At 65.1% G+C, this 57,671-nt stretch carries 41 protein-coding genes (2 of these 41 cut by a window edge); 25 read left to right on the top strand and 16 right to left on the bottom strand.

The window, feature by feature from the left end; all coding sequences use genetic code 11:
• From EV666_RS14255 to EV666_RS14225, 7 genes are all read left to right on the top strand, one after another.
• On the top strand, nucleotides 1–484 hold the 3' portion of the coding sequence (locus tag EV666_RS14255; RefSeq protein WP_132009368.1) for a sugar transferase. 401 nt of this gene lie to the left of the window's left edge; only the last 484 of its 885 coding nucleotides appear in the window; its start codon lies off the left edge, out of view; it ends in the stop codon at nucleotides 482–484.
• A gap of 247 nt (nucleotides 485–731) precedes the next feature.
• Nucleotides 732–2,069, top strand: a complete 1,338-nt coding sequence (locus EV666_RS14250) for a UDP-glucose dehydrogenase family protein (RefSeq protein WP_132009365.1) — start codon at nucleotides 732–734, stop codon at nucleotides 2,067–2,069.
• Nucleotides 2,070–2,383: 314 nt separating this feature from the next.
• A complete protein-coding gene (locus EV666_RS14245; protein WP_280990845.1) occupies nucleotides 2,384–3,697 on the top strand; it encodes a nucleotide sugar dehydrogenase in 1,314 nt (437 codons plus the stop codon).
• A 421-nt stretch (nucleotides 3,698–4,118) separates the two neighbouring features.
• Complete coding sequence (rfbA, locus tag EV666_RS14240; protein WP_132009362.1) at nucleotides 4,119–4,991, top strand: glucose-1-phosphate thymidylyltransferase RfbA; 873 nt, start codon at nucleotides 4,119–4,121, stop codon at nucleotides 4,989–4,991.
• Nucleotides 4,992–5,151: 160 nt separating this feature from the next.
• Entirely contained in the window at nucleotides 5,152–6,438 is a 1,287-nt protein-coding gene (locus tag EV666_RS14235) for a metallophosphoesterase family protein (protein WP_132009359.1), read from the top strand.
• On the top strand, nucleotides 6,438–9,929 hold the full coding sequence (locus tag EV666_RS14230; protein ID WP_132009356.1) for an AAA family ATPase: 3,492 nt from the start codon (nucleotides 6,438–6,440) through the stop codon (nucleotides 9,927–9,929). The genes EV666_RS14235 and EV666_RS14230 overlap by 1 nt, the downstream gene beginning before the upstream one ends.
• A 610-nt stretch (nucleotides 9,930–10,539) precedes the next feature.
• Nucleotides 10,540–11,763 (top strand): acyl-CoA dehydrogenase family protein, encoded by a 1,224-nt coding sequence (locus tag EV666_RS14225; protein ID WP_132009353.1) that lies wholly within the window; start codon nucleotides 10,540–10,542, stop codon nucleotides 11,761–11,763.
• A gap of 105 nt (nucleotides 11,764–11,868) precedes the next feature.
• On the opposite strand, the gene EV666_RS14220 is transcribed toward EV666_RS14225, so the two are convergent.
• From EV666_RS14220 to EV666_RS14200, 5 genes are all read right to left on the bottom strand, one after another.
• Nucleotides 11,869–12,603: a hypothetical protein gene (locus tag EV666_RS14220; RefSeq protein ID WP_132009350.1), complete on the bottom strand. Its 735-nt coding sequence runs from the start codon at nucleotides 12,601–12,603 to the stop codon at nucleotides 11,869–11,871.
• A gap of 75 nt (nucleotides 12,604–12,678) precedes the next feature.
• Complete coding sequence (locus EV666_RS14215) at nucleotides 12,679–15,075, bottom strand: Ig-like domain-containing protein (RefSeq protein ID WP_132009347.1); 2,397 nt, start codon at nucleotides 15,073–15,075, stop codon at nucleotides 12,679–12,681.
• 57 nt (nucleotides 15,076–15,132) lie between these two features.
• Entirely contained in the window at nucleotides 15,133–16,560 is a 1,428-nt protein-coding gene (locus tag EV666_RS14210) for a hypothetical protein (RefSeq protein WP_132009344.1), read from the bottom strand.
• Nucleotides 16,554–17,261 (bottom strand): hypothetical protein, encoded by a 708-nt coding sequence (locus tag EV666_RS14205; RefSeq protein ID WP_132009341.1) that lies wholly within the window; start codon nucleotides 17,259–17,261, stop codon nucleotides 16,554–16,556. Before EV666_RS14205 ends, EV666_RS14210 begins: the two co-directional genes overlap by 7 nt.
• Before the next feature lie 132 nt (nucleotides 17,262–17,393).
• On the bottom strand, nucleotides 17,394–18,992 hold the full coding sequence (locus tag EV666_RS14200; protein WP_132009338.1) for a hypothetical protein: 1,599 nt from the start codon (nucleotides 18,990–18,992) through the stop codon (nucleotides 17,394–17,396).
• Between the two features lie 177 nt (nucleotides 18,993–19,169).
• Here EV666_RS14200 and EV666_RS14195 point away from each other — a divergent pair, with 177 nt between their 5' ends.
• The 3 genes from EV666_RS14195 (at nucleotide 19,170) to EV666_RS14185 (ending at nucleotide 27,174) form a co-directional block, all read left to right on the top strand.
• Nucleotides 19,170–24,221 carry an RHS repeat-associated core domain-containing protein gene (locus EV666_RS14195; RefSeq protein WP_132009335.1) on the top strand — a complete coding sequence of 1,684 codons (5,052 nt, stop codon included), beginning with the start codon at nucleotides 19,170–19,172 and terminating at the stop codon, nucleotides 24,219–24,221.
• Between the two features lie 111 nt (nucleotides 24,222–24,332).
• Nucleotides 24,333–24,680 (top strand): hypothetical protein, encoded by a 348-nt coding sequence (locus EV666_RS14190; RefSeq protein WP_132009332.1) that lies wholly within the window; start codon nucleotides 24,333–24,335, stop codon nucleotides 24,678–24,680.
• A gap of 139 nt (nucleotides 24,681–24,819) precedes the next feature.
• On the top strand, nucleotides 24,820–27,174 hold the full coding sequence (locus tag EV666_RS14185) for a hypothetical protein (protein WP_165910030.1): 2,355 nt from the start codon (nucleotides 24,820–24,822) through the stop codon (nucleotides 27,172–27,174).
• A 138-nt stretch (nucleotides 27,175–27,312) separates the two neighbouring features.
• Here EV666_RS14185 and EV666_RS14180 read toward each other — a convergent pair whose 3' ends face one another.
• From EV666_RS14180 to EV666_RS14170, 3 genes are all read right to left on the bottom strand, one after another.
• Entirely contained in the window at nucleotides 27,313–28,395 is a 1,083-nt protein-coding gene (locus EV666_RS14180; RefSeq protein ID WP_376884906.1) for a 3'-5' exonuclease, read from the bottom strand.
• 283 nt (nucleotides 28,396–28,678) lie between these two features.
• A complete protein-coding gene (gene pdeM, locus EV666_RS14175; protein ID WP_132009464.1) occupies nucleotides 28,679–29,353 on the bottom strand; it encodes a ligase-associated DNA damage response endonuclease PdeM in 675 nt (224 codons plus the stop codon).
• 97 nt (nucleotides 29,354–29,450) lie between these two features.
• On the bottom strand, nucleotides 29,451–31,997 hold the full coding sequence (locus EV666_RS14170; protein WP_425359573.1) for a ligase-associated DNA damage response DEXH box helicase: 2,547 nt from the start codon (nucleotides 31,995–31,997) through the stop codon (nucleotides 29,451–29,453).
• Nucleotides 31,998–32,457: 460 nt separating this feature from the next.
• On the opposite strand from EV666_RS14170, the gene EV666_RS14165 reads away from it, so the two are divergent.
• A complete protein-coding gene (locus EV666_RS14165) occupies nucleotides 32,458–32,787 on the top strand; it encodes a hypothetical protein (RefSeq protein WP_132009323.1) in 330 nt (109 codons plus the stop codon).
• Nucleotides 32,788–32,900: 113 nt separating this feature from the next.
• Here EV666_RS14165 and EV666_RS14160 read toward each other — a convergent pair whose 3' ends face one another.
• The 3 genes from EV666_RS14160 to EV666_RS14150 all read right to left on the bottom strand — a co-directional run bounded on the left by EV666_RS14160 (nucleotide 32,901) and on the right by EV666_RS14150 (nucleotide 36,493).
• Nucleotides 32,901–34,370 carry an APC family permease gene (locus tag EV666_RS14160; protein WP_245514440.1) on the bottom strand — a complete coding sequence of 490 codons (1,470 nt, stop codon included), beginning with the start codon at nucleotides 34,368–34,370 and terminating at the stop codon, nucleotides 32,901–32,903.
• A gap of 229 nt (nucleotides 34,371–34,599) precedes the next feature.
• On the bottom strand, nucleotides 34,600–34,890 hold the full coding sequence (locus EV666_RS14155) for an Rdx family protein (protein ID WP_132009320.1): 291 nt from the start codon (nucleotides 34,888–34,890) through the stop codon (nucleotides 34,600–34,602).
• Between the two features lie 67 nt (nucleotides 34,891–34,957).
• Nucleotides 34,958–36,493 carry an alanine/glycine:cation symporter family protein gene (locus EV666_RS14150; RefSeq protein ID WP_132009317.1) on the bottom strand — a complete coding sequence of 512 codons (1,536 nt, stop codon included), beginning with the start codon at nucleotides 36,491–36,493 and terminating at the stop codon, nucleotides 34,958–34,960.
• Nucleotides 36,494–36,713: 220 nt separating this feature from the next.
• Here EV666_RS14150 and EV666_RS14145 point away from each other — a divergent pair, with 220 nt between their 5' ends.
• Both EV666_RS14145 and EV666_RS14140 read left to right on the top strand, forming a co-directional pair.
• Entirely contained in the window at nucleotides 36,714–37,559 is an 846-nt protein-coding gene (locus EV666_RS14145) for an oxidoreductase (RefSeq protein WP_132009314.1), read from the top strand.
• A 261-nt stretch (nucleotides 37,560–37,820) separates the two neighbouring features.
• Nucleotides 37,821–38,303, top strand: coding sequence for a hypothetical protein (locus EV666_RS14140; RefSeq protein ID WP_132009311.1), 483 nt, complete (start codon nucleotides 37,821–37,823; stop codon nucleotides 38,301–38,303).
• 143 nt (nucleotides 38,304–38,446) lie between these two features.
• On the opposite strand, the gene fumC is transcribed toward EV666_RS14140, so the two are convergent.
• The gene (gene fumC / locus EV666_RS14135; protein ID WP_132009308.1) at nucleotides 38,447–39,862 is read right to left on the bottom strand and encodes a class II fumarate hydratase; all 1,416 of its coding nucleotides are present in this window, start codon (nucleotides 39,860–39,862) and stop codon (nucleotides 38,447–38,449) included.
• A gap of 341 nt (nucleotides 39,863–40,203) precedes the next feature.
• Here fumC and EV666_RS14130 point away from each other — a divergent pair, with 341 nt between their 5' ends.
• The 6 genes from EV666_RS14130 (at nucleotide 40,204) to EV666_RS14105 (ending at nucleotide 46,639) form a co-directional block, all read left to right on the top strand.
• The gene (locus tag EV666_RS14130) at nucleotides 40,204–41,217 is read left to right on the top strand and encodes an NADP-dependent oxidoreductase (protein ID WP_245514439.1); all 1,014 of its coding nucleotides are present in this window, start codon (nucleotides 40,204–40,206) and stop codon (nucleotides 41,215–41,217) included.
• Between the two features lie 245 nt (nucleotides 41,218–41,462).
• Nucleotides 41,463–42,668: an alpha-hydroxy acid oxidase gene (locus EV666_RS14125; protein WP_132009305.1), complete on the top strand. Its 1,206-nt coding sequence runs from the start codon at nucleotides 41,463–41,465 to the stop codon at nucleotides 42,666–42,668.
• Nucleotide 42,669: 1 nt separating this feature from the next.
• A complete protein-coding gene (locus EV666_RS14120) occupies nucleotides 42,670–43,596 on the top strand; it encodes a siderophore ABC transporter substrate-binding protein (RefSeq protein ID WP_376884898.1) in 927 nt (308 codons plus the stop codon).
• 343 nt (nucleotides 43,597–43,939) lie between these two features.
• Nucleotides 43,940–44,896: an ABC transporter permease gene (locus EV666_RS14115; RefSeq protein WP_132009302.1), complete on the top strand. Its 957-nt coding sequence runs from the start codon at nucleotides 43,940–43,942 to the stop codon at nucleotides 44,894–44,896.
• Nucleotides 44,886–45,869 carry an iron chelate uptake ABC transporter family permease subunit gene (locus EV666_RS14110; protein WP_245514438.1) on the top strand — a complete coding sequence of 328 codons (984 nt, stop codon included), beginning with the start codon at nucleotides 44,886–44,888 and terminating at the stop codon, nucleotides 45,867–45,869. The genes EV666_RS14115 and EV666_RS14110 overlap by 11 nt, the downstream gene beginning before the upstream one ends.
• The gene (locus EV666_RS14105; RefSeq protein ID WP_132009299.1) at nucleotides 45,866–46,639 is read left to right on the top strand and encodes an iron ABC transporter ATP-binding protein; all 774 of its coding nucleotides are present in this window, start codon (nucleotides 45,866–45,868) and stop codon (nucleotides 46,637–46,639) included. Before EV666_RS14110 ends, EV666_RS14105 begins: the two co-directional genes overlap by 4 nt.
• Before the next feature lie 6 nt (nucleotides 46,640–46,645).
• Here the strand turns inward: EV666_RS14105 and EV666_RS14100 are convergent, their stop codons facing one another.
• The 3 genes from EV666_RS14100 to EV666_RS14090 form a co-directional block, all read right to left on the bottom strand.
• A complete protein-coding gene (locus EV666_RS14100; RefSeq protein WP_132009449.1) occupies nucleotides 46,646–47,308 on the bottom strand; it encodes a tetratricopeptide repeat protein in 663 nt (220 codons plus the stop codon).
• 57 nt (nucleotides 47,309–47,365) lie between these two features.
• Nucleotides 47,366–48,046 carry a Fe2+-dependent dioxygenase gene (locus EV666_RS14095; protein WP_132009296.1) on the bottom strand — a complete coding sequence of 227 codons (681 nt, stop codon included), beginning with the start codon at nucleotides 48,044–48,046 and terminating at the stop codon, nucleotides 47,366–47,368.
• A gap of 207 nt (nucleotides 48,047–48,253) precedes the next feature.
• Nucleotides 48,254–50,539, bottom strand: coding sequence for a TonB-dependent receptor (locus EV666_RS14090; protein ID WP_132009293.1), 2,286 nt, complete (start codon nucleotides 50,537–50,539; stop codon nucleotides 48,254–48,256).
• A gap of 642 nt (nucleotides 50,540–51,181) precedes the next feature.
• Between EV666_RS14090 and EV666_RS14085 the strand changes: the two genes are divergently transcribed.
• The gene (locus EV666_RS14085; RefSeq protein ID WP_132009290.1) at nucleotides 51,182–51,877 is read left to right on the top strand and encodes a response regulator; all 696 of its coding nucleotides are present in this window, start codon (nucleotides 51,182–51,184) and stop codon (nucleotides 51,875–51,877) included.
• Nucleotides 51,874–53,784 (top strand): sensor histidine kinase, encoded by a 1,911-nt coding sequence (locus EV666_RS14080; RefSeq protein ID WP_132009287.1) that lies wholly within the window; start codon nucleotides 51,874–51,876, stop codon nucleotides 53,782–53,784. Before EV666_RS14085 ends, EV666_RS14080 begins: the two co-directional genes overlap by 4 nt.
• Nucleotides 53,785–53,795: 11 nt before the next feature.
• Here EV666_RS14080 and EV666_RS14075 read toward each other — a convergent pair whose 3' ends face one another.
• Nucleotides 53,796–54,116: a hypothetical protein gene (locus tag EV666_RS14075; RefSeq protein ID WP_165910029.1), complete on the bottom strand. Its 321-nt coding sequence runs from the start codon at nucleotides 54,114–54,116 to the stop codon at nucleotides 53,796–53,798.
• A 359-nt stretch (nucleotides 54,117–54,475) separates the two neighbouring features.
• Here EV666_RS14075 and EV666_RS14070 point away from each other — a divergent pair, with 359 nt between their 5' ends.
• The 4 genes from EV666_RS14070 to EV666_RS14055 all read left to right on the top strand — a co-directional run.
• A complete protein-coding gene (locus EV666_RS14070) occupies nucleotides 54,476–54,682 on the top strand; it encodes a hypothetical protein (RefSeq protein WP_132009284.1) in 207 nt (68 codons plus the stop codon).
• Nucleotides 54,683–54,899: 217 nt separating this feature from the next.
• Complete coding sequence (locus EV666_RS14065) at nucleotides 54,900–56,018, top strand: alpha/beta hydrolase (protein ID WP_132009282.1); 1,119 nt, start codon at nucleotides 54,900–54,902, stop codon at nucleotides 56,016–56,018.
• A 164-nt stretch (nucleotides 56,019–56,182) separates the two neighbouring features.
• A complete protein-coding gene (locus tag EV666_RS14060) occupies nucleotides 56,183–57,418 on the top strand; it encodes an efflux RND transporter periplasmic adaptor subunit (protein ID WP_165910028.1) in 1,236 nt (411 codons plus the stop codon).
• Nucleotides 57,415–57,671 carry the start of an efflux RND transporter permease subunit gene (locus tag EV666_RS14055; protein WP_132009276.1) on the top strand. The gene runs 2,911 nt beyond the window's last position, so only the first 257 of its 3,168 coding nucleotides appear in the window; the start codon lies at nucleotides 57,415–57,417; the stop codon falls past the right edge of the window. The genes EV666_RS14060 and EV666_RS14055 overlap by 4 nt, the downstream gene beginning before the upstream one ends.

Raw genomic sequence — 57,671 nt, 5'->3', positions numbered from 1 at the left:
CCCCGGCGTCACCCGAACCGGCCGCCTGCTACGCGCCTCCAGCCTGGATGAACTGCCGCAGCTGCTGAACGTGTTGCGCGGCGAGATGTCCCTGGTTGGCCCGCGCCCGCACATGCCGGAGCTCGACGCCCTGTTCCGTCCACGCCTGCCGCATATTGACCGCCGCTACGCCGTGCGGCCGGGGATGACAGGCCTCGCCCAGATCGGCGGCGCGCGTGGCCCCACGCCAGATGTCGCCGCCATGGCGGCCCGCCTCGAGAAGGATCTGGCCTACATGCGCGGCTGGTCGCTACGTCGGGACCTGGCCATCCTCGCCGCGACGCCATGGCGCCTGCTCGTCCCGGGCGGGGCCGCCACGGTGGTTGCCGCAACTACTGGCGCGGCGCGACGCCGGGCGGCGCGATCGGGCGCCCTGATATCTGGCGGCGGATTTTCCGCCGCGCCGCGCCCGCACTACCCATATGGCCCTCACCCCGCTACATAGGGAGCGGATGCGGCGCCGCGCCGGGCGGGCCTGACCGGACCGGCTCCCTGGCGGAGCCGCCCGACGGGCAGTTCGTCTGATCTGATGCGGCCAGCGGCGTTCAGGGCGCCCGGTGCGCCGGCATCGGACATGAAACGCCTGTCATCGTGTTCGGGTAGAACCGGAGCTGGCGCCATGCGCCCGGCGTTCACCGCCAATGGGGCGGCGCGGATCGGCGCCGCCGGCTCCTTACAAACTGCGGGGTTTCATGCGTGTCGCGATGATCGGCGCAGGCTATGTCGGCCTGGTTTCCGGAACCTGCTTCGCTGACTTCGGTCATACGGTGACCTGCGTCGATACGGACGCGGCGAAGATCGACAATCTGCGGGCTGGCAGACTGCCGATTTATGAGCCCGGCCTCGACCAGCTGGTCGCCGCCAATATGCGCCAGGGGCGGCTCGACTTCACCACCGATCTCGCCGCCGCCGTGGCGGACGCGGACGCGGTTTTCATCGCCGTCGGCACCCCCTCGCGTCGCGGCGATGGCCACGCCGACCTGACCTATGTGCACCAGGCGGCGGCGCAGATCGCGACGGCGCTGACCCGCTATACGGTGGTGGTCAACAAATCCACCGTGCCGGTTGGCACGGGCGACCAGGTGGAGCGCATTATCCGCGAGGCCAATCCGGCGGCGGACTTCTCGGTGGCGTCCAATCCCGAATTCCTGCGCGAAGGCGCCGCCATCGAGGATTTCAAACGGCCCGACCGCATCGTCATCGGCGCCGAGGACCCCCGGGCCCAGGAGGTGATGCGCGATCTCTACCGGCCCCTGTTCCTCAATCAGGCCCCGCTTGTCATGACCGGCCGACGCACGGCGGAGCTGACCAAATACGCCGCCAACGCCTTTCTGGCGATGAAAGTGACCTTCATCAACGAAATGGCCGACCTGTGCGAGCAGGTGGGCGCCAATGTGCAGGAGGTGGCGCGCGGCATCGGCCTCGACAAACGCATCGGCGCCAAGTTCCTCCACGCCGGACCGGGCTATGGCGGCTCGTGCTTCCCCAAGGATACCCTGGCCCTGGTCAAGACCGCCCAGGATCACGGCAGCCCGGTGCGGCTGGTGGAAACGACGGTGGCCATCAATGATGCGCGCAAGCGCGCCATGGCCGCCCGGATCATCACCGCCTGCGACGGCGACGTCGCCGGCAAGCGCATCGCCATCCTCGGCCTGACCTTCAAGCCCAACACCGACGACATGCGCGACGCGCCGTCCATCGTCATCATCAACGAGCTGCAGGCTGCCGGCGCGCGCATCATCGCCTATGACCCGGAAGGCGTCGACCAGGCGAAACAGGTGCTGCGCGACATCGACTACGCCGCCGATCCTTACGCCTGCGCCGACGGCGCCGACGCCCTCGTCATCGTGACGGAGTGGGATGCATTCAGGGCGCTCGACCTGAACGAACTGCGCAAACGCCTGCGCCATCCGGCCCTGATTGACCTGCGCAACATCTATCCGCCGGAGGACGTGGCGGAGGCAGGCCTGCGGTACTGGAGCGTGGGGCGTCCATCGGGAGCTCCAGCAGCGGATGATCCGGCGCAGTAGGTCGCGCACTCCATGGCGTCATGGCATTCCCCGCCTGGCGAACGCCACGCGCCTGAGACATCACGCGCCTGAAGAGAAGCGCGCGATCAGCGTGCAAGCGCGCCAGGTCGCAGGGTGGCGCAGAATTCGGTTCCCTGTGAACGGGTTTGCTCCAGCCCCGCAGACGCTTGTGTCTTCCACCCCAGATTACGGATAATGCGCGGCAAATCAGCCGCGCCTGTTCCGGAGGCTTTCCCGTGCGTCACACGTCAGGCGAAACGTCATCCCTCCCGGCCGGCCAGCAAGCGGAAACCGTCACGGCCCTCGCGGCGCGGCTGGGCGCGCGGCTGGACAGCCGCGAAGCGGTCGTCGCCATTATCGGCATGGGCTACGTGGGCCTGCCGCTGGCGATCGCCGCCGCAAACGCCGGTTTTCAGGTCACCGGTTTCGATATTGATCCGGCCAAGGTGACGGGCCTCAACGCCGGCCGCAGCCACCTCAGCAGCGTCCCGCAGGATCGCGTGGCCGCCATGGTCGCGAGCGGGCGCTTCACGGCGACCGGAGAACCGGCCCGGCTGGCCAACGCCGACGCCATCCTGATCTGCGTGCCGACGCCGCTGTCGCGCTATCGCGAGCCGGACCTGTCGTTCATCGTGGCGACTGGCCGGCAGATCGCCGCCGTGCTGCGCCGGGGCCAGCTTGTCGTGCTGGAGTCCACCACCTGGCCCGGCACCACCAACGAGGTGTTGAAGCCGGAACTGGAAGCTTCGGGCCTCGAGGCTGGCGAAGACTTTTTCCTCGGCTATTCCCCGGAGCGCGAAGACCCGGGCAACGCCAGCTTCGGCACATCGGCCATACCGCGCGTGACCGGGGCCGACGATGCGCTGACCCGCGACCTGCTGCAACGGCTCTACGGCGCCATCGTCGCCCGCGTCGTGCCGGTGCGCGACGCCCGCACCGCCGAGGCGGTGAAGCTGACGGAGAACATCTTCCGCTCCGTCAATATCGCGCTCGTCAACGAACTGAAGCTGATTTACGAACGCATGGGCATCGATATCTGGGAGGTGATCGAGGCGGCGAAGTCAAAGCCGTTCGGCTACATGCCGTTTTATCCCGGCCCGGGACTCGGCGGCCATTGCGTGCCGATCGACCCGTTCTATCTCACCTGGAAGGCGCGCGAGTTCGGCGTGCCGACGCGCTTCATCGAGCTGGCGGGGGAGATCAACACCGCCGCGCCGCACCGGGTGATCGAGCGGCTGACCGATGCCCTGAGCGCGCGCCTGCGGCGCAGCGTCCATGGGGCGCGCATCCTGCTGCTCGGCGTGGCCTACAAGAAGAACGTCGACGATACCCGCGAAAGCCCCGCCTTCGTGCTGCTGGAAGAGCTGGAGCGCCGGGGCGCCGAGGTGGCGTTCCATGATCCGTTCGTGCCGGTGATCCCCATGACCCGCGAGCACGCGCCCCTGGCTGGCCGCACCTCCATCGCCTGGTCAGCGGAGGCGCTGGCCGGCTTCGACGCGGCGCTCGTGGCGACCGATCACGATGGGGTTGATTATGAAACCCTGACCGCCAGCGTGCCGCTGGTGATCGACACGCGCAACGCCACCGCCGGGGTGATCGCCAACCGCGACCGCATCGTCCGCGCCTGAGCCGCGCATCGCAGCCATGAACCACGCGGCAGTCAATTAACCGCGCGGCGGTCATTAACCACGCGTATCGTGCGGGAACGCACAGCCTGCTTTTTTGCTTTATCAGAGGGTAAACAAATGATTAATGACAGGCAGACGGGATAGCCACAGCGCGCCCGGTCGGACCAAGCTCGACGGAATATGTGTCATGGCCAAGAATCTGTTGCCTTTCCTGGTTGGCATTGTCGCCCCGCTGGTTGGCGCGCTGTATCTGCTGGCGCACACCTGAGGCCGCGAGCCGGTCGCTCCGACGTCCGGCCCGTCTGTCGCCCTCTCCGGCGCCGTCCGCCGCCATGAGGGATAACGCTTCCGCTTGCCAAGCTGGAACGTTTTGCCCATTGTCCAGGCGATCGGGGGCTGGAGCATCGGGATTCAACAGCACATGAAGGGCATCATTCTGGCCGGCGGTTCCGGCACGCGCCTGCATCCATTGACGCTGGTCACTTCCAAGCAGCTGATGCCGGTTTACGACAAGCCGATGATTTATTATCCGCTCAGCGTGCTGATGCTGGCGGGCATCCGCGAAATCCTCATCATCTCCACCCCGCATGACCTGCCGCAGTTCCAGCGCCTGCTGGGCGACGGCGCGCGCTGGGGCGTTGAATTTTCCTACGCCGAACAGCCAAGCCCCGACGGGCTGGCGCAGGCCTATATCATCGGCGCGGATTTCGTGCGCGACGACAATTCGGCGCTGATCCTCGGCGACAATATTTTCTACGGCCATGGCCTGACCGACCTGCTGGCAGGAGCCCGGGCGCAGCCGGATGGCGCGACGGTGTTCGCCTATAACGTCATGGACCCGGAGCGTTACGGCATCGTTGAATTCGACAAGGCCGGCCGCGCCCTCAGCATCGAGGAAAAGCCGGCGAAGCCCCGCTCGCATTGGGCGGTGACCGGCCTGTACTTCTATGACCGCGACGTGGTCGACATCGCCGCCAACCTGAAGCCTTCGCCGCGCGGCGAGCTGGAGATCACCGACGTCAACCGCGCCTATCTGGAGCGCGGCAAGCTCAATGTGCAGCAGATGGGCCGCGGTTTCGCCTGGCTCGACACCGGCACCCATGACAGCCTGGTGGACGCCGCCAACTTCGTCCGCACCCTGGAAAAGCGCCAGGGCCAGCGCATCGCCTGCCCCGAAGAGGTGGCTTTCGAGCAGGGCTTCATCGACGCCGGCCAGCTGGAGCGGCTGGGACAGGCGCTGGGCAAAAGCGGCTATGGCCAGTATCTGGTGCGCCGGGCGCAGGAAGGCTGCTGAGGAGGGCCGCTGATCAGGGGCCCTGAGGGCCGGGGAGCAACCCTCCCTGCCCTGTTCGCTGGACACCGCAGGCGACATTTGCTCAACACGACGTGACGCGCTGCATCACCTGTTGATGCAGCGCGTTCTGGTTTCCGGGCAACCCGAGAGGAGACGGGGATTGGCGTTTCGCTTCGTGCATGCTGCCGACATCCATCTGGATTCTCCCCTGCGCACCCTGGCGCTGCGGGACGCCGGGGTCGGCAGGCTGATCGCCGACGCCACCCGCGAAGCGCTGGCCCGCATCGTCGACATCTGCATCGAGGAGCAGGTCGACGCGCTGGTCGTGGCGGGCGATCTTTATGACGGCGACCAGACCTCGATGAAAACCGCCCTGTTCCTGGCCGGGCAGATGCGCCGGCTGGAGGAGGCCGGCGTTCGGGTCTACATCATTCGCGGCAACCATGACGCGACCTCGCGGATCACGCGGGAGCTGACCTTCCCGGCCAATGTCACCGTGTTCGGCGGCCACGCCCAGGCGGTGGAGGTCGCCCGGCCAGCGGGGGCCACGCCGGTATTCATTCACGGCCTCAGCTTCGCCCGCCCCCATGCGCCGGAATCGCTGCTGCCAAAGTTCAAGGCGCCGGTGGCCGGGGCAATCAATATCGGCGTGATGCACACCAGCCTTGGCGGAGCCGAGGGGCATGACGTGTACGCGCCCTGCGCGATCGCTGATCTGGACGGCAGCGGCTTCGACTACTGGGCGCTCGGCCACATTCACAAGCGCGCGGTCTACCAGGGCCGTTGCGCCGTCGTCATGCCGGGCAATCCGCAGGGGCGCGACATCAATGAAGCCGGGCCCCGCTCCGTCACCCTGGTTTCGATTGATGATGCGCGCGCCGTCACCCTGGAAGAACGCCTCACCAGCGTCGCCGAATTCGCCCGGGCCGAGGTCGATCTCGGCGGCGCGCAAACCCGCGCGGATGTGGCCGAACGGTTGCACCGGGGCCTGGCGGAGTTGCGCCTGAGCGTAGGCAGCCAGCATCTGGTGGCGCGGCTGCGGCTGGGCGGCGCGACGGTCATGGCCGGCTGGGCCCGGCGCGACGCCGACCGCCTGCTCGCCGAAGCGATGGCCGCGGCGCAGCGGCTCGACCATTGCTTCATAGACAAGGTGGAGATCGGCGCTGACCTGCGCGACATCGCGCCCGCCGTCATGGCCTCCGACGCCGATCCCACCCACGAACTGGCTCACCTCATCAGCGAGCGGGTGCTGGTGTCGGAGGCCTTCGCCGCCGCCGCCCGCACGGCGCTGTCCGACGTGGTCGGCCAGTTGCCGCCTGAACTGCGCGACGCCTTCGACCCCGGGCGCGATGCGGCGCGCGACGCCCTGATCGTCGCCCTGGCCCGTGAGGGCGCGGCCGACGCCCTCGCCTGCCTGAGCGCGGACGCAACGGAGCAGGACGGTTAATGCGCATCGAACGGCTCGATCTGACCCGCTATGGCAGGTTCACGGACCAGACGCTGGACTTTGGCCCGGCCCGCCCCGGCAAACCTGACCTGCACATTGTGCTTGGCCCCAACGAGGCCGGCAAAACCACAGCGCTGAACGCCTGGCTCGACCTGCTCTACGGCATGGCGCCAAACACGCCCTATGCCTTCCAGCACGGCTACGAGCTGATGCGCGTGGGCGCGCGGCTGGGGCTCGCCGACGGCGCGCGTGAGTATGTGCGGGTGAAGCGGGCCAAAAACAGCCTGCTCGACGCTGACGGCCACCCGGTGCCGGACGACGCGCTGGCAGAGGCCATGGGCGGACTTGGCCGCGCCGCTTACGCCAACATGTTCTCCCTGGACGCCGACGCGCTGGAAGCCGGCGGCAAGGAGGCCATCGCCAGCAAGGGGCAGCTGGGCGAGATGCTGTTTTCCGCCAGCGCCGGGCTTGGCGCGCTCTCCGGCGCGCTCGGCGACCTGCGCGCCCGGGCCGACGCCTTCTGGAAACCGCGCGGGCGCAACACCGAACTGGCCAGACTGAAGAACGAACTGGCTGAGTTGCGCCAGCAACGGGACGCGATCGACGTCATCGCCTCGCGCCACGCAACGCTGCGCACCGAGCTTGAGCGCTGCCTGACCAGCTATGAAGCCGCCACCACAAACCAGGGGCAGCTCCGGCGCCGCAGCGACGACATCCGCGGCGTTCTGGCGGCGCTGGATCTGGCGCCGCGGCTGGCGGCGCAGCGCGCCAGGCTGGCCGAACTTCCCGAGCATCCCGAAGCGCCCGCGGCCTGGGCCGACAGGGCTGGCGAACTGGTGATCGGGGAGGCCCGGGTGCAGGCGAGCCTGCGCGCGCTCGGCCAGCGGGATGAAGAGCTGACGCAGCGCCTCGCCGCGCTTTCACCAGACGAAGCCGGCCTGCGGCTCGGCGCGGAACTGCCGGCGCTCGACGGGGCGCACGCGCAATATGTCTCGGTGTCGCGCAGCCTGCCCAACCGGCGGCAGGATCTGGAAACCTGCGCCCAGGACACAGCGGCGCTGTTGCGCCAACTGGAGCGGCCAACGGATGAGGACGCCGCCGGCCTGCTGTTGCCAGGGCGGCTGGTCATCACCCTCCGCGAGCTGATCGACCGCCGCGCGGTGATCGACGCACAGTTGCAGGACGCCCGGCGCGAATACGCCGACGCGCAGGCGGCGCTGGAGCAGGCGGAAACTGGCCTGACGGACATGCCAGCGATCACGGCGGACACGGCGGCCATGGACGGGGAGTGGCTGGCCCGGCTTGCCGCCGCCGCCGACCATGCCCGCCAGCAGGGTTTCGACCGGCGGCTGGCGGCGCAGCGGCGCGACGCCGCCGACGCCAGCGCCCGGCTTGACCAGCGCCTGCAACTCCTCGCCCCATGGCGGGGCGACGCAGGCGCGCTGGCGGCCATGGCGGCGCCGGCGGGCTCCCTTCTGGAAGCGCTCAGCCGGGACCTGACCGAAGCGCTGCGCGCCCGCGACCATCTCAACCAGGTCATCGACGGCCAGCGGGCCAGGCGCGACGAGACGCTGGCCGAACTGGCCGGTCTGGCCAAGGTCACCGGCGCGGTGGACGAAGCCGGCGCGGCCGGGGCGCGCGCCAGGCGCGAACAGGCGTGGGCCGCGCACCGGCTGACGCTGGACGCGGCCAGCGCCGACGCTTTCGAAGCGGCCATGCGCCACGACGACATGGTGGCCGAAACCCGCCTCACCCGGCAAAAGGAGCTGTTGCAGGCGGTGCAGTTGCGGCAGCAGCAGGCGCAGATCGAACAGCGTCTGGCGCAACTGGCGGCCCGGCTGGGCGAGGCGGAAACCCGGATATGCGAACTGCGCCAGCAGACCGGGGCGGTCGCCGGCGCGCTGTCGCCGGAACTGGCGGCGCTCGACGCGCCGGACGCCCTGACCGACTGGCTGCAGCGCCGCCAACGCGCCCTGGATGCCTGGGAGCCGCTGCTGGCCAGGCAGCAGCAATTGGCCGAAACCACCGCATTGCGTGACGAGGCGGCGGCTGAGCTGCGCGCCCTGCTTGGCCAGGCCGGCGTCATGGACGATGGCGACAGCCTCGCCGCCCTGATCGCCACGGCGGACCGGCTGCGCGCCGCCGCCGACGCCAGCCGGCGCCAGCGCGAGGAGCGGCAGCGAACGGCGCGGGAACGCCAGCACCGCAAGCGGGCGCTGGAGCGGGTGGAAACCGCCGCCAGCGCCTGGCAGGGCGCATGGGCTGAAGCCTGCGGCGCCTGCTGGCTGGGCGATTTGCGCCCACCGCCAACGCCGGCGCAGGTGCGGGCGGCGCTTGACGTGCTGCCCCAGCTTGAGGCGACGCTGGGCAGGCGCCAGGACCTCGCCAGCCGCATCGACAAAATGGAGCGGGACCGGCGAAATTTCGCCGACGCGGTGCTGGCGCTGGCGCAACGACACGCCGCGACCGATGGAACGGCAGACGCCAGCGGCGAGGCGCTGGCGCTGTATCAACGCCTGCAGGCCCGCGCGGCGGCGGCGGCCGAAACGCTGCGACGCCGTCAGGACATTCAGAACGAGCAGGCAGACGTGCGGGAACGGCTGCAACAGCTTGGCCAGCAGGCGGCGCTGCTGCAAGCGGAAGCCGCCCGCATCACCAGCCATTTTCGCGTGGAAACGCTAACGGAGGCGCAGCAGGTCCTGGCGGCGGCGCAGAAACGCCGTGAGGCGCTGGCGCAGATCGGCGAGCTGGAACAGCAGATCCTGCAATTCACCGGGGCGGCGACCATCGACGACGCCGACCGCCAGCTTGCCGGGGCTGATCGCGGCGCGCTGCAGGCGGAAGCCGCCACGCTGGCGGCGGCGATCGACGCGGCGCACGCCCACGTGCTGGAGTTGCACGCCGAGCGCCGCCGGCTGGAAAAAGCCATCGCCGACATTGGCTCCGACGCCGCTGCGGCCCAACTGGAAACCCACCGCCAGACGGTGCTGCTGGACATCGCCGAGAAGGCGCGCGGCTATCTCAAGCTGCGGCTCGGCGTCGCCGCCACCGAACTGGCGCTGTCGGCCTGGCGTGACAATCATCGCAGCTCCCTGCTGCGCCGCGCCTCCGAAGCCTTCAGCCAGATGAGCTGCGGCGCCTGGGCGGGCCTGACGGCGCAACCTGGCGCATCTGGCGAGGCGCTGGTCGCCGTGGATGGGGAGAACCGGCCGAAGGAGGTGGAGAAACTGTCCAAGGGCGCCCGGTTCCAGCTTTACCTCGCCCTGCGCATCGCCGCCTTCCATGATTTCGCCGCCGGGCGCACGCCGCCGCCATTTGTGGCCGACGACGTGCTGGAAACCTTTGACGACGCGCGCGCCGCCGCCACGCTTGACCTGTTCGCGGACATGGCGGGACAGGCCCAGGTGATCTATTTCACCCATCATCGCCACCTATGCGACATGGTGGCCCAACGCTGCCCGGACGCCATGTTGCACGTACTTTCCGCCTGACAAACGCCGCAGATCCATAACCAAAACCGCTTGTTTATGGAAAAATTGCCAATTGGACGGCGCTGCTGAAGCTTGCGATATATCTGCCCATACAGGGAGAAAACGTCTCAAGGACGGCGGCGGCCGGGACCATGCCACGCGGAAGACGTCGCAACAGAACGATGTTCCCGCCCATGGTCCCGGCGCCATCCTCAAGCCCTCAATCCGACATGTCGTCATGTCCCGCGTCCGTCCCGCTGGCCGGGCGGGCGAACGGCCGCGCCTTTTCAGGCCTGGACGCGAAGACGCTGACGTATCGCGCCCTGAAAGCGCAAACGCCGCCGGGCCTGCCCCGGGCGTGAGGCGCCCTTGCGCCTGCGTCAGGGATCGCCTGCGACGCCGCGCCGGGCGTTGCGGCGGGCGCGCCGATGGGCAGGCTGTCATGTTGAGCCGGCATATTTCCTCCTGAAGGAGCGGTTTCCACGGGCGACGGCGCCCGCCGCCGGAAATGCGCCCCGGATTTTCACAGGCGCCCTGGCGACGAGGTCACTGGACCGGCGACGGGGCGCCCCGTCAGGCCGGCGCGCATCCTGAACCGACAGGATCGCGCGCCGCACAACAGGAGCCCAGCATGGATTTCGAACCTACCCAGAAGGTCCGCGAACTCAAGGCCAAACTTGAGAAGTTCATGGACGCGCACATCTATCCGAACGAGCACGACCATCACGCCTTTGTGCGCAATCCCGACAATCTGTGGAAGCACTGGCCGAAGCTGGACGAGCTGAAGGAAAAGGCGAAGGCCGAAGGCCTGTGGAACCTGTTCCTGCCGCATGAATACGGCGAATACTCCCCCGGCCTCTCCAACCTGGAGTATGCGCCGCTGGCCGAGATCATGGGCCGCGTTCCATGGTCGTCCGAGGTGTTCAACTGCGCCGCGCCCGACACCGGCAACATGGAGGTGCTGGCCAAATTCGGCACGCAGGCGCAGAAGGACCAGTGGCTGACGCCGCTGCTGAACGGCGACATCCGTTCGGCCTATCTGATGACCGAGCCGCAGGTCGCCTCCTCCGACGCCACCAATATCGAGACGGAAATCCGCTCCGACGGCGACGATTACGTCATCGATGGCCGCAAGTGGTGGATCTCGGGCATCATGGACCCACGCTGCAAGCTGCTGCTGTTGATGGGCAAGACCAACCCGGAAAATCCGCGCCACCAGCAGCAGTCCACGGTGATCATTCCGCGCGACACGCCCGGCGTGCACATCGTGCGCACCACCACCGTGTTCGGCAGCCTGCATTCGCCGGGCGGCGAGGCGGAGCTGCGGCTTGAGAACGTGCGGATTCCGAAATCGAACATCATCATGGGCGAAGGCAAGGGCTTCGAGATCGCCCAGGGGCGCCTTGGCCCGGGCCGCATCCACCACTGCATGCGTTCGATCGGCCAGGCCCAGCGCGCCCTGGAGATCATGGCCAATCGCGTCGACAGCCGCGTCGCTTTCGGCAGGAAGCTGGCCGACCAGAGCTCGATCCGCCAGGACGTGGCCCGCTCCTATTGCGAGATCGAGATGGCCCGCCTGCTGACCCTGAAGGCGGCGGATCACATGGATCGCTACGGCAACAAGGTGGCGAAGGACCTGATCGGCGCCATCAAGATCATCGCGCCGCAAATGGCGCAGACGGTGATCGACCGCGCCATCCAGGCCCACGGCGGCATGGGCGTCAGCGACGACACCCCGCTGGCCTATTTCTTCACGCTGAACCGCTTCCTGCGCATCGCCGACGGCCCGGACGAGGTGCACATGTCACAGCTCGGGAAGCTGAAAATTCAGGAGTACGTCAACGCCGGAAGGTAACGACCAGGGCAGCGCCAGTATTTGAATCTGATGTGCGCAACGCCAATGCGCGACGGGCATGGCCCGTCGCGCATTTTTTTTTGGACGTCGACGCCGAAAACTGCGTCACTGGTTTGGCGGCGGGGGGACGCTCGTGTGCGCCTGCCCCTCCACATCGAGCGCCCAGAGGCCCATGTTCGATGCCGAGCCATACTGGTAGGCAAGCACCAACACGTTGATGGTACTCATCCCCTCGGCGCTGCTCCATTGCCATGAGGTTCCATCGGTCGGCGTATTCCCATCTTTCGCCGCAAATATCATGACTGCTCCGCAGTTCCAGTATGGCTTTAGCTGGATATAGGCCGCCGCATTCACGTCCGTGACGCCAATAACCGGATAATAATGTTCGCTGGTAGCAACTGAACCCGAGCTCGAAGTGTAATATGCCGTGCCGTTAAAGACCGCCGACATCCTGTATCTCTTACTGTTATTCGAATTACCGTCAGACGCGAAGGCATTCACCTGCGTGATCGTCCACCGGTCGTTCGAGCTCACAGCCGTCAGAGGAACACCGCCGATTATGCCCCGGTCACCAGCGGGATCCTTCCAGTACATATTCTGAATTGGATTACCAGGAGCGTTGTCGTCGTCTTTAGGATTCTTGTCATCGTCTTTCGTCGCCAGACGACTGAACTGGACCCCCGCGGTGGTTACAACATCCGGCGCAGCGCCGGACACGGTGGCAACAACCGGCTGCCACGTCTGTGTACTGCCGTTCAGGGTGCTCAGCAATGCGCCCGGCTGTGGCAAATTCAGGTTGAGCACGAATTCCCTGCTGATATTGCCATAGATATCTACCAATTTGAGTTTCCATGACTTCCATTTGTTGGCTGACTTGCCCAGGTCGCCAAAACCCGCAACAACAGTTATGCCGATCTAACCAGCACCAAAGGATGGGGCCGTCAGGCCCCAGGTCACGCCATCAAGCGTCATGCTCTGCGTTGCGGGCGTCTCCACTTTGGCCGGGCGACCCAGCTTGTTATTCTTGTAGTCATCGTTTGAAACATAATAATTATTGTCCTGAAAAAAATATGCCTTTATTTGATAGCCTCCCCATTTTACGTCATAGTATACGCAATCTTCCGTTGAACGGGGCATCTCCACATCGGGATCAATATCAAGGTCCGTGGGCATGAAAGCGCCAAACAGCGTAGAGCCCGAAGGCAATGACACGGTCATGTCCCAGCGGCGCTGATAGTTCTGGGGTGTATCGTCGCCATTGTAATTATAGGGCCCATCGTTTCTGGTGGAAGCATCCTGCTGCGACGTGACGGTCTGGACCAGATCGATGGCCGGATTCGTGTACAGTTTCTTGGGAATCGAATTGATCACGAGAGGAAATTCGGGCCGAGCAGTGGAGCTCGTATACTTGTATTTCGCCGCGCCGTTGTAAGGATAGCCAGCATCCATTATCAGGCCTACTTCCGTACCAGATGACGTGATCGCGCCGTCATCTGCGAACGTCAGATAGTAATAGAGCGTGGCTTTGCCATCGACAACTGTAGACTCCGGGTCATCGCGCCTGGTGGGAGGGTCCACAGGAAGGGCAAGATCCGCACCTGCCTGTCCGAGGATCTCCTTCTCGAAGATGTTAGGCTTCGTGTCAACGACAACGAATGAAAACGGACCTGTTTTACTGCCGCCCCCCATAGAATAGGCCAAGCCAGTTGGATAATCCACCAGCTTGATTGCCGCCTTGACGTCATTGAGCGCCGGCTGATTGTCGGCTGTCAGGTCTTTACCGAAAATATCCGTCAATGCAATTACGATTTCTACAGCAGCTTGATGCAATCCATTTCTATAAATACTACCGACGTTAATTGAACTACCGATGAAGTTTAATGCCTGCACATTTCCTGACGCCCACGCCGACCCGAAATTAATTGTCGCCTCTGAGTCGCCGTCGCCACCACCGGGGCCTGGCGTCATCGTCAGGGTGACGTCTTCGATGTGACCGTCCTGCATATAAACCGTAGCCGGCGCATAATTTTGGGGGATAAAATTGCTCTGAGGATCATTGTATTTGACGGAAAGCGTCAATTCTTTATATGCCTCTTCCCCAGAATAACTCGACGACATTTTAGCTTTACATTGATTTCCATCAATGGAAAAGACTATATCTCCATAGCCAGCCCAAGGTTTTGCATTCAGTTCATATCTGGCCGCGATCTTCACAGATCCGTTGAGGGTGGCTGGACCGCCGGAGGCATTCACCCAGGTGACATCAAGACCGTCGAAGTGTGCGGGGTCCGATGGCGTCGCATATTGGGTACTATCGATACCAATCTTAAGGCCCGCTGGAACCCTGCTTTCGAAAGCAATGTGATCGGTCGCACTGCTGCTGCCCACAGTCGCATCGCCACTCACTGAGCCGCTGCACCAGGTGAACGAATTGATGGTTATCGTGGCGAGGCCATCGGTGTTGGTTTTCACCGTTGCGCTGTTGCTGTTGTATCCAACAAAATAGGCGAGCTTGCTGTGGATTGTCAGATCCACACTGGCCTTGACGCCGTTTCCTTGTCCGTCGGTCACCTTGACGGTGATTGTTTGACCGGTGTCTGCGGCTTCGAATGTCACTGTCCTTGGCGACAGATCCAGGACCAGGTCCGGCGGTGCGGTGAATGCGATATCTTTACTGCTGGTTGCAGCCTGATGCGGGGGCGTGCCCGTGGCGGTCACCCTGCCGCTCTCCACCTTCTTATCGACAATGTAGGCAATGGCTTGCCCGTCACCGTTCACCTTTACCACCTTGGTTCTCGCGCCGGGGTCGCCATCCGCGAAGTATGCCGCATCCAAACCTTCCAGTTCAAATACGACGGAAGCGTCGGTGAACGTCAGGCCATTATCCGTGATGGTCGCCGTGGCGGCAATGGGGATAAGTCCCCCCGCGGGCGCCTCCTCCGGCTCCACCGTCAACGTCATCACGTCCTTGCCGTCCTGCTGGATGAAACTGTATGGCTTCATGTCCGTGCCGCCAGGCGGATTGATACTCGAGAAGGTCAGCATGCCATCGCAAGCGGTGCTGGATGTGAATCTTTCCGGCGGCACAACACCCGTACTGTCAGCTTCTACATTGCAGGTATTTGTACGGGTTTTGGCGAAAACCGCGCCCGCAGTAAGCGTGAATGTTCCCGTGGCGTTCGGCTGCGCGTGGCCGTTCAGTGAAATGGTCCCAGAGGCGCGCATATCTGTGCCTACAAATGCTCGCATCGGGTTCAATATGATTTTGCAGGTGACGTCGTCCGGATTCGTATCGTCTTTCAGTCCCGTCATTATCGGCGCTCCAATTATGCATTTCGGGGAAAATTTTAATATAAATACAAATCGGCCTTAACCAGAGAACGGTGTTCTTTCAAAGCGAACCGTGATTTCCGCATCACAGTTCTCACCACTAAGAATTATTATAGATGTTTCCGCCACCTCATCTGTGAGACTGATCGTGCAGGTATTATCGTCGTGGGTCAGGCTTTTCACGCTGGAAAGGTAGCCGCGCACGAGCGCAGAGCCGCTCGCCCTCACGTTGACGGTCACCACGGTGAACGGCAGCACGACGTAAATCTGGCAAAAATCGTTGACACCAGCAATCGCCGTCGCCCGGCAGCCATAAGCCGTATATTTCGTCTGATCGACCAGATAGGCTCCCGCGAACCTGCTGACGACACGGACCGGGAGGACCACCGCTGCATCGTCAGCCACCGTGACGTTGCACGCGATCTGCCTCGTCTCCTCCCCCTTGTCATTCATGTAATAGATATCAGCGCTCGCCAGGCCAGAAGCATCGGCGAAGAGGCTGAGCACGCTGCTGTCGTTAGCAGCGAAGGCAACGCCCTGGTCGACCGCCAGGGTAATGGCGCGAAAGGGCTGTGTCGCAACCCAGACCCGGTTGGCCGGCGCGAGGTAAGGCCTGTCAGGCGAGCGAAACGGCGCGTCGGAGGTGGCGCTGGCGAGAATGAAGGGCTCCGCCGCGTCCAGAAGCAACTGGGCCGGGCGGGACACGCCCGCGACGGCGCCAACGCCGTCTGACGGTTGCGCCATAGCCGCAGATATGGCTGCCCGCGCCGTTTCATCCCTCCCCCCCAGGTAATTGACGCGATAGCGGGCCAAGCAATGGCCGCCATCGCCCGTTGGCAGCACGTGGGTCATCTTGACAAACGCATCAATGTAACCGGCGGCAATATCGGCTGCCGTCAACTGTCGGGACAACAGCACTTGCGCTGCCTCAGGAACGGGTGTCCAGACGCTATTATAGCCCTCCCACATGATGGTGATGCTGTCCCCTGTCCCCAGGGTAGCGCACGGAGCCCGCACCACGACGCCACCAGCCCGGGCAATCTCCTGACAGGTCGCCACGCCCGCGACGAAATCGGGAAACGACGGCGGATCCAGCCAATCGTCGGTCGCCCCGGACACATCGATATCAGCTGACGGGGAGAGCGCCCCGTTTCCGGTGGCGTCGGTCACGCCGTAGCGCAGGGCCAGGCGGCCATTACTGAAGGCCCAGGCTGGAACCGTGAGGGTGATGTTCTCCCTAAAGCCAACGTGGGCCGGCGGCACGGTTGGGGCCGGCGCGTCATCCAGCAGAACAATGAAACTGTCGTTGCTGCGATGGTCCGTGTAATGGGGCACGCACATCTGAACCGCCCCGCCGGCACTCCCCACATCCAGGACGCCATTCTGCGCCTGGGGCAACGTAGGGATGGGGAGCCCCTCATAGCCAGCATATCGGGCCCAGCTACCGGAGCGACGAATTTTCACCATCTTACCACTCCCCCGGCAGCGTCCTGCATAGGCGGGAGCGGCGCGAAGACATCCGCCAACCCTGCATCTGCGATAAAGGAGCAGGTCACGAACAGAATTTCGCCATCGGGAGATTCCGGCAGGGACAGACGCACCATGACCGCCTCCGGAAACCCGTCAACAATACGGACCTCCGCGCAGCCATCCTCCAGCAGCAAGACCTTGCCGTCGTTACTGGAATCTCCATCAAGCACCTGACCGAAACCGGCGGCGCGCGCCGCAACCATGGACATGGGAACCGGATCCGGATTCTGGTCAATATCGACAAAAATGCTGTCATACTGACCGCCACCGGCACTTGCGCCAACCGCAGCGCCATACCAGAGGAACTTACCCGGCCCAGCCTGGAGCGGAGCGAACGACAGCACCTTCTTCCACGCGTTCGGCGAATCGTCCGCCGCGGTGAGCACCGTCGTGGCAGGGCTGTTAACCGACGTCACGAAACAGACCCTGGCATGGCCCTGGCCATCCTCATCCAGGGTCAGGTTTTTCGATTTCGCGCCTGTCGTGCTGTCGAAATGGGCTTCATCGGCCTCAACGGCGAGGCTGATGACCTCGCGGCTACCGCCGCTGATCCAGACTGTGTTGAACCCGACCAACCGGCTGGTTTCGGGCCCTGAAACCGGCGCGCCGCCGGTCGCAATGAGGCTCGTTATCGCCATTGCCCACCCCCAAGGACGGCTTCCGGCAAATCAATGCATTTGCACACGGAAGCCGGAGTTACATAAATAGCAATAGTTTTAAAATTTATATGTATGCTAGCGATAAAATAATAACTCTACCCTTGCGTAGAGTTACGCGCCCGTATCGAGATTCAACATCACATACTCGGAATATATTTCATTTTCCGGCTCATCTGCCTCATTTGCGCGTACAACATAATATTCTGCATAGAACTTTGCTTGATCCGGTCCGTTCTGGTCGGGCACATAGCCGCGCAGGTTGGCGCTGGGGTAGATGACCGTAATCTCGCCCGCGGTAATATCCGCTTCAGCAATCCGCGTGCTACTTTGGAAGGCATTACCTATATGTTCGTTAGTCCACAGGCTCCAACCCTGAAGATATATGGTTGATGAAAGTAAATCACCAACTTTTGGCGTCCATCCTTTGGCCGCCTTAACCGGAATTTTCAGCCGTAAGCCATTCTGTATTGTATTGACGTTGACGACCTGCGACGCATTCTCGACAAGAGGGGGCGGCAGATCACGCGGCGAGATGGTCGGGTCGGGCGCGTACTCGCCTCTCTCGCCGATACAATGGAATTTTCCGGTGGACACCGACGTCCGGCACCCGCCCTGCTGGGAGCTGACGACATAGAAAATTTCGTTGTCAGGTTCACGTCCGCCTTTTGCATCCGAATCCGAATTGAACAGGGGCTTGGCCAGGAACACCGCGACCTCAAGAGGCAAAGGCTCTCCTGTTGGAAAATATAATTCCTGATACTGGACGCTGCGGCCATTCATAAAAATAAAAAGGTCGTAGTGCTGACCGCGCTCGAACGGATTCGTGCTAATAGTAATGGGGACGGTGTTCGACGTGACTCCATCAAGATTCAACCGTCCGCCGTCGGTGGGAAGATTCACGCTCGGCGCAGAATAATTATAGTCAATCACGTCGGGATCGTAGACAGCGACCGCCTCCATATTCAGAGACCCCTTTACTTGCCCCCAACAACTCAAGGCAACACGGGTCGCGATTGTCTTCGTTACAAGCGTCAACCTTGCTACGCCGGCTTCGTCCGTCTTGCCATGAATGATAGGGCTGCCAGGCGCAATCTCTGAACTCACGACAGGCGCCTTATGCAGCCTGTCCGTATCCGCGAACGCATTTACGTTATTGAAGACATTCTGGTCATTGCCCCCCGACCAGTACACGGCATACCCAGGCACCGGAACACCTGACCCATCCGTGACGGCGGCCTTCATTACTACCTTGTGGCCCAGCTCGTCAGCATTCAGCCCATCGAAAGGATTGACCGGAACGGCAGCCCGGTCCAGCGAGCAATTGACAGTGGCGACTGTTTTCTGAAGGGCCCAGAGAGACTGGCTTTCCCCAGAGTAACCAGACAGAATAATTTCATAACCCACATTCGACCCGCCGCGCTCGGAGGCCGGAGCGAACGCATAGAATTCGCCCTCATACACGGGCGGCGTCTGATCTCCGACACTGGTCAACGACAGCGTCCAGGCGTTATCTTTCATCGCCAGGGTGTCGTTGTCGGGCCAGACTCCCCCCAGGAAATTAATCTTGACTGCTATATTGGAAGGAAGATTATCGTCCTCTAGAGACGCCGCATATGTTACAACACAGCGCACAATCTGATTGCGATAGATCTTGGCGTTTGCGGCAGGTTCAAACGTCATTTTGCCGCTATAATTCGGGTTTACTGGCATGGCACGCTCCATAGGGAAATCAACCCCATGAGATTATCACTCAAGATCTAAAACACAGCAGAAAAACAAAATCATTTGATCTAGAATAAAGCATATGCCTTTAATCTTGGATACAATTGCAAACATAAAATGTCATTATGGAGGCTCCTTCACCGATTTTTCCCAAGGATCTCGCCGATGGCTGCTAATTATTTTTCTCATTCCGATAATTTTGTGAACAGCGTTTCCAGCAATGTCGATCCGCGCACCGGTATGTACACATGCACGGTCAAGCTTGGACACAATTCCGAAAACATATTCAGAGGCCCCAAGCTTCCGCTGGTCATTGGTTATGCCCCGTTTCAAGGTAGCAATTTTGGGTTGGGAAGCGGCTGGGCCTTCAATTTCAGCTCCTTCGACACCTCCAGCAGCTCAGGCACCCTCACCTGCATGAACGGAGAAAACTATACGACCCAGAACAACCAGGGGAGGTATACGCTTAACCAAGCCAAGCTTACGTCGCTGAAACTGACGTCAACCTCCAGCCAGTACAGGGTCGATCACGGCGATGGAACCATCGAGATCCTCACGGGACCGAATGACCCACATTTGTTGAAGGTTCCTGTCAAAATTTACTCACCAACCGGCGCTGCCTTCTCGCTCAGCTGGGGCTCCAGTGGGAGCGCTCCCCGGATAACCTCCATCAGGGATGACAGCGGTGCGCGCGTGCTGTCAGTAACCTATAGCACAAGCAGCTTTACCCTCGAGTTGTGGCCGGATTCAGAAGCTAACAAAGTGGTATATACGGGGATCCTCCAGTCAAACCAGTTGGTATCACTCTCGGCAACAGGGGATGACGGAAACGGCAATGCACAATATTGCACGTGGGCATTTGATTATGACAGAAGCCTGCCTCAGGGCCCAGTTATCGACCAGGTTACCTACCCACTTGGGATGGTCGAAAAGGCAACCTACACGGCCGCCGGTCACAATTATCCCCCTGGAGGCCCTTCCAGCCCGCTGCCCTACGTGACCAGCTTCACGCGCACGCCCCATGGCGGCGGGCCGCTCGAAAAGTTCGAATACACCTTTACCTCCCGTAATTTCCTGGGCGGCAGCGGTCAGACAGTGCCCTCGGGCACGCCGTATGATCCCGCGATGGATAATCTTTACCCGCATGCGAAGGATAACCCGGCTTTTACATATTCGTCCACGACAAACCATATAAGTGGAAGCCAAACCCCCATAAGCACCACGCGCACCTATGATGCATTCCACAGGCTAATTCGAGAAGAAGAGAAGTATATAAATAGTACGTCGAAAACGCGCGCCACAACTTACTACGGAACCATGTCGCAGGGCTTCGACAATCAACCGAACAACTACCAGCTTCCCAAACAGGTGACGACGACCTATGTTGCGCCGGCGGACAGCACGCTGGCGACGGGCGGCACGCGGGCCGAGACGACGCTGTTCTCCTATGACACCCAGGACGGCGTGCGCACCATGATGCAGACGCCGGACGGGATCAGGACCGACTACGTCTATTACGACGCCAGCGGCAGCAACGCCACATTGTCCGACGGCTTCACTTACGAATGCCCCGCCAGTCTCTCCGGGCGCAAGCACTACATCAAGACCATCACCATCACCTATCCGGCCCAGGATCCCGATGGCAACGCCTTCGACGCCCGCACCGAACTGCATGAGTTTGCATGGAAGAGCATTGCCATTCCCGGAGCCGGCGGCGCCAGCGGGCCCGCCCCTTATGCCGTCGTGCCTTCCGCCGTCCGCTCATCAACCCTTGCCAGCGACGCCGACCTCAACAACAAGACAAAGCTGCGCCTGCTCACCGTCACCTATGTCTCCACTGGCCAGGATCTGGGGCGCATCAGCACCGTCACGGAACAGTTGCCAGACGAAAAGGGCAAGTTCCAGGACGTCGCCCGGATCGCCATGACCTACAACACCACCGACGACACCTTCACCGAGAATCTGGAGTATACCGGCTACCTGCCGGCCGCCGCCACAGCCACCGCCAGCCGCTCCTTCTGCGTCCGCACCGGACAGATGACGCAAAGCATCAACGAACTCGGCGTCATCAACACCCGCGCCTATGACTGGCTCGGCCGCATCCAGACCCTGACCACCGCCAGCGGCGGCGACTACGCCCACATCACCAGCTGCGCCTACACCCTCGCCAAACGGGGAGGCGACAGCGTCGCAACCCTCTCCGCCATCATCTCCGACAACGCCGGACGCCAGGCCCGCGTCGAGTGCGACGGAGCCTCGCGCGTCACCGCGGCCTACCAGGGCGACGGAACCGATCAGAGCGACGGGTGGCCACAGGTCGCCAGCGCCACCTATGACGCCCTCGGCAGGCCGAGCACCACCACCATCCGCGATCAGGCCGGCGGCGCCAGCAGCACCATCAACGGGTCCTTCGCATACGACGCATGGACCATCAACAACATCCGGGAGATCACCAGGGGGCCGTGGAGCAATGACGACTTCGACCCCGTCTCGCTCAAAAGCATCGCCTCATGGAACCGGAACACACCCCCCGCAAGGTCCGGCAGGACCGTCACCGAATATGACACGCACCAGAACCCGGCCAAGGTCACGCGCACGACCGCACCCGGCGCGGTGGAGGGAACGTCCTTCATGCAGCATGACGGGCGGAAGCGCCTGCGCGTCCATACCGACGAGAGCGGCAACGTCACCCAAACCAGCTACGACGACTGGAACCGCCCCACAGCCTTCACCCTCGCCGACGGGACCAGCATCGGCGTCACATATGACGCCGCCTTCACCAAGGCCCTGCCAACCGCCGTCAGCATCAACAGCCTGCAGGTCGCCTCGCGCTCCCACGACGGTCTCGGACGCATCCTCACGGAGACATGGGGAAAGCAGGAGAGCGTATGGACCTATGAAGGGGCCGCCACACGTCCCGCATCCCACGCCATAACAGGCGGGAACACCGTCATCTCCACCTATGTCAACGAGCTCGGCCAGGCCCTCGAAAAACGCGAGGTCAAGGACGGCGCCCTCTCCCACGACTTCACCTATTACAAAAACCCCGCCCCCGGCGACCAGGATTCCGACCAGAACCCCGCCGGGCTCCTCGCAACCGCAACGCAGACCGACACGGCGGACCCCGCAAACAACTCGACCATCACCCGCACATATGACGTATGGGGCCGCCTCATCTCCGAAAAGATCACCCTGGACGGCAAGGATCTCGGCAGTCCCGCCACATGGACATATACCGCCCTCGGCAGGCCGCTCACCTACACCGATCCCACAGGTCGCACGTTCTCCTTCTCCTATGACAGCTACGGACGCCTCGCCAGCACAAAGCGCGGAACCGCCCGCGATGGCGGCGTCAGCGTCAGCTACACCTATGACGACGACAGCGGACTTGTCACCGACTGGACCACATCAATGGTCGGCGGCAGCGCCATCGCAACCGAAACGGTCGCCTATGATGACTTCAATCGCGAGACATACCGCACCATCTCCCTCACAGGCGGCGACACGCTCACCATAACCGGCGGAACATCCACCAAAACCGCCGGAAAAAAATACGGAAAAAACAGCCTCGTCGCGCAAACCAGCGTCCTGATCAACGACAAAACCGTCGTCCAGACAAACAATTATACCTACGACGAACGCCTGCGACTTACAAAATACACATGCTCCGGCGAAAAGCCGCCGGCAACAGCCAGCGGAACCCCAATCTCGGAAATCGGCTACACCTACGATGACTACAACAACATCACAGCCGTCACCCGCACCGCTGGCAGCGCCGACACAACCACCTATACCTATGTCACGGAAGGAGACGACGCCAACCCCTTCGTCCTGGCAAAGCTCAATGGCCAGGACGTGACAAGCAACGCCGCCGGCGCGACAACCGCCATGGCCGGCCGCACATACACCTATGACGGCTTCGGACGTCTCGCCAGCGTCAGGGAAAACGACGCCACCATCGCCACCTACCGCTACGACGCCCTCAACCGCCTCATCTGCGAGATCCCGGCCCAGGGCGATCCCATCTACTTCTTCTACGCCGGCAACGCCCTCTCCCTCATCGTCGAGTCTCCGGACGGCGTCATGTCCCAGGGACGCGAAACCGCATGGCTCCACGCCGCCGGCGGACCCGCTGTCGAAAAAGGACCACGCGGAATCAGGGTCATCGCAGCTGACGCATCCGGAACAGTCAACGGATGGGCGCCCGTAAACACAACCTCATTCAACACAATCGCATGGGATCCATATGGAGCCGCTTCCCCCGACAGCCTCAGAAACGCGCCACTCATCGGCTACAACGGACACTACAGGGACGCCGCAACAGGTCTCCAGCACCTCGGAAACGGATACAGGCCATACGACCCCGCAACAGGCCGCTTCATCGCGCCAGATAACGAAAGCCCATTCGGAAAGGGTGGATACAACCCTTTCGCATACTGCGATAACGATCCCGTAAATTACAAAGACCCTACTGGACGGGCCAAATGGTGGAAGGTGGTGCTGTGGCTCGGCGTCATCGCAGTGTCTGTAGCCCTTACCTATGGCGCTGGCAGCGCGGTCCTTGCCGCAGGGTTCACTGCTGGCGGCGCTGGGGCTGCCCTTGGCGCGGCCACTGCTCTCTCATTTGTTGTTTGGGGGGTGAGCGGACTCCTGGACTCCATCTACGAACCAATTGCCCACAGTTATGACACGCCGGATTCCGGCAGCGTACAAGACCATAACGCAAAGGTCCTAAAAACCTCCAAGCAGGTACATAAATGGAGCTTTATGTTTGGGCTTTTCGCCGCGACGATTGGCAAATTTGGGGGAGGCGGTGGCCCCTCCAGCGCGGCGCCTCCGCCTTCGCAGAACTTGTGGGCGGTTCCCCATGTGGCGCCAGCATTCGCTGACAGCGCAGATGATCCCTCCGGGCGCGCGCCTGGACCCGGACACGCCGTGAAAGACACCAGCCACCGCCAGCCAACGCCGACAAATGAGGCGCTGATGGGAGCCAACCACCACACTGCGGTCCATGGCCCAACTTTGCTGCCGATCGAACTCGCGTCACATGACGATCACAACGACGCATTCACCAGCGACATCTTCCCTAGTGGCAGCCCGGCGCGGCAACGTCATTGGCGCGTGGATACATTCCATGCTGTCCCGGCGTCCATCCTGGGATGGCTGGCTCACATCGCACCCACGCCGGCTCAACCGGCGTCCGGGACGCGTATTTGATGCGGCGAAAGCATACGCCTCCGCCGCACCGGAATAGTTAATATTTGTAAAATATTAAAATAGTCATCGAGATTGTTGATACTCATCCATTAACTTATAAAGGAATACAAAATGAGCGCCGGCGACAATACCGATAGTGGTGACGGATACACACTGGAACTACAGAGCAACGGAGCTAATGTACCAATCACGAACGGCGTCCTGCTCACCGCCACGCTAACCAAATCCGGGGCGCCTTGTGCGTCCAAGTCAATCACGTTTGAGATTGACACACCGTCCTATGACCCCTTAGCCCAGCAGCAGCCCTACCTCAACCCAGGAAACTACGGGACCTACACAACAACAACAGACCAATATGGTTGCGCCAGAACCACCCTGTTCGCCGGCGGCTGGACGGGAAATGTAACGGTGGAGTGCAACTTATACAACTCCATCGCAGGATTCACTTACGCCGTATAACGAGATCAATTTTGTCCGCGCCAAGGTTGACTCGCTTACGGTGACACTTGTCCCGAATTCCACCCCCATGTGTGGAATCATCCAGGCAACCGCAACAGTGAAGGCTGGGAATTCATATCTGGAAAACATACCCGTTCACATGAGTCTGCCCCCAAACAACAATGGCGCGAGATTTTGCGACGAAAATGGCACATATAAAACGGGCGCCAACGAATTTCATAGCAATTTGACCAGCGACACTTCCGGTAAAGCAACGGCGTATTTTACATCTCCACTTTGGGTTTCCGGAACTTTACTGGTTGACATCGACGATGCCGATGGAACCGTCGACGATCAACGCCCGCCATACACATTTGAGTATAACACTAAAGTCACCGCGATATTCAATGACGCGGCGGTTTGCAACAAAGATGGAGATTCCAACATTATAGCCGGCAGCGGCAGCGGCACCCCAATGGACAAGCGGACGAACACTCCCCAGGCGCCTGCTGACGGCAGAAGCTACCTGCTGATCAGCGGCTGGGTCGAGTTGTCAGGCGCCCCCCTTGGAGGCAACCCCACGGTCACCCTTCAGACCTCCGAGCCCATAGCCACATTCGTTGGCCACGACGATAATATGCCCAACACAATCACCGTGGTCTGCACCGATCATGACAGGTATGGCGCCATATGCCATGGCTATTTTGAAGCCAGACTGATCGGCACCGCGCTGACAAACGGTGAGGTGAAGGTAACAATACTTCGAGACGGCCAGACAGCGGAGACCCTCACTCCGGTGGACGACGCGGTTTTTTATGAATTCGTAGACCCGTGGAGTTCCGTCAACAACACAAGTATCGAGTTCAACACTGGTCCAAACAACTTTAAAAATTCCTATAGTATCTATGCCAACGGGCTGCAGCAGGCCCCGATAATTCTTACTTTCACGCTCACCTCGGCTTTTGACGCGGGAGCCATTCCCCAAAGCGCCTGCCCTTCCCCCGCAGCGGTGTCCCAGCAGGTGCTGTTTCTGGATTATGTATCTGGCGACCCCATCGCCCAGCTGTCAGATCCGACAATCCCGACAGATAAAACGTGGGGATATGATAACGCCCCGAATGATTACAAACAGAAAGATCTTGACGCCCCGGCGCCAATCGCGATTCTCGACACGAATTCATCCAATGTCACTGGTAGCATAGCAACCCTTTATTACTATATCCGGCACGGCGTGAGCAACAATCCCCAGCCTCTCACTCTCGGCGTCATGATCAGCCCGACCGGATCTTTCCTCGCTGGAACACCGCCAGCCCTGGAACAGGCCTCCCCCAAAAACTATTCGCAACTGGGCGCGGCACTGGGCGATCTGATTGAGATCAATCCCAAGCCACCGCCGCAACTCGTCACCGGCAGCCTCAGCGTCACCTGCACGCCGTTCTCCAGCGCCCGGCAGTCTGATGAAGGCCCGGCCAATGCCCCGGGGAGCCCGGAGTACAAGGAAAATTACTATCGTCGATTCGATTACGAGATCAGCCCATCAGCCGAATTCAAGGATAAATGTCAATTTGATAACGTGTCATTTTCCGTTGTCGAGGACGCAGTAAATTATCTAAAAGATAATAAATGCTGCTATTCATCCAATGTCAACGAACTGTATGATTACCGCCTTTATCTATGGCCGACAAATATATCCAATCTGGAGAATGTGATCGTGCCAACCAAGGACGGCACCTATAAGATGCAGAGCAATATCGACTACGGAGCCAAGATCAAACCACCGAAAAATGACAACGTTATCTACGTTAGCCGTTATATCGGCTTTGGCGCCGTATACAACAAGCGGTACATTCAAACAGATATCAACATATTGATGACGGATGACTTCGGGAACACCTATGAATTCCATTTACCCGCCGACACAATTCCGCAGAAATACGACAAAGTAAAAATGGAACAGTTCAACCCCACGAAACCTGGCTCGAACACGCTCGTAAACATCGACACAACCAACACCGCGGCAACCTATACCGTTGGAGGCATAAATGGCGTGAACATCAGCTCGAGGACGCCCGTAATAAGTAACCCACCCGCAACAGCGACAGACTACGATTTAACATATCAAACCATCCAGGGGGATACGAGCCCGGCGAGAATGACCATCACACTGAATAACACATATGGCTACGCTGCATCTGAGTATATTTCGCCGGTTTTTAATCTGTCATTTGACGACGACCAACAATGCGGACGTTCAATTATTTACGATAGCGCCAACTATAAGAACTTGTTGCTCTGCGCTCCATCTAGTTGGACGAGCGGAACGACGGTCCGGGGCGTGACGCTTCGCCCCTTGTGGACAGCCGGCAGGTTCCAGCTGGGCGTCAATCCCACCGTTGACGACGCCGCCGCATCGGGAAACGTGCTATATGCGCTCATCTCCAGTTCCGTCGGCGCCACCGTCAGCATCCGGCAATGGTCGAGCGACGGCCAAATGGTATGGCGGGTTGGAACCTGATAGCGCAGGGACACGCGGCTGTTAGTGCATTTGCGTGCCATACAACTCAATTTGGCAATGGTACTTCCTGACAGGAAACGCCGCGCCGCCCGGGCTTAGCCAACCGAACGCGACATCCCCCGTCGCAGGCGCTTCGCCTCAGCCCGGGCGGAAGCGGTCGTGGGCGCTCAGGATCTGGCGGTAGGGCGATGCGTCGGGCCACTGGTAAATCTCGTCGCGGAGGAAGCGGAGTTCTTCCTCCGCGGCCTCTTCTGGCGTCTCGATCCACCATGCCCTGGGGCGGCCGTCGGAGCCATCGGACCAGCGGTAGCCGCGGGCTTTCAGCTGGTCTTTCATGTCGAAGGGGCTGCGTTCAGCCCAGATGCGCACGCTGATGCGCCGGCTGGCGGCGAGCAGCGCGGCGAATGGCGTCGGCGCTCCGGCTGCCGTTGCGTCGCCGCCGGGCGCTCCGCCAGGATGCGCCTGCGCCGCCGCGTCGTGGACGCGAGCCGGGCGGGCCAGCACCTCCAGCAGGGCGTGACAATCGTCGAGCGCGCGGTGGCCGTCGTGGAACAGTCCGGCCTGCCCCACCAGATAGCCCAGCCTCGCGCCTTCGAAGCCATAATCGCGCCAGGGGACCTCCTTCACCGAACAGGCCCAGGCCTTCGCCGCGAACACCGGCGACAGCGCCTCGCAGAACGGCCGGTCGAAGCCGGCGTTGTGGGCGATGACCAGATCCGCCGGCGCCAGCAGCGCCGCCAGCGCCGCTTCATCAATGCGCTGGCCGGCGACCATGGCGTCGGTGATGCCGGTGAGGCGGGTAATCTCTGGCGGGATCGGCCGCGATGGCTCCTGAAGCGCGCCATAGACGCCGACCACATCGCCGATGGCGCGGTCATCGCCATAGGTGAAGGCCACGGCGCCGATCTCGATCACCTCATCCGCATCATGGCGCAGGCCCGTCGTCTCGGTGTCGACGATCACCGCAAGACGCGGCAGGGGGCTGAGGGCGCGGTCAATCACCGGGCGCGGCTTGAGGCGGCGCAGGATGCGATAATCGCCGGTTTGCGCCAGCGCCTGCGCCATGGCTTCGGGCGACAGATCGCCCGGGGCTGCGTTTGCGTCCGGCGGCAGAGCGGCTGCTGACACGGCGCGGCGGCGGGATTTGGGCGCGGCCGGGGGCGCCGCCTGGAAGCCGGCCTCATTGTCGAACAGGTCGAACTGGCGCTCGGCGTTGCTCACTTGTGTCTCCGCCCGGTCGTTAACGTGGCCTTCCGCGAGGGTGTGCCGGCGAAGCGCCCGCTGCTTCACGCAAGGGAAACGCAACCTGGCGGCTGGCGCAAGGCGCCGGCGCAACGGCGCCGGTTCGCTCCACAGCTCAGGGCATTGCCGGTGAGCCCCCGCGGCTCCTCAACAGAACCCTGTAACAGAACCCTTCGCGGTGCGACGGATTGTCTTCATGACAAGCCGGGTTCGCCACCCATCAAGAACAATGCGCGAAAGGGCACACGCAGCCCCGCCCGGCTCAATCCGGCAGCAGCAGGGAGGCCGGCGCCGCGAACACCCGCTGCTCGCCCAGAATACGCACGGCGAGCCCGCCCGGGAACAGCGGCGCGAAGGCGGCGTCGCGCACATTCAGGCCGCCGGCATAGGCGCCGAAGGCCGGCAGGATGCAGCGGCGCTGCCCAAACGCGAAGCAGCGCCGGCGCAGCGAACGGCCGCGCACCCGCAGGCGGGCAACCGGATGCAGATGGCCGCACAGTTCGACGCCGTCCGCCTCCGTCAGCGCAGCTTCCGGCGCATGCCGGTAGGTAACGCCGCCATGGCGAAACACATCGGCCGAGGCGCCGCCCAGTTCCGGGGGGATGGCCGGATCGTGGTTGCCGGTCACCCACAACCAGTCACGGCCATGGCGCAGATCGGCGAGCAGCGCCCGGTCCTGCGGATCGAGCCGGGCCGGGCCGCCGACATCATGGAAACTGTCGCCAAGGGCGATCACGGCGGCGGGTTGCAGGCGGGCAATGGTCGCGGCCAGCCGGCGCAGGGTGGCGCGCGTGTCCCAGGGCGGCAGCAGCACGCCGCGCGCCGCAAAGGCCGAGCCTTTTTCCAGGTGCAGGTCGGCGACGACCAGCAGCCGCGCCTGCGGCTCGAACAGCACGCCGGAGGGATCGGCGAGGAACAGCGTCGCGCCAAGGCGCACGAAGACCGCTTCCGCGCCGCCCGCCGGAGCAGCGACGTGGGGCGCCCGGGTGGAGGGGGAGGTCCGTTCAGGCAAGAGCTTTCCAGCCAGGGGTTTCTCAGGCAAGAGCTTCGTCAACCAGCGCGCCTTCCGCTTCGGCCAGCAGGGCGTCCGCGTCGCCGGGCGTCGATTCCCGGCCGATTTCCAGCACAAGCGCGATGGACAGGGGCGAAATCCGCTCCAGCGGCTGCCAGACCACGCGTCCGCGAATACGCGCCAGCATATCGGCGAGGCGCTTCAGATCAAGCAGGCCGGAAGCGGCGTCGCGTCGCGCCGCGCGCAACAGCACATGGTCAGGCTCGTGGCGGCGCAGCACGTCGTAGATCAGATCGGTGGAGATGGTGACCTGGCGACCGGTTTTGGCGGCCATGCCGGGATGACGTCGCTCGATGAGCCCAGCGATAATGGCGCAATGACGGAAGGTGCGTTTCATCAGCGCTGATTCATCCAGCCATTCCTCAAGGTCATCGCCCAGCATGTCCTCGCTGAACAGATCGTCCAGCGCCAGGCGCGGCGCGCCGGATGAACCCGTGGCGAAGGCCGCGGCCAGATCGCCGGCCGCCCAGACGGCGACGCCGTAGTCGTTGGCGACGAAGCCGAGAGGCCGCAGGCGGGCCCGCTCCAGCCGCCGGGTCAGCAACATGCCGAGGGTCTGGTGGGCGAGCCGCCCCTCGAACGGCCAGACCGCCAGATAATGGCGGCCGGCGTGGGGAAAGGTTTCCGCCAGCAGTTCGTCCGGCTGCGGCAGGCGCGAATGCTGCTGCTGCCAGGTCAGCCAGGTTCGCACCTCGGGCGGCAGAGCCTCCCAGCTGTCGGGATCGGCCAGCAATTGCCGCACCCGCGCGGCGAGAAAGGTGGAGAGCGGAAACTTGCCGCCGGCCCAGGCGGGAATTTTCGGGTCACGGCCGGTGGCCCGCGTCACCAGCGCCTCATTGGCGACGAGCCCCTCGAAGCGCAAAATTTCGCCGGCAAAGACAAAGGTGTCGCCGGCAACCAGCTGCTCGGCGAAATCCTCCTCCACCTCGCCCAGGAAGCGCCCGCCCATCGCCGGGCGCGGCGTCAGGCCGGGTTTGCCGTCCGGGCGGCGGGCCCGCATCGGGCGCGACAGCCGCACCTTGATCTTCGCCGCCTCGACGATGGTTCCCACGTTCAGCCGGTAGCGCTGGGCGGCGGCGGCGGTGGCGATGCGCCACTGGCCATGGCTGTCGCGGCGGATGCGGGCGAACTGCTCATAGCTGCGCAGGGCGTAGCCGCCAGTGGCGGCGAAGGCCAGCACGTCGTCGAAATCGGCCCGCGACAGCCCGGCGTAGGGCGCGGCGGAGCTGACCTCGGCGAACAGGCCGTCTTCGGTGAACGGCCCGGCCACGGCCATGCCGAGCACATGCTGGGCCAGCACGTCGAGCGCGCCGGCGCGCGGGTCCGGCGTATCCTGCGCCGCCTCCTCCACCAGTTCCAGCGCCGCCTCGCATTCCAGCGCCTCGAACCGGTTGGAGGGAACCAGCCAGGCCCGCGACGGCTCGTCCAGCCGGTGGTTGGCGCGGCCAATCCGCTGCATCAGCCGGCTGGCGCCCTTCGGCGCGCCAAGGTTGATGACCAGATCGACATCGCCCCAGTCGACGCCCAGATCGAGCGTCGCGGTGCACACCACCGCTCGCAGGCGGCCGTCGACCATCGCCGCCTCCACCCGGCGACGCCGGGTGGCGTCGAGCGAGCCATGATGCAGGGCGATGGGCAGCGTATCCTCGTTCAGCCGCCACAACTCCTGAAAGGCGAATTCGGCCTGCAGGCGCGTGTTGACGAAAACCAGCGTCAGGCGATGGCTGCGGATGGCCTGGTAAACGTCGGGCATGGCCCAGGCGGTGGTGTGGCCGGCGATGGGCAGCTCAAGCTGGCCATCCAGAATGGCGATCTCCGGGCGGGCGCCGCCCTGCATGCGCACAATGTCGACCGGCCGCGCCAGGGGGGCGACGCCGGAGAGGTAAGTCGCCAGCGCCTGCGGCTCGCGCACCGTCGCCGAAAGGCCGGTGACGGCGACGCCCGGCGCCAGCCGGCGCACCCGCGCCAGGTCCAGCGCCAGCAGATCGCCGCGTTTCGAGGTCACCAGCGCGTGCAGCTCATCCAGCACGACGCGGCGCAGGGAGCCGAACAGTTTTCCGGAATCGGGATGGGCCAGCATCAGCGCCAGCTGTTCCGGCGTGGTCATCAGGATATGCGGCGGCCGGCGCATCTGGCGGGCGCGCTTGTGCGGCGGCGTGTCGCCGGTGCGGGTCTCGACGCGGATATCGAGCGCCATTCCGGCGACCGGCGTTTCCAGATTGCGGGCGACATCCACCGCCAGCGCCTTCAGCGGCGAAATGTACAGGGTGTGCAGGCCATCCGCGTCGGGCTTCACCGCCAGCTCCACCAGCGAAGGCAGGAAGCCGGCAAGCGTTTTGCCGGCGCCGGTGGGCGCGACCAGCAGGGTCGAACGGCCAGCCAGCGCCAGATCGAGCAACAGCAACTGGTGCGGCCGGGGCCGCCAGCCGCGCGCCGCGAACCAGTCGGCGAAGGCATCCGGCAACAGGCCGGGGCGCAAAACCGGGGGCGGCCCATCGCCATCGAGCACGAACACCTGGCCCGCGCCCGGCGGATATTGGCCCTCCACGTCATTTGGGTCCTGCGCGGCCTTTGCGTTTCGCGCCCCGGCGCGCCTTGCCGCCTGTCGCTCCGCCATGTGCGCTCCCTGCTCCGGCCTCCCGGTGGAATCCGGTTCGCCGACAACGCCCTGTCGCCCCGATTTTACGCATGTCGCACGCGGTTCGCGCGCTTCTTTTCCAGAAAAGCCGCGCGCCCGCCCTGCGGCGACGCCTCGCAGGTGAAACGCGGCTGACGCGGCAACGGTTCGCAGGCGTTCACTGACGCGCGCGACCCGCGCCGCCGCGCGTCGCGCCAGCGCTTCCGGCGCATGGCGAACCTGCCCGGATTTTTTTGAGCCCGGCTTGAACCATCGCGGACATCGCCACGACCCATGGGCGTCAGGGCGCCAGCAATCAGCAGCCGCGGCGCCGCAGCAGATGGAGGATGTCATGAACGTCGCCGCCACCACCCGCAAGGCCGCCATCGCTTTTGTCGCCGCCGCCATCGGCGGCTTCGGGCTCGCCGCCGCGACCCCCGCCAGCGCCGGGCCAAAGCATGGCCATGGATATGGTTATGGGTATGGGCATCATCACCGCCACGGCCATTTTTATCGCCCTGGCTACGTCTATGGCGGCGCCGGCCTCGTCGGCGGCCTCGCCCTTGGCGCCATCGCCGCCAGCGCCATGACCGCGCCGCCGGTCTGCTACGTTTCACGCGAGCCGGTGATCGACCCCTGGGGCAATGTCATCCGCTACCGCGCCGTGCGGGTATGTGACTGAGAACTGTCAAAAGCCCTCCCGGCCGCCGCACCTCAAACCAGGGCCCGCACGCGAAGAACCATGGGGCCTGCAATCACGGAGAGGCCGGAGACGGCCCCTCCGCTGGGGCGCCGTCAGCCCAGGGGCGCAGCCCTGGGCCCTGGCTTCTCCCACGTCCGGCAGTCCGGGCACAGATGGGACCGCCGCATGCTGTAGAAGACATAAACCATCGCAGCGGCCACCAGCCACAGGCCGAACAGGCTCCACGTCAGCGGCGCAAGGCCAGCCAGCAGGTAGAGGCACAGGGCCATGCTGGCCAGCGGGGTCAGCGGATACAGTGGCGTGCGGAAGCCCCGCGGCAGGTCCGGCTGTCGCACCCGCAGCACGATGACGCTCAGGGCCGCCATGGTGAAGGCGCTGAGCGTGCCAACAGACACCAGCTCGGCCAGCATGCCCAGCGGCAGGAAGCCGGACAACAAGGCCGCGAGCGCCGCCAGGGTGATGGTGTTGGACGACGGGACGCCGGTGCGGGGATCGACGCGGCTGAACAGGGACGGCAACAGGCCATCGCGACTGACCGCGTAGGCCACCCGGGTCTGGCTGTAGAGCAGCACCAGCACGATGCTGAAGATGGAGATGATGGCGCCGGCGGTCAGGATGACCGATGGCCAGCGCGCCTGGGTCACCTTGTACAGAATGACCGCCAGACCCGCCTCCTGGCCGCCGAACTCCGCGGCAGGCTGGGCGCCCAGGGCGACAATCGCCACCCCCAGATACACGCAGGTGACCACAATGAAGGCAATCATCGTCGCCAGCGGCAGCGTGCGGTGGGGGTTGATCGCCTCCTCGCCGGCGGTGGCGACGCTGTCGATGCCCACATAGGTGAAGAAGATCAACGCCGCCGCCGCGCCGATCCCGGAGACCCCATGCGGCATGAACGGGTGAAAGTTGCCGGCGTTGAAGGCCGTGGCGCCAACCACGATGAACATGATCAACACGCCCACCTTCAACAGCACCATGATGGCGTTGACCGTGGCGGATTCACGCGCGCCGCGCAGCAGCAGCAGGGTCGCCAACCCCACCAGCGCCACCGCCGGCAGATTGACCAGGCCGCCCTCCGCCGGCGCCGCCGACAGGACATGCGGCAGGTGCAGGCCAAACAGATCGTCGCCCAACCGGTTCAGATACTGCCCCCAGGTCACGGAGACGGCCGAGATGGAGACGCCATATTCAAGGAACAGACAGGCGGCGACGAGAAACGCCGGCGCCTCGCCAAGCGCCGCATAAACGGCGGAATAGGCCGAGCCGGCCGTGGGCAGGGCCGACACCAGCTCGGCGTAGCACAGGGCGCTGAGCGCCGCCGCGAGGCCGGCGATCACGAAGGAGATTACCACCGCTGGCCCGGCCAGCGGCGTCGCCACGCCAAGAATGAAGAAAATCCCGGTGCCGATCGTGCTGCTGATGCCGATCATGGTGAGGCGCGTGACGCCCAGCGACCGCTTCAGCCTGGCGCCCCCACCGGTCTCCGCCAGCGCCATCGCCCTGAGCGCATCCACACTTTTACGGCGCAACATCTGTCCGCCGTATTCTGACAACATCGACATGCCCGCCCTCCTGTTGACGGTTCACCCCCCTTCTCTCTTCACCGGCGCGCCCGCCCGGAAACCGGCCCCAGGCCCTACCCGGAAAAGCGCCCGATCCGTCCCACCCGCTCCCCCGGAGGGACGAACATCCCGGTCGCCACGGCGACCGCGCGTTACAAAAACCATGCGCGGAGACGGTGAACGCCACTGCGTCCAGCCTCCGTGCGGCGGACAGCCGGCGCTGACGTCTTCAGCTTCCGCCGCCTGACCGGTCGATGTGGCCAAGCGACCGCGCCGGATCAATCAGGTCGCGCACCCGCTGCTTCAGGTTCCTGGCGTCCGGGAAGCCGCCGTCGACCGCGCGGTCCCAGATCAGGCTGTCGTTCACCTGGATGCGGAACACGCCGCCGGTCCGGGGCAGCAGCGCCACTTCGCCCAGATCCTGACCAAAGGTGGACAGCAACTCCTGGGCCATCCAGGCGGCGCGCAGCAGCCACTGGCACTGGGTGCAAAATTCTATCGAGACGCGGGGTCCGGCCATCGGGACATCCTCCTGTTGCAATGGGCCGGAACCCTTGCACGGCCGCGTCATCCCGACCAGACGCCGCTCACACGCCCGGCTGGCGCGGGGCGCCGCCAGGCGTCGCCGGAGCCGCCGCCGGGGTCGCCGCCACGGGCGCCACGGGCGGCTCGCCGACCTTTTTGGCGACGCGCGATCCGGCGGCGGGCGGGCGATCCCAGACACCAGGCTCGATCACGCCCGCCAGCTCCGGCAGCAGGGCCGGATCGAATTCCGGCTCGCGGCCGGCGTCGCGCTGGGCGAGGTAATCGCGGGCCAGACGAACCACCAGGCCGGACAGCAACACGATGGAAGCAATGTTGATGGCGGCCATGACGCCCATCGTGATGTCAGCCAGGCCGAACACCGTGGACACCTGCGCCATGGCGCCCCACAGGGTCATGGCCAGCAGGCCAAGGCGCAGCAATAGCAGGCCGGCGCGGCCATCGAACCGCAGATAGGCAAGGGCGCCCTCCGCGTAAGCATAGTTGCCGGCAATGGAGGTGAAGGCGAAGCAGGTGATGGCGATGCTGACGAACGGCGCGCCCCAGTGCCCCAGATGCACGTTCATGGCCTGCTGGGTGAGCTGGACGCCGGTGACGCCAGAGCCAGGCTGCAATTTGCCCGAAAGCAGGATCAGCAGGGCCGTGGCCGTGCAGACCACCAGCGTGTCGATGAACACGCCCAAAGCCTGCACGAAGCCCTGGCTGCACGGGTGATGCGGGCTGGGCGTGGCCACGGCGGCGATATTGGGCGCGGAGCCCATGCCCGCCTCGTTGGAGAACAGCCCGCGCCGGACGCCGTTCATCATCGCCGCTGTCATGCCGCCAGCGACGCCGCCCGCCGCCGGCCCGAAACCGAAGGCGCTGGAAACGATCAGTTTCAGCAGCGCCGGCGTCTGGTCGATGTTGATGGCCAGAACGGCCAGCGCCACCGCGATATAGGCGACCGCCATCACCGGCACCACGACCGCGGAGAAGCGCGCCACGCCCGTGACGCCGCCAGAGATGACCAGGGCGGCGGCGATCGTCACGGCGACGCCCGTCCAGAGCGGCGCGACGCCAAACGCCTCCTGCGCGGCGCCCGCGATGGAATTGGCCTGCACCGCATTAAAAGCCAGACCGAAAACGATGATCAGGCAGATCGAGAACACCATGGCGGCGCGCGGCGCCTGCAGGCCGCGCGCGATGTAGAACGCCGGACCGCCGCGATAGGCGTCGCCGGCGCGCACCTTGAACAGCTGCGCAAGGGAAACCTCGGCGAACGCCGTCGCCATGCCAAGGGCCGCCACCAGCCACATCCAGAATGCAGCGCCCGGGCCACCCAGATACAGGGCCACCGCGACGCCAACCACATTGCCCGTGCCAATCCGCGCCGCCAGCGACGCGCACAACGCCTGGAACGGCGAAATGCCAGCCGGATCGTTGACGGCCGGTCGCGCCAGGGTGCGCAGCATTTCCGGGAAACGACGGATCTGCAGCAACCGCAACCGGAAGGTAAAGAAAATGCCGGCGCCGAGAAGCACATATGTCAGCACGTCATTCCAGATGACATCGTCAATAAAACCTATATAATCTTCAAGCATTTCATCCCCGTAAAAATCATTAAATATGAAATTATTGCAATTTGCATCGAATAGTATTTATGTAATTTTTATTTAGTATTACCAATTGGCGGCTCCGTAAAGCCGCCAGATCCAATTTTCGCCCCAATGCCGACAACGACCGCCAGCCCTGACCTGGAACCGCTTGGCGAGGGAGCAATCCGCGCCAATAATGCCGCGGCAAAAACAGGAGGAAGCCCCCATGGCGCACACCACACCGCGCACCTGGCTGATCACAGGCTGCTCGACAGGCTTCGGCAAAATTCTTGCCCAGGCGGCGCTGGACCGCGGCGACAACGTGGTCGCCACGGCGCGCAGGCCGGAGACGCTGGCGGACCTGAAACCGGCGGCGGACGGCAAACTGCAGGTCGCCAGGCTCGACGTCACCAGGCCCGGCGAGGCCGCCGCCGCGGCGGAGCTGGCCGAACAGCTCTTCGGCCGCCTCGACATTCTGGTGAACAACGCCGGCTACGGCTTCGTCGGCGCGATCGAGGAAGGCGAGCCGGAGGAATACCGGCCAATGTTCGAGACCAATGTGTTTGGCCTCATCGAAACAACCCGCGCCGCCCTGCCGGCGCTGCGCCGCTCGCGCGGCGGTCGCATCGTCAACCTCTCCTCCATCGCCGGCATCGCTGGCCGGGCCGGCTTCGGCTACTACAACGCCAGCAAATTCGCGGTGGAGGGGCTTTCCGAGGCGCTGGCGCAGGAAGTGGCGCCATTCGGCGTCAAGGTCATCATCGTCGAGCCGGGGCCGTTCCGCACCGAATTCCTCGGCCGCTCGATCAACGCCGCCCGCAATGAAATGCCGGCCTACGCTGAAACCTCCGGCGTCACCCGCCGTTACGCCGCCGAAAACGACGGCCTGCAGGGCGGCGACCCGCACAAGGCCATCGCCGTCATCCTCAAGGCGATCGATTCCGATGCGCCGCCCCTGCACCTGGTGCTGGGCGACGAGGCGTACCCCCGCGTCCGCGCCAAGCTGAAAGCCTTCGAAGCCGATCTCGACGCCTGGGAGCCGCTGGGCGGCGCGGCGACGCGCTTCGACTGATCCGGCGCGCTTCACTGGCCGGGCGGCGCGGCGGCCCGGCCGCGTTCCGGACGCCCGGTCAGCAATGCTTAACCTGAACCGTTATTTACCATGCCGCGTTAACCTGCTGGCGAGAACGGGCGCCCGATGCTCGTCAGGAACAGGGACCTTTTGGGCCTTTCCGTTCAAACCTGAAGACGGGACCGGATCCCGGCGTGGGGCGGCGGCAATTCCAGGCGCAAGGGTGGGGGCGCCCTTGCCGGAATGCAGGAATGACAGGGCATGATCAGGCAGGAACTGCGGGATTTCGTTGACGACGTGCTGGACGCCGGACGGGTGAGCGAACGGGATGTCCGGCGCCTTGCCGCGGAGATCCTGGCCGGCGGCGTGGCGCGGCGCGCCGAAGTCGACGCCCTAGCCGCGCTCGACCGGCTGATCGGCGACCGTCACCCCTCGTGGGACGATACATTTGTCGATCTGGTTGTCGCCCATGTGGTGACCGGAGCCGCGGCCGGCGGCCAGGTGGAGCGCGACGTGGTCAACTGGCTGATCACCACCCTCGACGCAGCAGGCGCCATGACCGACAACGGCCTGCGCATCGCCATCGAAGTGACCCGCGCCGCCAATCACGTCGACCAGACGCTGATGACCTTCGTGCTGCAAACCATGCAGGCGCGACGGCCGCTGGCAGGCGGCGGGATGGACAGGGCGGCGCCGGTTTCCGCCACGCCAGACCGCGACCAGCCCCTGGAAGCCGCCGCCTGAGCGCGGCGAACGCCGGCCCGCCGCCCGGCGCCGGTTGTCCGGCGCCGTTTTCTCCGGCGGGATCGGCCCCGCAGACCCCCAGCACGGTCAGGCAATGGCTTACTGATCCGCCAGAACCGGAGCGAAGTCTCGCCTGCCAGACGTTACTTCTTCAGCGGCCCCACCATGTCTTCGGGGCGGACCCAACGGTTGAACTCCTCATCGGTCACATAGCCCAGTTGCAGGGCGGCGGCGCGCAGGGAGAGGCCCTCCCGATGCGCGGAGAGGGCGATTTCCGCTGACTTTTCATAGCCGATGTGCGGGTTGAGCGCCGTCACCAGCATCAGTGAATTATCGAGATTCTCGTTGATGCGATCGATATTCGGCTCGATGCCGATGGCGCAGTGGTCGGTGAAGGCGTTGCAGGCGTCGGCGAGCAGCAACGCCGATTCCAGCAGATTGTGCAGCATCACCGGCTTGTAGACGTTGAGCTGGAAATTGCCCTGGGAGCCGGCGAAGGCAACGGCGTGATCGTTGCCGAACACCTGCACGCACACCATGGTGAGCGCCTCGCACTGGGTCGGATTGATCTTGCCGGGCATGATCGACGAACCGGGCTCGTTCTCGGGAATGCGCAGTTCGGCGAAGCCGGCGCGTGGGCCGCAGGCGTAGAAGCGCACGTCATTGGCGATTTTCATCAGCGCCCCGGCGAGGGCGCGCACCGCGCCGCTGGCCACCACCATCTCGTCATGGGCTGACAAGGCGGCGAACTTGTTGGCCGCCGAGACGAAGGGGAAGCCGGTTTCGCGGGCAATGTTGGCCGCGGTCAGGTCGCCGAAGCGCGGATCGGCGTTGAGGCCGGTGCCGACCGCCGTGCCGCCAATCGCCAGATTGAACAGGCCCTCCATACCAGCGCCCACGGCGGCGAGGCCGTGGTCAAGCTGGGCGACCCAGCCGGAGATCAGCTGCCCCACGGTCAGCGGCGTGGCGTCCTGCAGATGGGTGCGGCCGATCATGACGATATCGGCGTATCGCGTCTGCTTTTCGGCCAGCACGTCGCGCAGGCGCCGGGCCGCCGGCAGCAGGGCGTGAGCGATGCCCTCGACCGCCGCCACATACATCACCGTGGGGAAGGTGTCGTTGGACGACTGCGAGTGATTGACGTCGTCGTTGGGGTTGACCGGCTTCTTCGAGCCAACGACGCCGCCGGCCAGCTGGATGGCGCGGTTGGCGATCACCTCATTGGCGTTCATGTTGGTCTGGGTGCCGGAGCCGGTCTGCCAGACGACGAGCGGGAATTCGCCGTCGAGCCTGCCGTCGATAACCTCCTGGGCGGCCTGGACGATCAGCCTCACCTTGTCGGCGGGCAGTTCGCCCAGTTCGCCATTGGCCTCGGCGGCGGCTTTCTTGAGAATGCCCAGGGCCCGGATCACCGGCCTGCCCCAGCGGAAGCGGTCGACGCCGATGGGGAAATTGCCGATGGAGCGCTGGGTCTGCGCACCCCAGAGCCGGTCGGCCGGCACATCGACCGGGCCCATGGCGTCCTTTTCCGTCCGGGTGTTCGTGTGTTCACCGCTCATGACACTCTCCACTCACTTCGCTTCCGTGTATCCACGGCGCGCCGCGCCTGCCGGAGCCGCGCAAATCCGGCGCATATATTTCACGCCTGCGCGGAAAGACAACCTGAAAACGCGCAGACATCGGGTAAACCGCCGGCAGATAACTTTGGTTTTATTTTTACCAATTCAAATCAACGCGCGGTTCCGACCGGATTTGCTGGCGCAGACGGCGCCCGGCGCCGCCGTTTCCAGGGGGGCGCATCCTGCCCGCCGTTCACGTCCGTTTCCTGGCGCGCGACGTCGCCTGCGGCCAAAAATGCTCTATGATGCCCCCAACGAAAGCATATCCCGGAGCAAACGCCTTGCAATCCAGCACCTCAAATCGCGAAATCCGCCTGGCCTCCCGCCCGGTCGGCATGCCCACCCCTGACGATTTCGCCCTGGCCGAAACGCCGCTGCGCCAGCCGGCGGAGGGCGAATTGCTGGTGCGCAATTTGTGGATGTCCGTCGATCCCTACATGCGCGGCCAGATGATCGACCAGAAGAGCTATGTGACGCCGTTTCAGGTCGGCGAGGCGCTGTATGGGCGGGCCGTCGGCGTGGTGGTGGAATCGCGTCACAAGGATTTCGCGCCCGGCGATCACGTATTCCACATGCTGGGCTGGCGCGATTACGCCGTGGGGTCGTGGGAAGGCTTCGAGAAGATCGATGTGGAGCAGGCGCCGGCGCAGGCCTATCTCGGCGTGCTCGGCGCGCCGGGCCTCACCGCCTACACCGGGCTGTTCCGCATCGCCGGGCTGAAGGACGGCGACAGCGTCTTCGTGTCCGCCGCCGCCGGCGCGGTCGGTTCGGTGGCCTGCCAGCTGGCGAAGGCGCATGGCTGCCGGGTGGTCGGCTCGGCCGGAAGCGATGAAAAATGCGCGTGGCTGCGTGACGTGGCCGGCGTCGACGCGGTCATCAATTATCGCACCTGCGGCGATCTCAACGCGGCGCTGGCCGCCGCGGCGCCGGATGGCCTCGACGTGTATTTCGACAATGTCGGCGGCGACCACCTCGAAGCCGCCCTCAACCAGATGAAGGTTTTCGGCCGCATCGCCCTGTGCGGCATGATTGGCGGCTACAATGACGTGGCCCCGGCGCCCGGCCCCAGCAATCTGATGCTCGCCATCAGCCGCAGCCTGAAGCTGCAGGGCTTCGTGGTGCGCCATCACATGGACCTGCGTCCCCGCTTCCGCGAGGAAACCGGCGCGCTGATCCGCGCCGGCAAAATGCACGTCCAGGAAACCGTCGAACACGGCCTCGAAAACGCCCCCGCCGCATTCCTGAAGCTGTTCACCGGCGACAACACCGGCAAGATGCTGGTGAAGCTCGACTGACGACGCCGGCAGCGGCAGGACGACCGCCAGGGACGGGCCCATGCCGCCTGGCGGATCGCCTGCATGACGGCGGCGGCCATGTCCCGCCGCCGTCGCGCTTTTCGCGCCACTTTATAATCATTACAAAAGATAAGATTTTACAACAGGTTGACGCCCACCGGCAGAGCAGTCACAACGCCAAAATGCGTGAAATCGCGGCGCTCCGGGCGGTGCGCCGTCTGGCTGTAACCTGATCTGAACCCGATTTGTCCATTCCACCCGACATTGTCTGCCTGGATGATTATGAGCGTCGCGGCCGCGCACGACTGCCGGCGGACATTCAGGCCTATATAGGCGGCGGCGCGGCGGATGGCGTCACCCTGCGCGACAACCGGGAAGCCTTCGCCCGCCTGCGACTGCTGCCGCGCGCCCTGGCGGATCTGCGCGGCGCCAGCGCCGCCGCCAGCCTGTTCGGCCTGAGGCTGGAGGCGCCGGTGATCGCCGCGCCCATGGCCTGGCAGAAGCTGGCCCACCCGGAAGGCGAATTCGCCATGGCCACGGGCGCCGCCGCCGCCGGCGCCGGCTGCATCGCCAGCTGCCAGGCCAGCGTCGACATGACGGAGCTGGCCCGCCATTCCCCGGCTCCCCTGTGGTTCCAGCTTTACCCGCAACCCCGGCGCGAGGACACGCTTGCCCTTGTCCGGCGGGCGGAAGACGCCGGCTATCGCGCCCTTGTCGTGACGGTGGATGCGCCGGTGAACGGCGTGCGCGACGCCGAGCAGCGCTGCGGTTTCCGCCTGCCGGCGCATGTCCGGTCAGTCAACCTCGACGGCTTTGCCCAGGCGACGGCGACGCGGGCGCAGCCGGCGCGCAGCCCGGTGTTTCGCGGCCTCATCGACGCCGCGCCCGGCTGGGACGACATCGCCTGGCTGCGGGCGCAGACGCGGCTGCCGCTGCTGCTCAAGGGCGTCGTGCATCCCGACGACGCCGACCGGTCCATCGCCCTGGGCGCCGACGGCCTCATCGTGTCCAACCATGGCGGGCGCGTGCTCGACGGCATGCCGGCGGCCATCGACCTGTTGCCGGCGGTGGCGCGCCGCGTCGACGGCCGCATCCCGGTGCTGATGGATGGCGGCGTGCGGCGCGGAACCGACGTGCTGAAGGCCCTGGCTCTTGGCGCCCGCGCCGTGCTGGTCGGCCGCCCACTGTACTGGGCCCTGGCCACGGCGGGCGCCGCCGGCGTCGCCCATGCGCTGGCGATGCTGGCCACCGAATTTGAAGCGGCGATGGCGCTGACCGGGCGGCCGACGCTCGCCGCCATCGACGCGACCGTTCTGGCGTTTCCTCCGAGAGCTACTCCTCCAGAAGCCACTTTTCCAGGAGCCACTCCTCAAGGAGCCACGCCGACCTGCCTTCCGGAGGCGCCTGCCGGCCTCCGGACCAAACTGGACCTTGAACCCAGGGAGCACTGACGTGAACACGTCCCGGAACATCTCGCGCAAGGCCTTTTGCGGCCTGCTGTTCGGCCTCGCCGCTTTCGCCGCCGCCCCGCTCGCCGCCGCCCCGGTGACGGTGAAGCACGCCTCCGGCGAAACCACGCTGAAGGACACGCCGAAGAAGATCGTCGTGTTCGATCTGGCCTCGCTCGACAATCTCGACGCCCTCGGCGTCCCGGTGGCTGGCGTTCCGTCCGGCGTCAAGCCGGCCTGGCTGCAGAAATACAACGACGACAAGGTGACGAAGGTTGGCACGCTGTTCGAGCCCAACCTCGAAGCGCTGGGCGCGCTGCAACCGGACCTGATCATCGTGGGCGGCCGTTCGCAGGCCAAATACGCCGAGCTGTCGAAGCTGGCCCCGACCATCGACATGACCATCGACGCAAAGGCGCCGTTCGCCAGCGCCCGCGCGCACATCACGACGCTCGGCAAGACGTTCGGCAAGGAAGACGCGGCGAAGAAGCTCGTCGCCGATCTCGACGCCGGCGTGGCGCAACTGAAGGAAAAGGCGCAGGCGGCTGGCAAGGGCCTGCTGATCCTCACCGTCGCCAACCGCATGAGCGCCTATGGCCCCGGCTCGCGTTTCGGCGTCATTCACGAGGCCTTCGGCGTCACCCCGGCCGTGCCGGACCTGAAGATCGGCACGCACGGCCAGCCGGTGACCTTCGAGTTCATCCAGAAAACCAATCCCGACTGGCTGTTCGTCATCGACCGCGACGCCGCCCTCGGCAAGACCGGCAACGCGCGCAAGATGCTGGACAATGACCTGGTCGGCCAGACCACGGCATGGAAGAAGAACCAGGTGGTCTATCTCGATCCGGCCAACTGGTACCTGGTCGGCGGCGGCGCGACGGCGCTGAAGCAGGACATCGACCAGCTCAACAAGGCGTTCGGCGGCAAATAAGCAAGCACAGGCCAGCGGCGGCGAGGACCGGCGGCGTGAAGGCGTTTCAGGCGCCAAAAAGGCCCGGACGCGGAGCCGCTGCCGGAGCAAAACGCCCCCAACCAGCATGGTCGGAGTTGTTCCGGCCATCCACGCAGCCCACCCACCCGGAAGAAGCCGGACCCTGTCTCACGTCAGAAAACGTGGCGCGGGACAAGCCCGGGCATGACGCCGGAGAAGGAGGCGCGGAGGCGGGAATGGACCAGACCAGCAACATGTCATCCGCGTCGGGCAGGCGGCCCTTCCCGATGTCTCGCCCTTCATCCCGCCTGGCGCCAGGCCACAAGCGGCGTTGCCCAGCGCCATGACCAGGACCGCGGCGGCCGTGGCCGTTTTTCTTCTTCTGGCAGTCGCCAGCCTGTTCGCCGGCGTCAGCGACCTGACGCCCGGCGCCGTGCTGGCCGGCGATCCGGCGGCGATCAACCTGCTGCTGACCAGCCGGGCGCCGCGCACCATCGCGGTCGTGCTGGCCGGCGGCTCGGTGGCCATCGCCGGCCTCATCATGCAGATGCTGGCGCGCAACCGCTTCGCCGAACCCTCCACCTCCGGCACGGTGGACGCGGCCAGCCTTGGCATGCTGTGCGCCACACTGCTGCTGCCGGACATGCCGGTGATCGTGAAGATGATGGTGGCGGCGGCGTTCGCCCTGGCCGGCGCCGGGCTGTTCATGGGCGTGCTGGCGCGGATTCCCCTGTCGTCGCCGCTGGTGACGCCGCTGGTCGGCCTGATGCTTGGCAATGTCATTGGCGCCGCGACCAGCTTCATCGCCTACCGTTACGACCTGCTGCAATCGCTCGCCGCCTGGTCGAACGGCGATTTCTCCACCATCCTGCGCGGCCGTTACGAGCTGCTGTGGGTCGCCTTCGCCCTGGCGGCGCTGGCCTGGTTCACCGCCGACCGGCTGACCGTGGCCGGGCTTGGCCGCGACTTCAGCGTCAATCTGGGGCTGAACTACCGCCGCGTGCTGCTGTTCGGCCTCAGCATCGTCGCCATGGTGACGGCCATGGTGGTGACCACCGTCGGCATGATCCCCTTCCTTGGCCTGGCAGCGCCCAACCTCGCCAGCATGGCGCTCGGCGACAACATGCGGCGCGCCATTCCGCTCACCGCCCTGCTCGGCGCCGGGCTGGCGCTGGCCTGCGACCTGCTCGGGCGGCTGGTCAATTATCCGTTCGAGATCCCGATCGGCACGATGATGGGCGTCATCGGCAGCGTGCTGTTCCTGTATCTCCTGCTGGGGAAGCGCTTCCGTGCCGGCTGATCTGACCGCTTCCCCTGGCTCCGGTCGCAGCGGCGGTCTGATCCTGCTGGCCCTGCTGGTGATTGCATTGTTCGCCTGCACGGCCTTCATGACCGTGGGCGTCACGGGCGGCTGGGCCTTCGTGTTGCAATTGCGGGCGGTCAAGCTGGCGGCGCTGCTGCTGGTCGGCTGCGCCATCGCGCTCGCCACCGTGCTGTTCCAGACCGTGTCCGGCAACCGCATCCTGACGCCGTCGATCATGGGTTTCGACGCGCTCTACATCCTCATCCAGACGTCGGCGGTGTTCGCCATTGGCGCCAGCGGCCTCAATCTCGTCGACAAACGCCTGCTGTTTCTGGGCCAGGCGGCGCTGATGACCGCCTTCGCCGCCCTGCTCTATCGCTGGCTGTTCACCGGGGCCGTGCGCAGCCTGCACCTGCTGCTGCTCGCCGGCGTGGTGCTGGGCATGCTGTTCCGCAGCGTCTCCAACATCCTGCAACGGATGATCGACCCGAACGAGTTCGTGGTGCTGCAGGACCGCTTTTTCGCCAGCTTCAACACGGTCGACACGACGCTGCTCGGGATAGCGGCGGTGATCATCGCCCTCGCCGCCATCGCCATCTGGCGCATGCGGGCGACGCTGGACGTGCTGGGGCTCGGCCGCGACGCCGCCATTGCCCTTGGCGTGCCGTACAAACGCACCACCATGACCGTGCTGTTGCTGGTGGCGGCGCTGACCAGCACGTCGACGGCGCTGGTGGGGCCGGTGGCGTTCTTCGGCCTGCTGGTGGCCAATATGGCCTACGCGCTGATCCCGTCGCACCGCCACGCGCTGACGCTGCCGGCGGCGGCGCTGATCGCCGTCATCTGCCTGGTGGGCGGCCAGACCGTTCTGGAACGGGTTTTCGCCTTCAACACCGCCCTGGCGATCATCGTCGAGTTTCTGGGCGGCATCGTATTCCTGTTCATGCTGGTGCGGGGAGCTGTCAGGTGATCGAGATCCGCGACGTCCGGAAGTCCTACGGAGACGCCACCGTGGTGCAGGGGGTCAACCTGACCCTGCCGCGCGGCGGCGTCACCGCCATCATCGGCCCCAATGGCGCCGGCAAGTCCACCCTGCTGACCATGATCGGCCGGCTGCTGCCGATGACCAGCGGCCAGATTCTGGTCGACGGCATGGACGTGACCCACGCCGCCAGCAACGCGCTGGCGAGGCGCCTGTCCATCCTGCGCCAGGACAATCACATCGCCGCCAGGCTGACGGTGCGTGATCTGGTGGCTTTCGGCCGTTATCCCCATTCGCACGGACGGCTGACCCGGGAGGATGGCGTTCACGTCGCCCGCGCCCTGGAGTTCCTCGGCCTGACCCATCTGGCCAACCGCTTTCTCGACGAGCTGTCCGGCGGCCAGCGCCAGCGCGCCCACGTGGCCATGGTGGTCTGCCAGGACACCGATTACATCCTGCTCGACGAGCCACTGAACAATCTCGACATGAAACACGCTGTCGGCATGATGCAGCTGATGCGGCGCATGGCCGACGATCTCGGCAAGACCATCGTGGTGGTGCTGCACGACATCAATTTCGCCTCATGCTACGCCGACCATATCGTCGCCATGCGCGATGGCCGGGTGATCCGCAAAGGCGCGCCGGCGGCAATCATGACCGCCGACGCCATGCGGGCGATCTATGACATCGACATGCACATCGAGGAGATCGGCGGCGACCGGATCGGCGTGTTCTACCGGCAGCCCGCGAGAGACTGAGCGGCGCTACGCCTCCGCCCGCTCCAGCGCCTGGCGGCCCAGAGCGGCGAGGCGCGGATCGGCGTGACCGGCCAGCGCCGCGCCCAGCGTCCGCCAGAAATCAGGAAAACCAACGGCGATCGCCCGGGCGAACCATGGCAACGCCGCCGTCGTATCGCCGGCATCGACCAGTAGCCGGCCAAGATTGAAGGCACCCCAGCAATCGCCGCCCTCGGCCGCCGCCTGATAGAGCGCGCGGGCGGCGGCAGGGTCCGGCGCGGCGAAGCGGCCGTCTTCCTGGAACAACCCCAGCATGTTCAGCGCCTTGGCGTTGCCGCGCCGCGCCGATTCCGTGTAGAGATCGAACGCCGCGGCGTCGTCACGGGGAACGCCAACACCGCGCATGTGCAGGTCGCCAAGGTTGAACATGGCCCAGGCGTCGCCCATGGCTGCGGCGCGGCGATACCAGTCCGCCGCCTGGGCCGGGCTGGCGGCGACGCCCCAACCGTGCTCGAGACAACGCCCCACCATGTTCAGGGCGCGGGCGTCGCCGCCGCGCGCCGCGGCGCGGAACCATTCCAGCGCCGCCGCCGCTTCGCCGCGATCCAGCGCCGTCTGGCCGAGCGCCAGTTGCACCTCGACGGTCTTTTCCGTCCGGTCGGCGCGCCGCCGCGCTTCGTCGGACGGCAACGGCGCGCCCTTTTTAGGCGACGTATTTTCTTCGCACACCGGAGAAGCCGCTTTCCGTCACAGGTCGGCCCAGCGCCGCAGCAGGTTGTGGTAGTGGTTGACGAGGCCCAGCACCACCTGGCTGTCGTCGCCCAGTTGCTGGCGCGCGCCCATCACCGCCAGGTCCAGGTCATAGAGCATGGCCCGTTCGGTATCGTCGCGCACCATGGACTGGGCCCAGAAGAACGAGGCCCAGCGGCTGCCGCGCGTCACCGGCATCACCCGGTGCAGGCTGGAAGCGGGGTAGACCACCATGTGCCCGGCCGGCAGCTTCACCGAATGGGTTCCGAAGGTGTCCTCGACCACCAGTTCGCCACCGTCATAGTCGCCGGGATCGGACAGGAAGATGGTGGTGGAGACGTCGGCGCGCAGGCGCGAGCCGTCCGGCAGCATGCGGATGGAATTGTCGACATGGGCGCCGAAGGTCATGCCGACGTCATAGCGGTTGAACATGGGCGGCAGCACCCGCAGCGGCAGGGCGGCGGCGGTGTAGGAGGCGTTGCGGGCCAGCGCCCGCAGCACCAGATCGCCAAGCTGAAGCGCCTCGGGACTGTCGACGGGGATTTGCAGATTGTTCTTGGCGCGGGCCGCCTGGTCGCCGGCCGTGACGCGGCCGTCCACCCATTGGGACTGCTCCAGCGTCTGGCGGCAGCGCCGCACTTCCTCCGGCGTCAGCACGTCGGGAACCTGAACCAGCATGTCGAACCCTCCCGGCGCGCCGGTTTTGCACGCCGCTGCAAAAGAAACGCCCGGACCTTGCGGCCCGGGCGCGGATGTGTCGGGCCGGCGCGCTGGCGCGTTTCCCGGCAGAGCGGATACCGCTTCGCTGGAGGAAACGCGTCCATCCAGGCCGTTGGAGCAAAATCCGCTTCAGTGTGAACGGATTTTGCTCTGGCCCCGCCATGGTCAGAACGAGTTGAACGTCGCGGCCACGTTGAGCAGAACCGTGCGGCCGGAGGTCGGAACGGCGCGCGAGGCGTTGAACACCGAGGCGTAGTTACGGTGATCCGTCAGGTTATAGGCATTCACCGAGACGCGGAAGTTCTCGTACTTCCAGGCCACCATGGCGTCGAGCGAGAAGGTTTCGGGCATCCGGCCCAGATTGGCGGCGTCGCCCCAATAGGCCGAGGCGTACTGCATGCCGCCGCCCAGGGTGATGACGCCCGGCAGCTTCGTCACTTCGGTGGTCAGGTCATAGCTGGTCCACAGGGTGAAGTTGTTGTGCGGAACCGATGGCGCGAGGTTGCCGGCGGTGCCCGTCCTGGTGCGGGTCACCTTGCCGTCGAGATAGGCGTAGGCGGCGGTCACCGTCCAGTTGTCGGTCAGCTTGCCGCTGGCGCCGAGCTCAAAGCCGCGGATGCGACGGCCTTCGCCATTCTCGCTGAAGCCCGAGATGATCTCGCCGGTCGACGGGTCGACGGAGAAGGAGTTCTTCTTGTCGATGTTGAAGGCGGCGGCGGTCAGGCCCAGCTTGCCGTCGAGCAGGTCAATCTTGGCGCCAACCTCGAAGGTGTCAGAACGCTCCGGCTGCAGGTTGTTGGTTCCGGGCACTTCCGTCGCCACGCCGCCGACGGCCACGGCGATGTCAGCGCCGACCGGGCGGTAGGAGCGCGAGAACGAGGCGTAGAACGTGGTGTTCTTGAAGGGTTCCCAGATGGCGGCGATCGACGGGCTGGTCTTGTAGTTGTCCTGCGCGCCGCCGAAGGTGTACGGGCGGTTGTGGAACTCCGAGCGGAAATAATCCCAGCGCACGGCGCCCTGCACCGAGAAGGTGTCGGTCAGCCAGACGCGGTCGCTGGCGAACAGGCCAACGTTGCTGGAGTTAGCGTAGCGGCTGGTGGCGCCATAGGTTGCGTAGGCGCCCGGATAGGCGAAGCGCGGACCAATGATCATCTGGTCGTTGATGCGCCCGGTCCACGAGCCCATGTCACGCTCGTCGTTCTGATGGTTGGCGTCGACGCCGACGATCAGCTTGTGGCGGAAGCCAAGCAGGTTGACGTCAGCTTTCGCGGTCAGCACGTCCTGGACCGCCCAGCCGTTCTGACGGTAGGTCATGCCGCCGCCGGCGCCATACGGCAGGAGATAGTTCCTGCCGGAGAGGATGGCCGAGGCGCAGGCGCCTGAGCAGGGTCCGGGCGTCGAGATCGAGAAGTCGCGGTCAAAGAACGTGGCGCGCGCGTCGTTGCTGATGGTCAGCCAGTCATTGACCTTGTGCGAGAAGCTCGCGGTGACGGCATGAATGTCGCCGTCATCGCGATCGGTGCTGCGCACATAGGACTGGCTGCGGCTGACGCCGGCAATGCCGTACTCGGTGAGCGGACGGAACAGGCCGTCGCGGCCCTGCAGCATGGGCACGCCCTGGTCAGGCACATTGTCGTTATGCTGGTAGCGGTAGTTGAGGCGGAACTGGGTGTCGGTTCCAAGGCCGGTGGCGAAATCAAGCGCGAAGCCGGTGCGGCGCTGCTTGACGTGATCGCGGTCAGCCACGTCCTGGTGGTGATAGACGCCGTTCAGCCGGATGGCGGTGGTGTCGTTGATCTTGTAGTTGCCGTCGACCTGGGTGCGCGACACCAGACCCGAGCCGATGCCCTGCTCAACCGTGAAGAAGTTGCTGAGCTTCGCCTTCTTGCTGGTCTGGTTGATGACGCCGCCCTGGCTGCCAATGCCGAACGCTTCGCCGGAAGGCCCCTTGATAACCTGGACGCTCTCGGTGTCGAAGGAATCACGGACATAGGCGCCAAAGTCGCGCAGGCCGTCCACATAGATGTCGCCCTTGGCCGAAAGGCCGCGGATACGGAACTGGTCGCCAACCTGGCCGCCGTTGCCCTCGCCGCTCGACAGGGTGATGCCGGGCACGTTCTTCAGCGCCTGCTCCAGGGTGGTGACCTGCTGCTGCTGCATCAGCTGCTGCGTCACCACGTTCACCGTCTTCGGCGTCTCACGCACGGTCGCCGGCAGGCGGGCGATGCCCGTGGTGGCCTCGTTGGTGTTGCCGCTGCCCTGGCCCGCGCCGGTGACGGTGATGGTGTCGAGCGCGATATTGCCGGCGGCGTCGCCGGCCGGGGCGTTGCTGGCGGCGGGTTGCGCCGAGGCGCCGGTCGACAGGCCGGAAACCGAGGCGACAAACCCCGTCGTCAGCGCCAGGCCAGACATCAATGGCCGCAGTGATGTGGAGGCGCGCTCCGGCGTCATGTCGATGCTCCCAAAATGGAAATGTGCAAATGCGAATACGTGCGACGAGCGGCGGGGCGCTCGCCCGCCAGGCCCCTGGAACCTGTGAAAACGTCGGGTGGGTCGGCCCGCCGCATTCCCTGACAGGCTCTTAGTCAAAGGTCGCAAAGACTGGCAAACGCTATCTTTGAGAACAATTCCAGAGAACAACGCCGGAATTGATCCCAACCCGAAGGCTGTCTGGAAATGACGCGTCCGCCCGGCGCCCACATCCAGTGCATAATCGCTCCAGACTGCGGCTTAACCGCCAGCGGTTCAGGGTGTTACCCTGGACGGATGCCGGACGTCTTGCGGCGGGATAGCCTGAACGCGCGTGGATTTGTGTCAAAATCGCAACAATGGCCGGATTTTGACGAATTTGCGACGCCCGCGCGCGCCGGTTTTCCAGGACCGGCGGCCGGGGACCGCCCCGTCCGGCGCCGTAACGTAAGGCAGCGCCGGCCCTGTATCGCCGGCGCGCTTCGCGGCCGTTCCATGGTCGCCCCATGTTCATGGCTGTCGCAACGGGGCGGCCGCCGGCTATGGTCGAAGCGTTCGCCGGACAGCCGGCAACCTGAAGGCGCCCGGTTGAGCAGATCCGGAGGCAGGCCAGGATCGCATGGCATGACAGCATCACCCACGGATACGGATTCCACCGGCGCCCCTTCAGGGGGCATCACCGTACTTCTCGTTGAGGATGACGCGCCCACCCGCGGGCGGCTGCGCGACGCGCTGGCCAGCGAACCAGGTTTCACGATCCGCGAGGCGGGAACCGTGGCGGAGGCGCGGGCGGCGCTCGACCAGACCGCTCCCGATGTATTGCTCACCGACCTGCAACTGCCGGACGGTCATGGCGTCGACCTGATCCGTGAAACCCGCGCGCGTTTTCCCCGGGCCGAAGTCATGGTGATCTCGATTCTGGGCGACGAAGAGAGCGTCATCGCCGCCATCAGCGTCGGCGCCACGGGCTATCTGCTGAAAGACGCGTTTCCGACCGACATCGCCGCCACGGTTCGTGACCTGGTGGCGGGACATTCGCCCATTTCCGCTTCCATCGCCCGCTTCATCGTGCGCCGGGCGCAGCGGGAGCCGGACGCCGCGGCGCGGCCGCAACTGAACACCGCCCGGCTGACGCCGCGGGAGATTGACATCCTGTGGGGCATCGCCAAAGGCTTCAGCTACGCCGATATCGCCGCGCACCTGGGGCTGTCGCGCCAGACCGTGCCGGGGCATATCAAGAGCATTTACCGCAAGCTCGAAGTCAACACCCGGGGCGAAGCCGTGTTTGAAGCCGTGCAGCAGGGGCTGATCAAACTTTGAGCGCAGGGGCGCAGCCCGCCGGCGCGGGCGCGACGCCGCTTTCCGCCCGCTGGTCGCGGCGCCGTTTCGCGCTGCTGCACCTGTCGCTCCAGGCGGTGGTTGTCGGCCTGTGCCTGCTCGTCACCAGCTTCCCCCTGCCCGCCCCCGACAGCCGTTACGCCGTGCGCGAGGCGACGGTGGCCGGCCCGGACGGGCCGACGCCGGTACGGCTGCCCGCAACATTTCCTGGATCAACGCCGCGGCGCATCAATCTGGCCCTCAGCTTCACCGCCCCGGACAAGCTCACGGAAGAATGGTCCGTGCTGACGCCGCGCTTCACCAACGCGGCCCAGGTCCTGGTCAATGGCGTGGCGGTGCTCGATACGCGGCGCAAGGCCAGCAACAACCGGCCGGATCGCAACGCCGCCGACATGGCGGTGATTCCCACCCAACTGCTGCGTCCCGGGGTCAATGAACTGAGCGTGCGCCTGTATGTCTGGGGGCCGCTGAGCGGCTTCCTCGACACATTGTATGTGGGGCCGGACAGCGTCCTGCGCGACGCCTGGGACTGGCGCATCCTGCTGTTCAGCACCCTGCCGGTGGTTTTCTCGTCCTGGCAGGTGATCCTTGCCCTGGTGCTCGGCATCATGTGGTTCAAGCGCCGCCAGGAAACCGCATATGGCGTGCTCGCGGCGGCGATGGCGCTGGGCGCGCTGCACACCTTCCTCATTCCGCCGGAACAGCCATCCTGGCTCGCCGGCATACGCGCCGCCGCCATTGGCTCCGCGCCGCTGGAAAGCGGCCTGGTGCTGCTCTTCTGCATGCTGTTCCTGGGCCGGCGGCTGACGCCGCTGTTCGCGGCCCTGACCCTGGGGCCGGGCGTCGTCATCGCCCTGGCCGGGCTGATCGGCGGGCCGGAGATGGTGCGCCAGGCCTTCATCTGGCCTGGGCTGCCCGCCATCGCCCTTTGCCTCGGGGGCGTCGCGTGGCTGACCCATGGCGCGGCCCTGTCGCGACGCGACCTGGTCAGCGTGCTGCTCGCCAGCGCCGCCACCGTGCTGGTGACCTGTCTGATCCGCGACGTGCTGACCATCGCCGGCGCCCTGCCCCACCAGCGTATTTTCGTCACCCGCATGGCCTACGCCGCGGTGATGACTGTGATCGGCGCCTGCCTGACCTGGCGCTTCGCCAGCGCCCTGAACGAAGTTGACAGCTTCGCCGGGCGGCTGGTGACCCAGGTGCGCGAGGCGGAGGACAAGTTGCGCGCCAGTTTCGCACGTGAAGAACAGCGCAAGCACGCCGCCGCCCTCGCCAGTGAGCGGGCGCGGTTGACCCGCGATCTGCACGACGGACTGGGCGGACAACTGGTCAGCATCGTCGCGCTGGCCGAACGCAGCGGCGCGCACGGCGCGCAGATCGGCGAGGCCGCCCGCAGCGCCCTGCGCGACCTGCGCCTGGTGATCGACGCCATGGATGATATCGACGGCGACCTGATGCTGGCGCTGGGCGCCTGGCGGGAGCGCACCGCCGCCCGCCTGCGCCCGCACGACATCCGTCTCGACTGGCGGCCGCTGTCCCCCGCCGGGCTGCCCGTGCATCAGGAGCTGCGCCCATGGCACGTCATCCAGTTGCTGCGGCTGCTCGACGAGGCGGTGACCAACACGGTGAAGCACGCGAACGCCCGCTGCATCACGGTGAGCTTCGGATCATTCACCAACGACGACGGCGCCGCGCGCGGCCGCATCATCATCGCCGATGATGGTCACGGCTTTTCTGGCCGGGCAACGCCGCAGGGCCGGGGCCTCGACAACATGCGGCGACGCGCCGGGCGCTGCGGCGTCAGCCTCAGCCTCGACAGCGGACCCGACGGGGTCCGCATCACCCTGGACCTGCCGGCGCGTTTCCCCGAAACGGAAATCCCCGCCTGAAACCAAGCGCGTCAGAACCGGCCGACGCGATCGACCGGGCCGCCGCGATTGGTGGGCGTTCCGGCCGGCGCCCTGTAAGCGGGGCCGACCCGCCGGGGCGCGACGACACGGGCCGGCGGAGCCACGACACGAGCCGGCGGAGCCACAACGCGAACCGGCGGAGCCACAACAACCGGGCGCGGCGCGACCACCACGGGCGCCGGCCGCGCGACGCATCCCCTGGGCGCGCCCACGGTCTTGCAGTAGACCACGGCGGCGGCCGGCGTGGCGGCGAAAACACTGACGCCCAGCAACGCCGCGCCCATGGCCCGCAGATAATGTCCCAGGTTCATGCTGTCCTCTCCGATTTCGTGCGGATGCGTGTCGTCAAGCCGGCGCGCGGCCAGCAACCGCGTCCGGCAACCTGCGCGTGCAGCGACACAACGCCTCCCCGGACAGGAGCATCTGAAAGCCGGCGGGCATATCCCATGAAGATGGGCCCTTCCCCAATCGGTCCCATGAACATGGCATAGGCCCGCCCCCGGCTTTCCCGCAGTTTCGCGGCGTTGGGAGGCGTCGCACAGGCGCGGTCAGGGCGTCTGGCGGTTTGACCGCCCTGCGTCACGGTAATCCGGACGCGGCGCCGGGCGCCGCCGCCCGATGGCGCAGCGTCAGCGCCGGCGATGGCGCGACACACATCGGGAACGTACAGATGAAAAAGGCTCTTTTCCTCGCCATCGTCCTCGCCGCCGCCAGCGGCGGCGGCGCCCTCGCGGAAGACGCCCGCACCGCGTGCCGCGCCGATGCGCAGAAACTCTGCGCCTCGGCCATCGGCAATCGCGAACAGGTCGCAGCCTGCCTGAAGACCAACAAGGACAAGCTCAGCGACGGCTGCAAGCAGGCGCTCGCCGCGCGTTGACGCGCCGGTAAAGCTGGCCAGCGCCGCCCGGCCGCCAATCAGGCCGCCGGGCGGCCCGCTGGCGCACCCCCGTACACCCTGGTTCAGCGCGGCGCCGACGGGGCCGACGAGAACCTGGACAAGGCGGTGGCCCATCCGGACGAAGCCGCGCGCTACGCTCCTTCTTGCGCTTCGCCAGACGGCGTTGATCCGCGCGAAATCTTCCCCGGAACAGGATATGCCAGCCCTCCGTTACCTGACGCTCGTCACGGCCACCTATCTCGCGGCCCTGCTTGGCGGCTGCGCCGGACCTCGCCAGGGATTGCTGCAACCGGTTGACGCCGCGCGGGCCATGCCGGTCCAGCGCGTCGTGCTCGCGGCGACCACCCGGGCGCCGGCGGAACAGCCCGGCTATCTGTTTTCCGGCGAACGGGGCCGTGAGGTGAGTTACGCGCGGCTGGCGTTTTCCATGCCGCCGGGCCGCCAGCCCGGGGCGTTGCCGGTTGACGCCGGACACCCCGACCCGCAGCGCCATATCGTGCTGGCGTCGGTTGCACGGCTCGACGGGGCCGGATTCGCCCGCGCCTTGCGAACGACAGGCGCCGGGGCGCCGCCGCGCAAGGCGCTGATATTCGTTCACGGCTATAACACCGCGTTCGACGCCGCGGCGGTGCGGTTCGCCCAGATCGTCGACGACACCCACTTCGACGGCGTGGCCGTGTTGTTCAGCTGGCCGTCGCGCGGCGGCGTCACCGATTATGCCTACGACCGCGCCTCGGCCGATTTCAGCCGCGACGCGCTGGAGGCGCTGCTGAAGCAGCTGGCGCGCGATCCGGCGATCAGCGGGGTCGACATCTTCGCCCACTCCATGGGCAACTGGGTGACGATGGAAGCCTTGCGGCAGCTGGCGACAGCCAACGACCGGCGCGCGCTCGGCCAGATCCAGAAAGTGGTGCTGGCGGCTCCGGACGTCGACATGGACGTTTTCCGGCGGCAGGCCACGCGCATCGGCGCCCTTGCAGCGCACATGACGGTTTACGTCTCGCACGACGACTACGCGCTGCGCGCCTCGCGACGGCTGGCCGGCGGCAAGCTGCGCGCCGGCGAGAACACCGACCTCGAACAGTTTCACCGGCTTGGCATGCAGGCGCATGACCTCAGCGCCGTGGAGGGCGGCGTCGGCCGCAATCACGGCAAGGCGTTCAGCGACGCCGCGACCCTCGCCGGCATCGGCAGGGCCCTGTCCGGCGGCCAGGAGCAGCGTCGCCAGGGACAATTGCTGACCGGGGGCCTGAAAACGCTGGGCCATTCCGTGACCGCAATCGGCGCAGCCCTGCTGCCGGAGACAGCGCCATGAGGCGGGCCAACGTCATACACGGGTCGCGCGCCTGTGCAATTTGCCGCGAGTAAAATTGCCTGACCGGCAAGAACATGTTCTGAATATCCGAAATGAGGCGAAAGCGGGGGGCACATGTCCGGATTGCGGCGCCATCATCCGCCAAAGGGAGGCGTACGTTGAAGATGACCTGGAAAGTACGCCCGATTGCATTACTGGCCTTTGCGGCCATTGCCGGACTGCTCGCGGGTTGCAACGAGCCCAAACCCAAGGCGCCGCCGCCTCCCGTGGTTTTCACCGCAAAACCGGTCAGCCAGACGGTGACCCAATATATTCCGGCGACGGGCCAGGCGTTCGCCATCCAGCAGGTGAATCTCGTCGCCCGCGTTCAGGGCTATCTCACCAGCATCAATTACGTTGACGGCGCGGCCGTGAAGAAGGGCCAGCTGCTGTTCGTGATCGAGCAGCCGCCCTACCAGATCAGCCTGGAGCTGGCCCAGGCGGCGCTGGCCCAACAACAGGCGCAACTGAAAAACGCCCAGATCGAACTGCAGCGGCAACAACAGCTTTACGCCAAGCAGGCGGCCTCCCAGGCGGCCCGCGACGATGCGGAAACCAAACGCGACGCCGCCCAGGCCGCCGTCGAACAGGCGGCCGCCCAGGTGAAGCAGGCGCAACTGAACCTGTCCTATACCGAGGTGCGGGCGCCGTTCGACGGCATTGTCACCAACCACCAGGTCGACGTTGGCGCCATGGTCGGCGTCGGCGGCCCCACCACCCTGGCGACCATCGTGCAGAGCGCGCCGCTGTATGTGCAGTTTTCCCTCGACGAACAGCTGGTGCAACACATCCGCGACGTCATGCGCGAACGGGGCATGACCCGCGGCAAAACCGACGGCGCCGCCGTGGAGATGGGACTGGCGGTCGGCAAGGATTTCCCTTACCGGGCGAAAATCGATTACGTGTCGCCGTCCATTGATCCGAACACCGGCACGCTGCTGGTGCGCGCGCTCGCGCCCAACAGCCAGGGCGCCATCCTGCCCGGCAATTTCCTCCGTATCCGCATCCCCCTGCCAGATCCGAAGAAAGGGCTGCTGGTGCCGGACAGCGCTTTGGGCGCCAGCCAGGGCGGCCGCTACGTCCTGCTGGTCAATGACAAGGGGCTGGTGGAGGAGCGGCATGTGGAGGTCGGCCAGGTCACCGACAGCGGCCTGCGCGTCATCCTCTCCGGCCTGACGGGCGATGAGCAGGTGATCGTTGGCCAGGCGCAGGGCGCCGTGCCAGGCGCGCGCGTGCAGGCCGAGCCAGCGCCCGCCGCGAAAGCCGGGGCGCCAGGGGCGGCCGCCGGCAACCCCGCCGGCGCCGGCCCCGCCAGCGCCAGTCCGCCTGGTGAACCGGCTGACGGGAAAGCGGCGCGCTGATGACGAAATTCTTCATCGAGCGGCCAATTCTGGCCAATGTGATCGCCATCCTGATCGTCCTGCTGGGCGCCGTGGCGGTCTTCAACCTGCCGGTGGCGCAGTACCCGAACGTGGTGCCGCCAACGGTGCAGGTAACGGCGCGTTACCCTGGCGCAAGCGCATCGGTGATCGCGCAGGAGGTGGCGCTGCCCATCGAGCAGCAGGTCAATGGCGTCGAGGGCATGATTTACATGTCCTCCACCAGCACCAGTGA

The organism is Camelimonas lactis, assembly GCF_004342915.1.
GTDB lineage: Bacteria > Pseudomonadota > Alphaproteobacteria > Rhizobiales > Beijerinckiaceae > Camelimonas > Camelimonas lactis.
The sequence above is the reverse complement of the archived record's forward strand: the minus strand, read 5'-3'. Positions and strand labels throughout refer to the sequence as shown.

What these genes read in the sequence shown, in the direction of transcription:
- EV666_RS14250 (WP_132009365.1), top strand. Translation starts at nt 732, where the DNA reads ATGCGTGTCGCGATGATCGGCGCAGGCTATGTCGGCCTGGTTTCCGGA.
- rfbA (WP_132009362.1), top strand. Translation starts at nt 4,119, where the DNA reads ATGAAGGGCATCATTCTGGCCGGCGGTTCCGGCACGCGCCTGCATCCA.
- EV666_RS14230 (WP_132009356.1), top strand. Translation starts at nt 6,438, where the DNA reads ATGCGCATCGAACGGCTCGATCTGACCCGCTATGGCAGGTTCACGGAC.
- EV666_RS14225 (WP_132009353.1), top strand. Translation starts at nt 10,540, where the DNA reads ATGGATTTCGAACCTACCCAGAAGGTCCGCGAACTCAAGGCCAAACTT.
- EV666_RS14215 (WP_132009347.1), bottom strand. Translation starts at nt 15,075, where the DNA reads ATGACGGGACTGAAAGACGATACGAATCCGGACGACGTCACCTGCAAA.
- EV666_RS14210 (WP_132009344.1), bottom strand. Translation starts at nt 16,560, where the DNA reads ATGGTGAAAATTCGTCGCTCCGGTAGCTGGGCCCGATATGCTGGCTAT.
- EV666_RS14205 (WP_132009341.1), bottom strand. Translation starts at nt 17,261, where the DNA reads ATGGCGATAACGAGCCTCATTGCGACCGGCGGCGCGCCGGTTTCAGGG.
- EV666_RS14200 (WP_132009338.1), bottom strand. Translation starts at nt 18,992, where the DNA reads ATGCCAGTAAACCCGAATTATAGCGGCAAAATGACGTTTGAACCTGCC.
- EV666_RS14195 (WP_132009335.1), top strand. Translation starts at nt 19,170, where the DNA reads ATGGCTGCTAATTATTTTTCTCATTCCGATAATTTTGTGAACAGCGTT.
- EV666_RS14190 (WP_132009332.1), top strand. Translation starts at nt 24,333, where the DNA reads ATGAGCGCCGGCGACAATACCGATAGTGGTGACGGATACACACTGGAA.
- EV666_RS14185 (WP_165910030.1), top strand. Translation starts at nt 24,820, where the DNA reads ATGAGTCTGCCCCCAAACAACAATGGCGCGAGATTTTGCGACGAAAAT.
- EV666_RS14165 (WP_132009323.1), top strand. Translation starts at nt 32,458, where the DNA reads ATGAACGTCGCCGCCACCACCCGCAAGGCCGCCATCGCTTTTGTCGCC.
- EV666_RS14160 (WP_245514440.1), bottom strand. Translation starts at nt 34,370, where the DNA reads ATGTCGATGTTGTCAGAATACGGCGGACAGATGTTGCGCCGTAAAAGT.
- EV666_RS14155 (WP_132009320.1), bottom strand. Translation starts at nt 34,890, where the DNA reads ATGGCCGGACCCCGCGTCTCGATAGAATTTTGCACCCAGTGCCAGTGG.
- EV666_RS14150 (WP_132009317.1), bottom strand. Translation starts at nt 36,493, where the DNA reads ATGCTTGAAGATTATATAGGTTTTATTGACGATGTCATCTGGAATGAC.
- EV666_RS14145 (WP_132009314.1), top strand. Translation starts at nt 36,714, where the DNA reads ATGGCGCACACCACACCGCGCACCTGGCTGATCACAGGCTGCTCGACA.
- EV666_RS14140 (WP_132009311.1), top strand. Translation starts at nt 37,821, where the DNA reads ATGATCAGGCAGGAACTGCGGGATTTCGTTGACGACGTGCTGGACGCC.
- fumC (WP_132009308.1), bottom strand. Translation starts at nt 39,862, where the DNA reads ATGAGCGGTGAACACACGAACACCCGGACGGAAAAGGACGCCATGGGC.
- EV666_RS14115 (WP_132009302.1), top strand. Translation starts at nt 43,940, where the DNA reads ATGACCAGGACCGCGGCGGCCGTGGCCGTTTTTCTTCTTCTGGCAGTC.
- EV666_RS14095 (WP_132009296.1), bottom strand. Translation starts at nt 48,046, where the DNA reads ATGCTGGTTCAGGTTCCCGACGTGCTGACGCCGGAGGAAGTGCGGCGC.
- EV666_RS14090 (WP_132009293.1), bottom strand. Translation starts at nt 50,539, where the DNA reads ATGACGCCGGAGCGCGCCTCCACATCACTGCGGCCATTGATGTCTGGC.
- EV666_RS14085 (WP_132009290.1), top strand. Translation starts at nt 51,182, where the DNA reads ATGACAGCATCACCCACGGATACGGATTCCACCGGCGCCCCTTCAGGG.
- EV666_RS14075 (WP_165910029.1), bottom strand. Translation starts at nt 54,116, where the DNA reads ATGAACCTGGGACATTATCTGCGGGCCATGGGCGCGGCGTTGCTGGGC.
- EV666_RS14070 (WP_132009284.1), top strand. Translation starts at nt 54,476, where the DNA reads ATGAAAAAGGCTCTTTTCCTCGCCATCGTCCTCGCCGCCGCCAGCGGC.
- EV666_RS14065 (WP_132009282.1), top strand. Translation starts at nt 54,900, where the DNA reads ATGCCAGCCCTCCGTTACCTGACGCTCGTCACGGCCACCTATCTCGCG.
- EV666_RS14060 (WP_165910028.1), top strand. Translation starts at nt 56,183, where the DNA reads ATGACCTGGAAAGTACGCCCGATTGCATTACTGGCCTTTGCGGCCATT.